This is a genomic window from Arthrobacter liuii (genome assembly GCF_014639275.1).
Classification (GTDB): Bacteria; Actinomycetota; Actinomycetes; order Actinomycetales; family Micrococcaceae; genus Arthrobacter; species Arthrobacter liuii.
This window is the reverse complement of record NZ_BMFW01000032.1, coordinates 1-41,190: the sequence shown is the minus strand read 5'-3', so window position 1 is coordinate 41,190 and position 41,190 is coordinate 1. Positions and strand designations below refer to the sequence as shown.

Genomic DNA, 41,190 nt, shown 5'->3' with positions numbered 1-41,190 from the left:
CCGCTGGACACCCTGAATGGATCCCCGGCAGCAGCTGCCCCGGCCGCTGCGCAGCCTGCCGCCCAGGCCTGGGCTGACTGGTCCAAGAAGCAGGACTGGAAAGGCCCGGACCGCGCCAACCCCGCCCAGCTGAACCACGCCGACTGGTATGCCGCGCACAACTTCACCCAGCCTTACCCGGGTGAAGACAAGATCCTCACCCCCGACGAAGACGACGCCGGAACCGCCCAGACACCGGCGAAGGCCTCGGCAACCGACACCGACGGCTAACCACCCAACACGCACCCCGTAAAAGCACGGGCCCCGGTCTCCTCGTTTCGGGAGCCGGGGCCTCCGGGCTTCCTTCAGGCACCGGACGCTTGGGCTCGGGTGTCCTAAAAGGGCACTGCACGGCGGCACCCTACGGCATCACCCGCGTGAGGAACCAGGTGTCCTTACGGCCCCCTGCCCGGGAGAACTTGGTTGCTGCCCGTCCCAGGGTGGGTTAGACGTCGTAAGCTCTGGCGCCGATAGGAACGATCCCGTTCGGCTCGCGGCCAAAGCCTTCGATCACGAGGCGCCCCTCGTGGGCCTGTGACGGTGGCATGCGGGGTGATCCTGGTATCGACCATGCCCTTAAAGTCGACGAAGTGAGCGCCACACGGGCGGGCGAGCTGGCCGGGAACTTGCGCTATTCCGTTACGCCATCATAGAAAAGGTACGCTACGGATCTACCCGCACTTACCCCCGTGGGCGACTGGATCACGGACACTTGACGTAGCGAGCTTGTGCTTGCGGCTTGCCCGTGCGGACGCGGACCTATGGGCTTGTTGCCGCCACGTTTTTCTACGCAGGGGCGGGTCTGCGCATAGCCTGAGTGTCTGGCAGGCAGATTTGCGTCGGGGGTTCTTGATGAGGGATGTGGGTTTGAGTTCGGTGTTGCAGGGTGTACGGGCAGGGGATCTGCGGCGCAGGAACGAGCGGGTAGTCCTGGATGGGTTGATCTCGACCAGTTCGGCCACGGCTCCGGAGGTGGCCCGGAATACCGGCCTATCGAAGCCTACGGTCGCGTCGGCGTTGCGTTCACTCCAGAATGCAGGGCTTGTCGAGGAGCGAGGGGTCCGCTCTGGCCAGTCCGGCCAGGCGCCTGTGGTGTGGGGAATTGCAAAGTCCGCGGGATCTGTGCTCAGCGTCGATGTGGGGACCCAATGGGTCCGCCTCGCCCTGACCCGCCTGGACGGTGAGGTACAGGAAATATCGCGGGAACGGATCGCTTCGGTCTCGGCTGCTGGTGTCCTGGCCGCACTCGATGCCGGGCTCGAGCGCATTCTGGGCGAAGCGGCCGTTGACCGTTCGGATCTCGTTTTTACGGTGGTCGGAAGCCCTGGTGTCGTGCACCCGGAAACCGGTGTCCTCGAGCACGCCTCGAACCTTCCCGGCTGGGGCGACGCCGCGACGCTGGAGGAGCTGCAGGCCCGATTCGGGCAGGATCTGCTGGTCATGAAGGACGTGTACCTTGCAGCCCTGGGCGAGGCCCGGCTCCGCAGAGAACGGTCCGAGAACGACTTCGTGCTCCTGTCCATCGGCCGCGGAGTGGGCGCCGCTGTCGTGCGGGAGGGGCATCCGCTCTCCGGCACCCACGGCCTGGCAGGCGAAATCGCGTTCCTGCCAGTCACCGTGCCTTCATCAAAGGCACCGTCTACTTCCGAACCTTCGAGAAGGGGAGCGCTTGAGGAGGCCGCCTCGGCCGATTCGATGCTGGAACGGGCAGCCCAGGCAGGGGCAACCTATGGGACTGTTGCCGCGCTGATGGACGCAGCCTGGGACGGCGACTCCGCGGCACACGCGGTGGTGGAGCGTGAGAGCATGCTGGCCGCTTTTGCCTTGAGTGCATTCGCCGTCACCGTCGACCCGCCCCTGGTCGTCCTGGCCGGAAGTGTGGGACTATCCGGTGGCGCCCGCTTCGCGGAAGCGGTCAGAGCCCAGCTGGGGTCCCTGCTTCCGTTTCCCGCGCCGCCGATCGAGGTGAGCCAAGCGGGGGAGAATGCAATCCTGGAAGGCGGGGCGGAAAAGGCCCTCCAACTCGCGTGGGAAAAACTTTCATCCTCGCTCTGATCTGACCGAGGGCAATACATGAGAACTTCCGCTCTTGACCTTGATTGAAAAAGTCTTTTACAATCAGATGGTTCCCCGCACGCTCCCGTTCCCGTGAGCTGCGGTTTCCGCCTTTCAGCAAGGAATCAACAATGGCGTCATTCCCTGACCGCTCGCCCCAGCTTCGACGGCGTATCGGGTCTTTTCAGGCCACCACGATGAATATGTCCCAGATGGTCGGCATCGGCCCCTTCATTACGATCCCGGCGATGATCGTGGCCTTTGGTGGACCGCAGGCAGTTCTTGGCTGGATAGCAGGCGCGGTTCTTGCCCTGGCCGATGGGATGATTTGGGCTGAGCTCGGGGCCTCCATGCCTGGTTCGGGAGGCACCTATGTCTATCTCCGTGAGGCGTTCAAGCGCCGAACGGGACGGCTCATGCCGTTCTTGTTCGTGTGGTCGGCGGTGCTGTTCATCCCACTGATCATGGCCACCGGCGTGATCGGGTTCGTCCAGTATCTTGGGTATCTCCTCCCGGACATGGATAACACGACCGGTACCGTCGTCGGGCTGGTTCTGATCGCGCTGATCACGGCGGTGCTGTGGCGGCGTATCGAGTCCCTTGGCCGTCTGACGGTGGTGCTGTGGGTCGTCATGGTCGCGACCGTTCTGACTGTGATTGTCGCCTGCTTCACGCACTTCAATGCGGCACAGGTCGTGGACTTCCCGGCCGGAGCCTTCGATATCAGCTCGGGCGGGTTCTGGGTCGCTTTCGTCGCCGGGCTCACCATCGGCATCTACGACTACATGGGCTACAACACTGCCGCCTATATGGGGGCGGAGATGAAGAATCCGGGCCGGACCATCCCACGCTCGGTGGTCTTCTCGGTCGTGGGGATCATGGTCATTTACCTCTTCACCCAGATCGGCGTGCTCGGTGTGGTGAAGTGGCAGGAGATGATGGACACCAGCTCCCAGGCCTACACCTCGGTCGTTTCGCTCCTGTTGGAGCGCACATGGGGCACGGGCGTCTCCACCGCCGTGACCGTGTTCATCCTCATCACAGCGTTTGCTTCCCTGCTTGTTGGCCTGCTCGCCGGTTCCCGCGTGCCTTATGATGCGGCCCGGGACGGGGTTTTCTTCAAGGTTTACGCCAAGCTGCACCCGACCAAGGAGTTCCCGGTTGCCGGTCTGATCACCATGGGTGTGGGGACCATGGTCGGATTCCTCATCGGCCGGTTCACCGATATTTCCACGCTGATCCAGCTGCTCACCGCCGTTATGGTCATCGTCCAGGCCCTCGGCCAGGTCGCCGCGGTCGTGCTTCTGCGCCGCCGGTCTGACATGATGCGGCCCTATCGGATGTGGCTCTACCCCGCGCCGCTGATCATTGCTGCCGCGGGCTGGCTGGCCGTCTACTTCTACTCGGATGCAAACGCGCCGGGGTTGCACCCCATCGAGCTTTCCCTGGCCTGGGTCGCGGCCGGGGTGGTCTGCTTCCTCGTATGGGCCAAACGGGAGAAGAGTTGGCCCTTTGGGCCCCTTCCGGTCGAACCCAACGAAGTTGACCAGGAAATCAGCCTCGACGAGATCCCCGCATGACCGTTACCTCTACCCCACTTGTTGTCGGCATCGACATCGGCGGCACGAAAGTCAAAGTCTGCGCCGCGGACCTCGCCGGAAACATCCTCGCGACAGCAGCACACGGATCCCGCTCAGGCCGTGCCGCCAGGGATGTCCTGGCCGAGGTGCAGGAGTGTTACCGGTCGGTGACCGCGTCCGCGGCCCGAAGAACCGGAGGTCCCGTCAGCATTGAGTCTGTTGGGCTGGTCACCCCCGGGGTCGTCACCGAGGAGGGCATCGGGCTGGTGCCGAACAACCCCGGGATGGAGTCCTCCGTTCCCGCCAGCACCCTGGCGGCCCTGCTCGGGGTGCCGGAGGTCGCTTGGGCCAACGACGTCAAAGCTGCGGCCATGGCCGACCACCAATGGGGAGAGCTCCAAGGGACCTCCTGCGGGCTGTACGTCAACATTGGCACCGGGCTCTCGGCAGGTGCCGTGATCAACGGCCTGCCCCTGACGGGAGCACACGGCGCAGCCTTGGAAATCGGCTACCTCCTGCCCGCAGCGCCGGGCCGCCCGCCCGGCCACCGCAGCGGCGCCGCCCCGCTCGAAGATCTCATTTCCGGGCGCGCCCTGACCGACCGTGTAGCCGAGCTCGGAGCAGGTCACCTCGAAGCCTCCGAACTCCTCGCTCGCGCCGGCACTGACGGACGTGAGAGTGGCGGACAGGACCTGAAACGGGTGGCTGAGAGCTTTATCGAGGAGTTCGTCCACGCCGTGACGAACCTGGCCATCACCCTGGACCCGGAGAGGATCTCGATCGGCGGAGGAGTGGCCACTCAGGATGCCGCAACCGTGTTCCTCCCACCGCTGAGGGCAGCCCTGGCCGAGTACTCGCCCTACCCACCCGAAGTGCAGGTCTCGGCCGCAGCGAACGACCTGTCCATGCTCGGGGCCCTCCTTCTGGCCTACCGCACACTCGGTTTCGGGGTACCGGCACTGTCGGTTCCCTTAGCGGCCAAGCCGTCCACGCAACACGACCAGTTGCCCAAGCCCCCCGAGACCGCCGGCATCCTGATCACCGAAGGAGCCTCATGAAACTCATCATCACCGACAACCAGACACAACTGGGCGAGACGGCAGCGGCGATCATCGCCGGCCAAGTCCGGCGCGAACCCGGCACAGTGCTCGGCCTGGCAACCGGAGGTTCTCCGCTCCCGGTGTATGAGCAGCTCACGCGGCACCGGGACACCGCATTCAGCCAGGTCACCTGCTTCGCCCTCGACGAGTACGAAGGCCTCCCGGCTGAGCACCCGCAAAGCTACCGGCACTTCATCTCCGAACGCATCATCCGTCCGCTCGGCATCGACCACTCCAAAGTCAACGTCCCCCGAGGAGACGCCGCCGACCTCGACGCCGAATGTGCCGCCTTCGAGGACAAAATCACCGCGGCAGGCGGAGTGGATCTTCAGATTCTCGGACTCGGGCGAAACGGACACCTTGCCTTCAACGAACCCGGTTCCTCCTTCGCCTCCCGCACCCGCCCTGTCCGCCTCTCCCAGGACACACGCAACGCCAACGCCCGGTTCTTCGACTCCCTCGACCAGGTCCCGACACACGCCCTCACCCAAGGACTGGCCACAATCCTCGAAGCCCGCCACCTTATGCTCATCGCCTCTGGAGCCGGCAAGGCAGCAGCACTCGCCCAAGCACTCGAGGGTCCCGTCACCGAAGCCTTCCCCGCCTCCCTCATCCAGCAGCACCCCAACGTCACCGTGATCGCCGACCGACAAGCCACGACCCAATTGGACCCGCGGTCGACCCGAAGCACCGGCGCGCTTGAGCCATGAACTGCATGCCACCTGCCCAACCGCGAACGGAGGTCAAAATGTCCGACGTCACGTCCTCTGGGCGCCCTGGGTTTGACCCCGACGTTGCGGCGGTCCTTGATGCACGGCCGTCCTCACCCCTGCTCAGTGCGGATACCCTGCAGGCGATGCGCGACGCTAACCCCCCGAACCGGGAAGCGGTTCGGGGGGCCTGCATCACCCTCGGTCTTACCTATGAAGAGCACACAATCAGCGGCCCGCGCGGGGACCTCGAAATCTCCCTCATCCGCCCACCTGGTCCACTGACTGGCGCGGCGATCTACTACACCATCCATGGTGGCGGCATGGTGATGGGTGATCGTTTCACCACCCTCACCTTATTTGAGGAGCTCGACTGGGTCGCAGAGCACGGATTGGTTTTGGTCACGCCGGAGTACCGTCTTGCGCCCGAGCACCCGGCGCCGGCGGGAGTCGAAGACTGCTATGCGGGGCTTCTCTGGGCTGCTTCGCAAGCTCAACGCTGGGGCGCTGACACAAACAGAATCATAGTCGCCGGCGCCTCCGGCGGAGGCGGGATAGCAGCCGGGGTCGTTCTCATGGCCCGGGATGCCGGCGAGGTGAATGTGTTCGCGCAACTGCTGATCTGCCCGATGCTCGATGACAGGAACAAAACCGTTTCTTCGCACCAATACCACGGCAACGCCGGCGCGATGTGGCCGAGGGAGAACAACCAGTGGGCCTGGGAAGCAGTCCTCGGGAAAGAGCATACTAACCGGGAAATAAGCGCCTACTCAGCTCCAGCGCGTGCCATGGACCTATCGGGACTTCCGTCGACGTTCATCGACGTGGGGTCCGCTGAACTCTTCCGCGACGAATGCGTCACCTTTGCATCAAAGCTTTGGGCGGCAGGCGTCCAGGCCGAACTCCACGTCTGGCGAGGCGGGTACCACGGCTTCGATCTCGTTGGTGCAACCACGCCCGTTGGGTTAATGAGCCGCGCAACACGAGCCGATTGGCTCCGCCGCACTCTCAACTGACCTGCAAGCCAGATCTCCTTCCCTACCCTTCGTAAAGGCAGACGAAATTCGTGCGGCTAGGCTGAGGACAATCAGGCCCGACGGGCCGACCGCCTGCACCATAAGGAGCTCCACGTCGGACCTTGTTCAGGAGTATCTGACCTACGACTACCGCTGCCAGTCCCGCGGAGTTCCTGGCGCCCGCCATGGCGCAGACGACTACTCCCTGTTTTGGACCGTCAAGGTCAGGGGCCGCGTATGGGATGACGAGGATGAGGGCGGCGACGGCAAGGAGGTGTCAGTCGCTGAGGCGGAGCTGTATGTCGTGCCGGACGAGGGGATCATCGACTTGTTCCTGATGCTGGATGCGGTGAACCAAGAGGTAGCAAACGTCGGCGAGATGCTGACGATCATACGACCCGACCTGATCAATGACATGAGCCTTGGCGGGGACCTGATGATCCTGTCGTGGCTGAAAGTCGCGCAACAGTTCCGGGGAAACAAGCTTGGCCACGCAGTCCTGAAAGCGATTCTCAGCACGATCGGGAGGTCATCGGTCACGGTTATCCTTGACGCCTCCCCGGCACGCACTACCGGCAGCCCGGAGGAACGTGCTCTCCGGCCATCAAGCTGCGAACGCCGGATTGCGCCGGTACTGGGAGAGTTTCGGCTTTCAGCCGGCCCACGGCGACCACCTGGTGTTCGATGACCTGGCGGCCGCGCGAGACTGAGAAAGCCTGCAGGAGTACCTGGTGACGTCGGCCGCGCCCAATCTTCAATGGCTGGCACTCTTGACATACTGCGCGGATGATCTTAGGACTCAATCTGACACTACGAGGGTTGGAGGCAGCCACGGCGGGCCAACGAATCGGGTACGTCCGCGTCAGCACTGTCGACCAAAATGAACGGCGCCAGCTCGAGGGCCAGGTGTTGGACAGGGTCTTCACGGACAAGGCCTCCGGCAGGGACACCGCGAGACCGCAGCTTACCGAGCTGCTGCGATTCGCCCGCGACGGCGACACCTTGGTCGTGCACAGCATGGACCGGCTCGCCCGCAACCTTGATGACCTACGCGCGCTAGTTCAGGGCCTCACCCGCAGAGGCGTTCGGATCGAGTTCATCAAAGAGAGCCTGGTCTTCACTGGAGAGGACTCACCCATGGCCAACTTGATGCTTTCCGTCATGGGGGCCTTCGCAGAATTCGAGCATTTCCTGATCAAGGAACGCCAACGAGAAGGCATCGCCTTGGCCAACAGCGCGGCGCCTACAAGGGATGGAAAAAGACCCTTACGCCAGAACGAGCGGCGGAACTGGTAGAGCGCGCCGGCAAGGGGGCTCCGAAAGCCGTCCTTGCCCGTGACTACGGGATCAGCAGGGAGACCGTCTACCAGTACCTGCGCCAGGCCAAGCTGGAGTGAGCCACTCCCCTGCCCCCGCCTTCGAAATGCAACAGTTGGCGCGGCCGTAGCTTGCCGGAATATCAACTATCGGCTGTCGAAACCGGGAAGGGGAAAGCCTGTAAAAGGGCTGTTGCCTGACCATCGTTCGTTGCGCCCATTAACTGGATCACGTCATCGACCAAGTCGCATTCCGGCCCTACCCCAACCGCAAGACCCCCGCTCGTGCTGGTCCGATCGAAGCTTGCCACCGCCACCTCTCAGAACGAGAGGACGGCAGGCTAACGCTGAGGGCCGGTGTCACCAGCCCTCAGGAAATCCAACTAAGGTATACCGGCTTTTGCAGCTGCGGTCTACGGCACCAGCGGGTGGCCGGGCCGGCGAGGGCCTTGAAAACCGCATCTGGGGGGTGCTTACTGGAGGTACAGCCGTAGGGAACGGTTGTGACAACGCAGGAGGCAAGGCCATGGGACTGGGAGATAAAGTCCACAACGCCGCTGAAAAACTTCAGGGCAAGGGCAAGGAAGCCGCGGGCAACGCCAGCGGCAACGACCGGCTGAAGGCCGAGGGTAAAGGGCATCAGGTTAAGGCCGATCTCAAGCAGGCCGGCGAGAAAGTCAAGGACGCCTTCAAGAAGCATTGACCTACACTACGGAAGGGTGCGCTCCGTTGGGCGCGCCCTTTTTCGTTCCCTCATACCCTGTCGGGCGTCGACCGGTAGGGAGATGCGGCCCTTTTATGAAACCCCGACCAGTGCGAGAGCGGCACCACTTCCTGCCCAAACTGCGGTGCTCCCCTCAACGAAAGGTGCGCCGCCCACGCGCACCTTTACTTTCAGAGGACGTAGCGAAACCTGCGTGTCGAATACTCAAAAAGGGGCCGGGCTCATGCAGTTTTGCGTCCATAGCTATACCCCTAGGGTAGGCGGAGGGCGGCACCATGTGGTCACGTCCTGTGGAGTGGTGTGACCGGCGTCCTCCGAGGCAGGCACACAGTTCCGGTCATCGACCGTCACCGCGGCCGGATCCGTCCCCCTTTCCGGAGCGGGCGGCCAAACAACGTAACTGGTCTGAAAAGACGTTCCAACTGGTCCGAGCCTATATTTTGTGAGGGTCCGGGTGCGGCTGCTCTACAGGCTCATATTGCCCCACGAGGTCTACCGTTGGGTGGGTCGCGTGGGTTACGGTGATGGCCACTCGTGGTTGGAGAGAGGTGGCTGAGATGAAGTCGTTTGCTTGTGGTGATGTGGTTCCGGGCTGCGAGGCTGCCTGGTTGTGCAGCACCGAGGATGAGATTCTCGTACAGGTGGCCGCTCATGCGGCTGCAGCGCACGGGGTGGGGCAGATGCCCCAGGAACTCGTCAGGTCCATCCGCGAGGCCATCGTTCCGGCGGCCTGAGATTGGTTCAGGCCGGGGAGCCGCCATCCGGGGACGATACCTCCGGATGGGAGGAGCTGCTGGATGCAGCATGCCGGGGCGAAGGGCTGTCCACCGTCTATCAGCCGATCGCGGACACCCGCCACGGTACGGTCGCAGGCTACGAAGCTCTCACACGGTTTCCGGGCTTCTCAGAGGGCAGCCCGGAGGTCTGGTTCAAGAAGGCGCGTGCTCTGGGCCGGTCCGCGGACCTGGAATCCGCCGCCCTCCGCACGGCGTTAGATGCCCGGCCGGGGCTGCCGCGCAATTGTTTCCTGAGCCTGAATGTCTCCCCGGACCTGCTCTCCTCGGAGCCCATCCAGGAAGTGTGGGACGGTGAAAAGGACTTGGGCGGCCTGGTCATCGAACTGACCGAGCAGGCCCCGATCGACTCCTATGAGGAGCTCGGGCCGGAGCTGGACCTGTTACGTGCTGCCGGGGCGTTCATCGCTGTTGATGACGCCGGGGCCGGATACGCCGGGTTGCGGCACCTGCTGCTCCTGCGACCATCCATGATCAAGATCGACCAGGCGCTGGTCCGGGATGTTGACCGTGATGAAGCGCGCCGGGCTCTGATCGGGATGCTGGGGAGCTTCGCGGACCGGATCGATGCGTGGGTGCTGGCCGAAGGGGTCGAGCGCGGTGAAGAGCTTGAAGCTCTCGTCTCCCTCGGTGTTCCGCTCGCCCAGGGCTATCACCTGGGCCGGCCAGCCCCGGCGTGGGCGCCCTTGGCGCCGGGGATCGCTGACCGCCTCAGCGAGAAGAGCAGGGCACAGATGCCGCCGACGCGGGCGCTGACCGTCCGGGACGTCGCCGAACCGGCACTGACTGTTACGGATCCGGCGGAAGCCACCGACGGATTCGCGGCCGACCCGTCTCTGGGATTCGTGGTCTTGCTCGGCAGCAATCAGCGCCCGGTCGTCATCCTGCAGCCCGGCAGCAGCACACTTGATGGCCCTGCCATCCCCGGCCTCCGGGTAAACCTGAACACCCCGCTGGAAGAAGCGCTGGCACGATCCATGACTCGGGCGCCGGCAGCGCGTTTCGGCCCTTTGATCATCACCGACAGCGCCGGCCGCTTCGCCGGCGTGGCCCGGATGGAACGCATGATCACCGCGCTGACCGGGACGGAGCCGTCACCGCACCGGCACCCACATCCGGGTCCTCCCTAAGAATCGGCCACCCCAAACATGATGGCGTGGCAAGGTAACCGCTCTAAAACCGGCCTGCCGATGGTTCCGGTGTTATGGCCGTAGGTATCGGGAACCGTGATGGTGGTCGGGAAGCCTCCCAACCCGTTGAGGGCGACTCCTGTGATGGACAGGTTCCCTCCGGTGTCTGTCCAAGTCACGTCACCGGAGTCGGGGGTAGCCCCTTGTCCTGCGTGGCCGCAGTCTGATCCCTAGTAACCGCCCGCGCCGTTTTGGTCCAGCGCAATCCAAAGCCATACACCGCCGCCGTTTGGCCGCTGATATTGGCGGATAGCTCTATTTGGTATGCGGCAGTGTTCCCTTAGGCGGATGCCGGAGCCGCGACTCCGAGTCCCCCGCCAACCATTGCGGCGGATGCGGCCACCACGACGGCGGCCCTGCGGCTGGTCTTGATTTTTCGATTGCTTTCATCGTCTTCTTCGTTCGACAGTTTTCAATACCGTCGGAAGGCCAGAATCACTTCCTTGTACGGGCAGCCAGCGGGCGGCCCCACAACGCGTCACTCCATGATTGTAGGGATCCGGTGCCGGGGCGGGAAGTGGATATTTTGAGCCCACGTGCGGGCACTGAGACCCCTTGCCGGATGTGTCTGACCAGCAGCTCTTGGCCGGCGGCAGAACCGCTTTTTGGTGGTCCGCCATCGGGGCGTTCATCACCGGCTGGAAACGACCCACGACCAGGGCCTCCCTGGTAGTGGCCGCCGCCAGTTCGGTCGCGGGCGCCGCTGCTACCGCCTACGTGCTCCGGTTTCTGAACCCGAAGCTGTTCTTCAGCCCCCATCCCCTCAGCGAGGACGAGCGCAGACCCCTGCTGACCCGGTGGTACCGGTCCACGCATTCAGGCTCACGGCCAGCGCCGTGGCCCTGACCGCCATCCACCACGCCCGAACAATCCGACTCAGGAGCCGCTAAATCCGAAGAAGCGGCCGTTGAGCCTGGGGCAATCCAAGGTCCCGGCGCGTCCCTGCCGAACGGGTTTGCCTGCGGTACGTTGGACGCCATGGGCTACCTGTCCCCCGGAACTGCCGGGAATCCGCATGGATGAAGTATTTTCGGTGGCCGGCGGCAAGGCAGCGCTCAGTCTCCGGCCGGACGGGATCCTCCACCTCATCTGGGCCCCTGGCACTTACGTGCAGGAAGAGGACGCCGTCTCAGCCGTCACGATGTTGAACAAGATCAGCCCGGACCACGACCGGCCGCTGCTGGTCGATATGCGCAACGCCGGGAACACCTCATCGCGGGCCAGGGACGTTTTCGCGAATCCACACGCGGTCTCACGGGTGGCGCTGTTGGGTGAATCCGCCGTCGACCAGGTGATCGCCAGCTTCTTCACGGGCGTTCACCGGCCTCAGCGCCCCACCCGATACTTCACCTCTGAAGCCACGGCACTTACCTGGCTGGCCGGCAACTGACCGGCCAGACCTCACGCAACCGGGGACTCTCATGATCTGAACCCCCTTGTGTCTGAACCGGCCTTGCTGTTGATTGCGCACTGCGCGGGGTAGGTTTCGACGTGAGAGGCGATCAGGGCAAGGACAAGGGGAGGCCATGCTTTTTGAGCCGTTGTATGCGTACTACCGGACGCTGGGCGCCAGAGGACGGGCGGTACTGTTTCAGCTTCCGCTGTCCACGACGATGCTGCTGGTTGTGGTCCTGACGATGGTCCTGCATCCGGAACTCGATGTGGGCGGCCCATTTTTGTACAGTCTGGGAATCCATGTTCTCCTGCTTGGCGCGTGCTCCCTGGTGCCGTGGGGCTGCCTGCCGGAACGGGCCGTGCTCATCATCCCGGTCCTTGACTGCATAGCCGTTGGGATCTCCCGCGCGGCCGCCGACCAGTACCTCACCGTCCTGGGCTTCCTCCTGGTCTTCCCCGTCGTGTGGCTGGCGGCGGACAGGCGCCGCACCGGAGTCATTCTCGCGATCCTAGCCACCATACTCAGCGCCGTGCTGCCCCCGGTCATTCTCGGCACGGGCTTCGACGGGCCGGACTTCATCCGGATCGTCCTCCTGCCCGTCATCCTCGGAGCAATCGCGCTCACCGCCCACGGAATCGCCAGCGCCCTCTCGCTCCAACGGCAACAGCTGGAAGCCCAGGGCTGCAAGGTCCGGGACCTCCTGATCGCCAGCGAGGACCGTGAGCGGCTGCTCAGCAGCGTCATGGACACTGTGAGTGTCGGCGTCTGCGCCCTCGACGCCAACGGGCAGGCGGTGCTTGCCAACCACCAATTCAGCAGCCGTTTCGGCGGGACCGTCACCGGCAGGCAGCTAACTGATGAGCCGCCGGGCTTCCTCGTCTATGGCCCGGACCGGCAGCAACCGCTTCCTCCCGAACGACGGCCCGGGTTCCGGGCGGCACGAGGAGAGTCGTTCACTGACGAACTGATCTGGGCAGACAACGGAACCAGCCAAAGGGCCTACTCCGCAACATGCCGGCTGATCCTTGGCTCCCGTGGCGAACACCGGGGAGCGGTCATGGCGTTCACCGACGTCACAGCCCTGGTCGAAGCACTCTCGGCCAAAGACCAGTTCGTCTCCAGCGTCTCCCACGAACTGCGGACCCCGCTGACCTCGATCCTGGGCTACCTGGACCTGGCCCTGGACGAGGAGAACGTTGATCCCGAGGTGGAGCTCTACCTGACCGTCGCCAAACGCAACGCCGAACGGCTCCTGCACCTGGTCGGAGACCTTCTCACCGTCGCTGCCGGCGCCCTGACCATAGAGCCCCGCCACGCGGACCTGGCCGAAGTTGTCCGTCACAGCATCGAGGCCGCAGAGCCTAAAGCGAAGGCCGACGGCATCACCCTGGACCTGCTCGCCCATGGAACCGCCACGGGCTACTTTGACCCCGAACGGCTCCGCCAGGCCATCGACAACCTCATCTCCAACGCCATCAAATACACTCCACGCGGCGGCACTGTCACCATCGAGGTGACCGCGACCGGGAACGAGCTTCTGTGCAAGGTCACCGACACCGGGGTCGGCATGAACGACGAGGAACTGGATCAGGCCTTCACCCGCTTCTTCCGGGCCGCCAACGCCCACTCGTCCACAATTCCTGGCGCCGGTCTGGGCCTGGCGATCACCAGGTCCATTATCGAAAACCACCGCGGCCGCATCACTCTTTCCAGCACACCGGGACAAGGCACCACCGCAGCGATGGCCCTCCCGGCAGGCGATGCGGATGCCGCATCCATGGTGGCCGGCTAGCGTCGCACGTGGAATCCCCTAACGAGCAGTGGGAAGAAGGGGAGAAATAGGGGCCGCTCCCCCTCGACTGGTCACCTGCCCGGGCCTACTCTGTCCTGCAAGATCCCGACAATCATGACGGAGGTGTCGACATGGGAGCACAGGAGGACACAGCATTGGTGCGGCGCGGCTATGAGGCGTTCAGCGCCGGCGACATGGACACCCTCAGGGAACTGTTCACCGAGGATGCCGTCTGGCATACCGGCGGCACCGGGGCACTGTCCGGGGACAAAAAGGGCCGGGATGCGATCCTTGCTTATTTCGGTGAGCTGTATTCACGGTCGAATGGCTCGCTCAAGCTCACCCTGGAAGACGTGGCCACGGGCGGGAGATACACGATTGGAGTCCAGTCGGGCCGTGCGGACCGCGACGGGAAAACCTTGGACCAGCGGACGGTCATAGTGTTCACCATCTCCGATGACAAAGTAATCGAGGCCCTGGAGATGGCCGAAGACACCGCCGTGGCGTCCGAATTCTGGTCCTGACCGCGTCGCGAGACGGTAACCTCTTTCGCTGCAACGCGCACACAGAAGTCTTACCAACGCAACTATCAGCATGCTTAGTAGGGTTGCAGTCGATCAGAAACGGCTGCGAACGGGGAATCGAGATAGGTGCGCTCAGCGAAACGGAGCGCACCTTTTTCGTGTCTCTGGAACCATCAGTGCTGCAGGCAGCTCCTCTGGGCCCCACTGTACTCTGACAGGTGGGTCACGACTGCGGGGAACATCTAGAGCAGAACCAATGAGCCCCGTCACCACCGCCGCCCCGCCGCTGCGGGCCGAGCTGGAAGCGCTCATGCGGCAGCTGAAAATGCCTCACGCCCGGGCACTGGCCCCTGAACTCATCGCGACCGCACGCGCCCAACGCTGGGAACCGACCGAGGTCATCAAGGCCCTGTTCACCGAGGAAGCCGCCGGCCGGCCCCGGTCCATGCTCGCCACCCGGCGGAAAGCAGCAGGCTTCCCAACAGGCAAGACCTTCGATGCCTGGGACCCCGCGGCCTCGTCCATCCCAGCACCGACCCAACAAGCACTCCGGACGCTGGAATGGATCACCCGGCGGGAGAACCTGGTCGTCTGCGGGCCCTCCGGCACCGGGAAAACCTTCTTCCTCGAAGCCCTCGGTCAGCAGGCCGTCGAAGCCGGCATGCGCGTGGCCTGGTTCAGGCTCGAGGACCTCGGCGCCTTGATTCGAGCCCACCGCACAGACGAAAGCGTCACCAAAGCCGTCGCCCGAATCCTCCGCGCCGAACTGGTCGTGATTGATGACATCGGACTCCTGCCGGTGGCCACCGACGCCGCCGAGGGACTCTACCGGGTCGTGGACGCAGCCTCCGAAAAACGCTCCGTCGCGATCTCCTCGAACCTCCACCCCGCCGGCTTTGACGAGCTCATGCCCAAAACCCTCGCGACGGCAACCGTTGACCGGCTCCTGCATCACGCCCACGTCTGCCAAACAAGCGGCGACTCCATCCGCCTGACCCAAGCCCTGGCCGGGAAGGGAGTGACGCAACTGAACTAACGCGACCCGACGATGGCAACCCCGCCGAAACCCTCAGTGGGCAGATCTGTTGGCCATCACCGGGCAGTTCTACTGGCCACCAACGGGCATAATAGCTGGCCGCTTATGGGCAGAAACTAATGGCCATTGACACTGAGCCGCTGCATCGCTGGGCTGCACCATGACTTCAGCGGTTCACTCAACCTCGACGGCGAACCACTGGCTGCCAGCAGCTTCAACGAAGCAAGGAACAGCGCCGGCGCGTCCAGTACATCTTTTAAAACCCTTACGAATCCCTGAACCCCCGGCGCACTGTCGAGGAACTCATCCTGCAACCGGTCACTGCCGTCCGCGGCAACATGCGCAACGGCAAGGAAATCGTGGCAACGGCTCTGGAACGGGCGTCGCGGGTTGCCATCGCCCGCGCCCTCGCCAGAGCCCGACGTGCTGATCTGCGACGAGATCACCTCGGCCCTGGACGTGTCTCGGTGCAGTCGTCCCTTGTGGACCTGCTGAGGAGCCTGCAGACCGAGATGGGACTGACATGCTGTTCATCACCCCACAACATCGCTCTCGTGCGCAACATCGCCCGGCAAGTGGCCGTGCTCGAACGCGGCCGGATAGTCGAATTTGGAAACGTAGAAGACGTGTTCGCCAACCCCCAGCACACCTACACCCGCTCATTGATCCAGAACACGCCCAACTTTCAGCTTTCCGGGCGCCTGCACCCCGCCGGTGCCGGAGGAGCACCCGTAGCGCCCGACGGCCCCGATTGTTGCAGGTGAGATCCAGAGAGCGTCTCAACACTACCGCTGATCGCGAAGGCATCCAGGATCAGGCCTGAGCAAGATGCTCGCAAGGTGAACACCACGGAGCACACCCACCGCTGCTGCAACGTCACTCGGCGGACTCGACAACTTAACAGCGGTTCATACGGTCCAGCTCTGACGAAACATCAACGTGAGGTACACCGCAGCCTGACTTCCGGCTTCGATGATGTGAGCTGCTCAGTTTGACGGGACCTATGTCATCGGCTAAAAGTTCGGCTATTGACGGCCGGGGGTCCTGGCCCGCCCGGTGTGAAGGCAACAAGGAAAGCCCGTGTCACTGACACGGGCTTTCCTTTTGAGGGGGCTGGGGTTAGACGCGGGACCTGCCTCGGACGAAGTGAATGATCAGGACGATCACGGCCACAACCAGAAGGATGTGAATGAGGCCGCCGCCGATATTGGCAAGCAGCCCAAGCAGCCAGAGAACGGCGATGATGATGGCTATCCAAAGCAACATAGGTATCTCCTCGTTCGTTTGCGGATGGAAATACTGAGGCCGCCCGCTCTTGGTTTGGTGAGCCCAGCCTATGTCAGGAGGCCGTTGGGTGGGCGCCCACCACGGTGAACACTAGCTTTACTGTCCCGAAAGGCTGGTCAGATGGGGATTGATTGAGGCGATAAGGGCACCTCCGGGTGTTAATTGGTGCTTGTCGAGAGGAGACACACATCAGTTGTGGCGCTCAGGTGTCCCGCGTACTCCACAGTAACTCTCCGGAATCTGGTTTTGACCAGTCGCGGTACCAAATGATTTCCCTTAGGTTTGCGCATGGGGGCCACACGGCCGAAAGCGTCAGCAGCGGGGTGTCACGTTCTTTGTGTAAGGGACGGTCGGTTATCCGTTCTGCCGGATGGTCAGATCAGAAGTCGATTAGGGAATTGAACGGCGAAAGCCTTCAGTGCCTGGTGTCAGCCTTGGGTGCCGGTTCCCAGCTCGCCGCACGGGTAGTCTTGGCGTTCCGGACCCCCAGCGGGACCAGCTTGATCGCGGCCCCGTCGGGAGGAAATGAGCGCCTGGTTTTGGTGATCTTCCGCAGTCGGTAGTCGATCGATTCGATCTGAGTTCGTGTAGATGACGATGCAGATTTCTGAGGGTGAAGGCCAGGAACGGGTGAAGCCTTCCAGGGCGTTCCGCCACGCCCGAGGAGCTGGTGCTGTGCCAAGGCTCCGCGAAGGCTTCCATTGCCCGATCGGTTGCCTGCACGGTCGGTCGGTGTAAGTCGTGCGAATGTCTGGGGCCATGGTTTGCGTGCACCGTAGGAGGCGTATTTCTTGGTTGAGAGCAGTGGGTGCACGACGCTTCAGATGCAGGAAATGTCGTAGTCGAAGCTGCTCCAGGTGTACTGGGTGAGCGTTACTTTCCCTCCGCCGGTCAGAGGGGCCTCGGAGCACTTGCGTTTGGCCGCGGCCGACGAGCTAGCACCCGGAAGCCAGCTGGCCAGGGCGTACAGGTTGCTCGTGGCGGGCACCGTGCCGGCAATTTGGGTCCACTGGGCACTCGTGGAGTAGAGGCCGGCTCCGGCGCCGATGCTCGTGAAGTAGGCGGCCATGCCCTCCAGATCGGCCCCGTTCGCCGTTTTATCCGTCGACCAGCTGTTACCTGTCTCTACGTCCAGCCACCAGGTGTAGGAGGCCGGGTTGTTCACCCCGCGGATGTTCGCATCGTCATAAGCCTTGGCGTACCCGTACATGTATGAGCATGCTGCCCCGACCGATCCGCTGGTGCACTGCCCGTACGGGTTCGGCACGGTTGTCCCGCCGTACGTGTTGCTGCTGGGCCACCAAGACCCCGCGGTCCCGGGGTTGGCGGTGTTCACGTACAGGGCGACCAGGGGCTGGCCCGTCCCGCCCTTTGAAGTGCGAGCCCATGACAGCTCGGTGGCCAGGCACGGGTTGGTGTTGTTCGCCAAGCCATTGTTCACGCCAACGACGGCGAAAGTCTGGGTCTTGGGCAGGGTTTGGCCGCACTGAGGCCAGGACACGTCGTTGCCGGAACCAGCGGTGGGGGCCGCCTGTGCTGGCGTGCCAACAAGCATCAGCACAGCAGCTGCCAATGCAGCCAACAGCAACCGGAAACGCGAAGAAGGGCGTACATAGCTGGTAGAGGACATCGTCGGCCTTCCGAGCGAGAACTAACCACAAACAGGCAACCAGCATGATCCCGCCGGGCGATGCGGTCAAGGACCAGCAGCCCTCCAACCCAAGACATCTCGTGCCAACCGCCGGACGACGAGATGCAACGCCGATAGCGGACCTTTCGTCCCCGCGGCTGCCCGTAGTGTCAAGCCCGAGTATTTGTCCGACAATATTCGGACTCAAAGTTGTCGGAAACCACCNGTGGCGCGAGGACTTCGATGCCGTTGATGAATCGCGTCAAATTCCATTTCTTCGGCATCTCCGCCGTTGCGCCAGTAATAGAGCCATAGCTCCGCGAGCGATAGTTCGCCTTGTTGCAGAAGTGCCCTTGCCAAAAGCCTCGGGTCCATATTTAGATGCTGGAGCCGACGGCGCAAGACCACCAGAGGCCTTGGCCCCAACGTGGCCGCCGAGGCGGTCTCGGCACGCTTACTCTCAAAGTGGCTGGACAGCGTTGACCTGCCCAGATAGCTTCTGTTCAGGCACCGCCTCCGGTGCTCCAGCCAGGGCCGCCAGCCCTGACGCGGTGCGGATTAACAGAAAGCAGACCGGGCATGAGCCATTTTGATGACTTCCTCAGGGAGGCGACCAGCAGCGATCCCGGCAGCGAGAAGGGCCTGTCCGCCGAGGAACTCCATGGGCTATACACCAGCTGGTGCATCATCACTGAATGCCCCGCCGAGTCTGCCGAGGCGTTGCGGGCAGCCTTGACCAGCAGGGGAATTACGCCAGGAAAAAACACCCTCGCCATGACGGGGCCGGCCGCTGCTGACTACATTGTTTCCAGCGCGCCCAATCTCCCCTGACAGCGCCGGTTCCCGAGGTGGAAGTCCTCACCTGCCAGGCCATGCTCCTTGCATGTCCCACCCTGCGCTCCGGGTAAAAGCGGCCAGCACCGGTCCCAAGCCGAAAGGCGGATGCAGGCAGGTGGTCTGCCGCAGCACCGCGCGGGTGCACTCCAGACCGTGCAAAGCACGGACGGCCTTGGCAGCGGCATCACTGGAACTCGCGCCTGCAACCGTGAACCAGCCCGCGCTGTGGTCGGTCTCGTATTCAAGAAAGAACGGCATTAACCAAGCTTTCTGCACCCAACCGGGATTCAGACAGGGCCAATGGTCCCGCCTGGTTAAGGTCTTACGCGTTCCCACCCGGATGGCGAAAGGGGCATTAGCCCTGATCGTCCGCCAAAGGAGCCTGGAAAGGATCGGAATCCCGGTCCCGGCATCAGCAACCTTGGGGCTGTGCGTGGCGGATCAGCCGCGGCCTTTTGATCACTCGCTGTCATGGGTACCGACTACTGGCCACCGAACCCCGCTCCCTGGAGCGGGCGTTTCCGGCCGCGGACGGCTGCGAGCTCGCCACTGTGTGCGGGTGTTTTGTATAGTCAATGGTTTTGCTAAGGTAAGCCTAAGCTAATATCATCGTCCGAATGACCACGCAGCTTGAATTGGCGCGGGTACCTTTCGCAGCCGATCTTTCGAGCTACGGAAACAGGCCTGCCATTATTGCCGACGGCCATACCGTGACCTATCGGGAATTGGCGCGACGCGTCGGGGAACTTGCCCGGCAGCTGGGCACGGAACGCCGCCTGATTGCCCTGGCGGCGTCGAACGAGGTTGAATCGTTGGTGGCGTACCTGGCTGCCCTGGTGGCGGGGCATCCGCTGATTCTGCTGCCTGAGGACAAACCCGCCGCGTTAGAGTCCTTGGTGGCTGCCTATGACCCGGATGTTGTTATTCGGTCGGCCGGTGGCCTAATCAGCCTGGACGAACGCCGGCCCGGGAGCGACCATGAACTGCATCCCGACCTTGCCCTGTTGCTGAGCACGTCCGGTTCCACCGGGTCACCGAAGCTGGTCCGGCTCTCCCACACCAACCTTCAAGCCAACGCCGAGTCCATCGCCACTTACCTGGGCATCACAGCGGAGGACCGGGCAGCGACGACGCTGCCGACCTCATACTGCTATGGGCTTTCGGTCATCAACAGCCATTTTCTGTGTGGTGCCACTCTTGTGCTGACCGGTCTTTCCGTCGTGGATCCTTGCTTCTGGGACCTGTTCCGGCGTGAGCGGGCAACGTCCTTCGCTGCTGTCCCTTACACATTCGAACTCCTCGAACGCATCGGTTTCGCAGCTATGGATCTGCCCAGCCTGCGGTACATCACGCAGGCCGGTGGCCGCCTCGGGCCCGCACAGGTCCACCGCTACGCAGAGATCGGCAGGCGGCAGGGCTGGGACCTGTTCGTGATGTACGGGCAAACCGAGGCGACCGCCCGGATGGCCTACCTTCCGCCCGACCTGGCTACGGACTACCCGGGAACGATCGGCGTTCCGGTGCCCGGAGGCGCATTTCGCTTGGAGCCAGTGGATGGCCTGTCCGACGGCGAGCTGGTGTACACCGGGCCGAACGTCATGCTCGGCTACGCCCAGACGCCCGAGGACCTGGCCTTGGGCCGGAGCGTTACAGAGCTGCGGACCGGTGACCTGGCGCGTAAGAACGAGGCCGGTCTTTACGAGCTGGTCGGACGGCGCAGCAGGTTCGTCAAGATCGTGGGCCTTCGGGTGGACCTTGGCCAAGTGGAGCAACTGCTGGCCGATATCGGTGTCACCGCCGCCGGCACCGGGACCGATGACAGGCTGGTCGTCGCCGTCGAGGGAACGCACGACAACCGGCTCCTGGCAAAAGTCCTTGCCCAGGGCATTGGCCTGCCGCGCGCCGCTATCGAGGTTTTCCCACTCCATGAACTGCCCCGCCTGGGCACCGGAAAGATCAACTACCCAGCCATCGCCGCACTGGCGGCCGCCAAGCACAGTGCAACTCCGCAACCAACCCCCAGGCTCGGCGGAAGCCAGGTCGCGCCGATCCCTCACAAGACCGGGACTGAGAGCGTCCGCCGTATCTTCGAGGACGGCCTCGACCTGACGGACATCAGCGAGGACGACAGCTTCGTATCCCTCGGAGGCGACTCACTCTCGTTCGTGGCCGTCTCCGTCCGTCTGGAGCAGCTGCTCGGCCATCTGCCACGGGATTGGCATTTGAGGACCGTCCGTGAGCTCGAGACCGGTGATCCCGCACCCCAGGCGCAAGGACAGCCAGCCACCCACCGCCACCCAGGGGAAAAGCGCTCCTTCTCCCCGATGGATACCAGCGTCATTCTCCGGGCGGTGGGCATCATCCTGATTGTCGGCACGCACATTGGCCTCCTTGAGTGGCAGGGCATGGCCCATGTCCTGATAGCCGCAGCAGGGTTCAACTTCGCCCGTTTCCAGCTCACGGGCCGAGGGCTTCCCCGTCTCCGTCGACAGCTCACCAGCGTCGCACGGATCGCTGTTCCCAGCATGGTCTTCATTGCCTTCGCATACCTCGTCACGGATCGCTACAGCCTCGCCAATATTGTCCTGCTCAACGCCATACTTGGCCCCGAACAGGTCACCACCGAGTGGCATTTCTGGTTCATCGAGGTGATCGTCTACATCTTGCTGGCGATGTCGGTACTGCTCGCCATCCCATGGATCAGCAGGGCAGAACGCCGTTTCCCGTTCCTTTACCCGCTCGTCCTGTTCGGCGTCGGGCTGCTCACCCGCTACGAAGTGGTCGAACTCGACCTCCCTCACACCCTTCCCGCCCTATGGCTCTTTGCCCTGGGCTGGGCCGTTGCCCGTTCCCGCGACCTCCCGCAACGCATTCTCGTGTCCGCGCTGACGGTCATCACCATCCCTGGTTTCTTCGACGACCCAAACCGTGAATTCACCATGATGGCCGGGACCCTACTCCTCATTTGGCTGCCAACCCTGCCCGTGCCGCGAGCTGTCAGTAAACCCACGGTCCTGTTGGCCAGTGCTTCCATGCACATTTACCTCGTCCACTGGATCGTCTACCCGCCCCTCGTCGGCACAAGCCCCGCCCTGGCCACGGTAGCCTCCCTGATAGCCGGACTAGCCTACTGGACCCTTTGTACCAAGGTTGCCCACGCAGGCGGCAGACTCCGGGCACCGAACACCGACCGCGCCACTGCCCAGTCCTCCGAGGTGGACCGCTGGGATGCCTGACCGGGTCTTTCAGATTAACGCTCGGTCTGGCCTGGCTTGTGGTTAGTTGATTCTGTTCTCGAATGCGATCGCGAACGCGTTCAAGGCCGGTTTCCACCTCGTGGCCCATGGTGCCCGGCCCTGCCTGGCGGGTCGCGGCGTCCCCAGTCACGGAACGGGGCGTACGCGGCCCGGGCATTGCGCCAGAGCCGGCCGATCGCCGGTACTCCGTGGCCCACCTGGCCTCGAATTCCCCCAACCGTTCACGGGAGCCGCTTCGGTCGGGGCGGTGTAAACGGGCTTGAGATCCCGGGAACTCGTCCCAGCGCTGCCGGGCGCCTAGTGGAGGGTGTTGCGAATCAGATGGATCACGCCGTCTGGACCGCGGACTGCCCCCCACCGTGGTGATCGCCTCGGACAAGCCGTTCAGCCCGTCGTAGACGGCGATGCACCTCCCCACGCCGCCGTTGATGATCTCGGTCAAAACCCCGAGCCACTACGGCGTGGCGCCCCCGCCCCCGCCGCCTCCGGCCCGGATTCCGAGGATGTCGCGTCAGCCGTTGACAGTGACGCCAAGGACGACCGCGGCAAAAGTTTCAACAAATCGGCCCGGTGTGGCGTGTGTTCGAGATCGCAGAACCCCGGCCACGGGGTGCTCTATTGTTGCGGCTATGGGAAGAGCATCTGCGTGCCGGTTCGACGGGGGCGTTGTCCCCTGGATCCGGATCACGCAGACATCGGTGAAAGGTAAGAATATGGTCAGGGCCATCTGGAACGGGAAAGTCATTGCCGAGTCGGAGGACACGGTGGTGGTTGAGGGCAATCACTATTTTCCGCGTGAGGCGGTGAATCCGCTGTATCTGAGGGGCAGCGACATGTATTCCATCTGCCCGTGGAAGGGGCAGGCCAGCTATCACACGCTGGAGGTTGATGGTCAGGTCAACGTCGATGCGGCCTGGTTCTACAGCGACCCCAAGAAGCGGGCCGCGCCGATCAAGGACCGTATTGCCTTCTGGCGGGGCGTGCGGATCGAGAAGTGACGTGCCGGGCTGGTCAGAGGTAGCTGCAGATCCTGGACTGGTCGCAGGCAGCCGGGTCTCCGGCCGCCACGGCATGGTATGAGGCGGCCACCCCGGCCCGGAGCGCGGTCAGTTCAGCGATCTTCGCATCCAGTTCAGTCAGTTGGCCGGCCAGAATGTCCCTGACGTGGGCGCACGGGGCGCTGCCGGGCTCCTGGACGGCAAGGATGCTGCGGATCTGGTTTACGGACAGCCCGGCAGCCCTTCCCCGGGCGATGAAATCAAGCCGGTCCACGCTGTCCTGGTCGTACTGCCGATACCCGTTGGTGCCCCGTCGGGCTGGCGGGAGAAGACCCTGCTCCTCGTAGAACCGAAGGGTCTTTGGCGTCATCCCCACGACTTCGGCAACTTCACCAATACGCATGTTTGGTCCTCTTTTCCACGATCATGGGCGAGCCTGTTTGGGGGCTCCTGGACGACCCCTACTTTCCAGTTTAGGTGAAGGTTTTCCTGGTCAGCCGAACGGCGGTGTCAGGTGATCCCGGTTTTTCTTGACCTTCCCCTACAGGGGAAGGTGCAGGGTGGGACCAGGAAGGACGAGCATCCGCCCGGAAAGCTTTCACGGCCGGCGGCGGACTCGTCGACTTTGACGCATCGGGAGGTTTCATGTCTCTATGCAACGTTTTGATTTTGATCTGGCAGTTGTCGGTTCAGGTGGGGGTGCCTTCGCTGCGGCTATCCGTGCCACGAATCTGGGCAAGAGCGTCCTGATGGTGGAGCGGTCGACCATTGGCGGGACCTGCGTGAACACCGGGTGCGTTCCTTCCAAGGCGTTGCTTGCCGCCGCCGAGGCCCGGCACGTGGCCATGGACGCCGGGAAGAGGTTTCCAGGGATCTTCGCAGATGCTGGCCCGGTGGACATGCCGGGACTGATGAGCGGGAAGCGTGCTTTGGTGGCGGGGATGCGTTCGGAGAAGTATGCCGACCTGATTGAGGACTACGGGTGGGAGCTCCGCCCCGGTACGGCCGCCTTTGCCGGCACGCCAGAGGAACCGGTGCTGGATATCGTTTCCGGCGACGGCACCCGGGGGACCGTCACGGCATCCCACTACCTGGTGGCGACAGGTTCCGCGCCGTGGGTTCCGGCGGTCCCCGGACTTCAGGACACGAACTACCTGACATCGACCGCGGCGATGGAACTGGACGAGGTTCCGGAGTCCCTGTTGGTAGTCGGCGGCGGATATGTGGCCCTGGAGCAGGCCCAGCTGTTTGCGCGGCTTGGATCGAAGGTGACGATGCTGGTCCGATCGCGGCTCGCCTCAGCGGAGGAACCTGAAGTTTCACTGGCATTGATGAGTGTCTTCACCGATGAGGGCATCCGGGTCATCCGCCGGGCCACATTGGTTTCAGTTCGTCGGGATGCGGTGACCGGCGGTGTGAAGGCAGTGGCAGACGTCGCCGGCAGCCGGCAGGAGTTCCGGGCCGCCCGGCTGCTGATGGCCACCGGGCGGCGTCCCGTCTTCGAGGGACTGAACCTCGATGCCGTCGGGGTGAAGACCGGGGACCGGGGCGAAATTCTCGTGCAAAAGACCCTGGCCAGCACCAACCCGCGGATCTGGGCTGCCGGCGACGTGACCGGGCATCGGGAGTTCGTGTACGTCGCCTCCGCCCACGGCGCCCTGGCAGCGGATAACGCGTTCAACGATGCCGGCCGGGAGGTTGATTACCGGCACCTTCCCCGGGTGGTCTTCACCAGCCCGGCCATGGCCGCCGTCGGGCTGACCGATAAAGACGCAAACCGCGCGGGTGTCAGTTGTGAGTGCCGTGTCCTGCCGTTGGAGTACGTTCCGCGCGCCCTGGTGAACCGGGACACCCGTGGCTTCATCAAGCTCGTGGCCGAGAACGGCACCGGGAAAATCCTTGGACTCACCGCAGTCGGCAAGGAGGCCGGAGACCTGGCCGCCGCCGGGGTCTACATCCTGGAAGCAGGCATGACTGTTGAACAAGTCGCCAACCTGTGGAGCCCCTACCTGACCATGGCCGAAGGGATCAAGATAGCGGCCCAGTCCTACACTACCGACATCTCCCGGCTCTCCTGCTGCGCAACCTAACCACGCTCCGGGGCAAGGCCGAACCAACGCGAAAGGCAGGAACTGATGGAAGAGCACTTCGACGTGGCCGTCCTGGGCATGGGCCCCGGGGGTGAAGTGGCAGCCAGCCGGCTTTTGAAAGCGGGCAGGAAAGTCGCCGTGATCGAACGCGAACTGATCGGCGGTGAATGCGCCTACTGGGCCTGCGTTCCCTCCAAAACCCTCCTCCGGCCACCCGACGCGAGGACCGCAGCAAACCGCGCGGCCGGCGTCACCGGAGTGTCACTGGACTGGGCTGCAGCGAGCGACTACCGGGACTACATGATCCGGCACCTCGACGACAAGGCCCAGGTCGACGGCTACACGGGGCAGGGCGCGACGGTCATCAAAGCTGAAGCCAGGATCATCGGGCCCGGCACCCTGCAGGCCGGCGACACGACGCTCACCGCCGACGACATCATCATCGCCACCGGCTCCGAGGCGGTCGTCCCCGAGCTCGAGGGCGCCGAAAACGTGACCACCTGGACCAACCGGGAAACCTTCACAGCCACCGAATTACCCAAGCGCGCGGTGGTGATCGGCGGCAGCGCAGTGGGCACAGAGACCGCCACGTTCCTGGCCCGCTTCGGCGTTGATGTGACCCTTGTTCACCGCGGCCAGGCCCTGCTGGAACGCGAAGAGCCCCGTGTCGGTGACCTGGCCCGGTTCCATCTCGAGGAGGCCGGCGTGAAGGTAAGGCTGGGCGCCCGGGCCGTCAGGGCCCGGCGGGAAGGCACCGGCAGCGTTCTGGAGCTCGACGACGGCACATCGGTGAGTACCGACATCATCATTTTCGCGACCGGCCGCAGGCCCCGGAGCAAGGACCTGGGCTTTGAAACGGCCGGGGTCACCCTCAATGACCGGGGCGCCGTGCACATCGACGACCATTGCCGCGCCGGGGACACAGTGTGGGCGATCGGCGATGTCACAGGCGTCATGCCCTTCACCCACATTGCCAAGTACCAGGGCCGCATCGTCGCAGACGCCATCCTCGGCCGCCCTCGGCCGGCCACCTACGAGGGCATCCCGCGGGTGGTCTTCGGCGATCCGGAAATCGCGGCCGCCGGGATCACCCAGGCCCAGGCCGACGAGCAGGGACGATCCACCGCGTTCGCCGAACTGGATTTGGCCAAATCCCTCACCCGCCCCTGGACCTATGAGCAGGAACCCCGCGGACACCTCGGACTCCTCACCGACACCGACGAAGGGATCCTCATCGGGGCCTGGGCTGTATCACCCCTGGCCGGGGAATGGATCCACCAGGCCTCCCTCGCCATCCGGGCCCGGATCCCGATCGCAGCCCTGCACGACCAGGTTGCGCAGTTCCCCAGCTACAGCGAGGCCTTCCAAATGGCCCTTGAAAACCTCAAATACAGAAAGGAAACGCTATGAGCACCGCAAAAGATGTCACCGATGCCACGTTCGACCACGAGGTGCTGCGATCGGACAAGCCGGTCATCGTGGATTTTTGGGCGGACTGGTGCGGGCCCTGCAGGATGGTCTCCCCCGTCCTGGACCAGATCGCCGCCGAGCACGCCGACAGAGTCGACGTCGTGAAGGTCAATATCGACGAAAACCCCCAGGTCGCTGCGGAATACGGCATCACCTCCATCCCGGCCATTTACCTGTTCAAGGACGGTGCCCTGAAATCCTCGGTGGTCGGCGCCCGGCCCAAGCGATACCTTGAGAAGGAATTCGCGCAGTACCTGCACTGACCGTCAGCGGAAAACCACGGATAACCGCGCCCGGGAGTGCCGCTGATACGTCCGTGTCACACGCCCCAGCAAGGTTGAACAGACGGTTGAAAGAGGTCAATGATCCCTCTGGGCAAACCGTGCTCCGCGCGTGATACCGCCCGGAGGCGGCTGGAACCTCACGCCCCGGCTCTGCGGCCACCGGCAAGCAAGTGCTACTGAAGGAGAACCAGCATGAAGCCCTCACTCATTGTTTTCGATGTCAATGAAACCCTGTCGGATATGTCCCCCATGGGTCAGCGGTTCGTTGACGTCGGTGCCCCGGCACCTGTGGCGAAGCTATGGTTCGCGACCCTGTTGCGGGACGGTTTTGCCCTCACCGCCGCCGGAGATAACGGCAGTTTCGCCGGGATCGGCGCGGAAGCCCTGCGCGGCCTGCTGTCCGGTACGGACCTGAACCGTGACACCGAGGCTGCCGTGGAGCACATCATGGCCGGGTTCTCCGGTCTCGGGTTGCACCCGGATGTCGTCGCCGGCGTCAAGGCCCTCCACGCAGCAGGGTACCGCCTGGCCACCTTGACCAACGGCTCAACCCAAGTCGCAGAGCAACTCTTTACCAATGCGGGCATCAGGGACAACTTCGAGCTGCTGCTATCCGTGGCGGATGCCCCCGCCTGGAAACCGGGCAGACAGTCCTACCAGTACGCCGCGTCCGCCTGCGGCACCCGGCCCGGGGAGATGCTCCTGGTCGCCGTTCACCCCTGGGACCTTCACGGCGCGGCCCGCGCGGGCCTGCCCACCGCCTGGATCAACCGGACAAGCGGGCCATACCCGAACTATTTCCAGGCCCCTGACTACACCGTCTCCGCCCTGGCTGATCTGGTCCCGGCCCTCTCCGCGGGAAACTGAGGCACCGCATGGCTGCTCGGTTGAGTTCGGAAATGCGGTCCCTGGCACACGAGTTGCGCTACGAGCCGACCCCGCGCAGGATCAGGGCGGATGCCGGTGGCGTAACCCTTGTGGATTCCCAGGACGCCTTTGTCGTCTTCGAACCGCGGAAACTGACACCTGTCTTCGCGGTCCCGGAAGCGGACATCGCCGCAGATCTGCTGGATGCCCCCACCGGCCGCCGGAGGGGAGGCCCGCTTTCACACTTCGCTGCGCACACGGCCGAGGGCCAGGTGCTGACACTGAGAAACGGGGACCTGGAACTGCCGGAGGCGGGGTTCAGGGTTGCTGAGGCAGACCTGGCCGGCTATGTCCTGCTGGATTTTGGTGCGTTTGACCAGTGGCGCGAGGAAGACGAGGTGATCGAAGGCCACCCCCGGGACCCCTTCCACCGGGTTGACACGCGCGCCTCCTCGCGCCGGGTCATGGTGGGCTACGGGACAACTGTCCTGGCCGAAAGCGTCCGGCCGGTTTTTGTCTACGAGACGATGCTGCGGGTGCGGACCTACCTGCCCCGGGAAGACGTCGACTTCGGGGTCCTGGAACGCACCTCGCACAGCACGATCTGCCCGTACAAGGGCACAGCATCGTACTGGTCAGTGATTGGCGGAGGATCCAGGGGCGAAAACATCGCCTGGAGCTATGAGACGCCCCTTCAGGACGCCGTGCAGCTTGAAGGCCTGATCGCCTTCTACGACGAACGGACCATCATTGATGTGGAAGGAAAGAGCGCATGACTGAAGAACAGGTACTGCGGAAAACAGTCAACGTCAACGGGACCGGGTTGTCCTACCTGGAGGCGGGCAGGGGCAGCGGCACGCCGTTGCTTTTGCTGCATGGCACCTTTTGGAGCAGAGTCTGGCTCCCGGTGCTCCCGGCCCTGGCCGCACAGGGCCGGTGTGTGGCACTCGACCTACCGGGCTTCGGTGCCAGCAGCGGCGAGTTGGACATCCACGCCGCTACCGTGCCGAAGCTGGCAGAGGCCGTGCTGGCGGCAGCGGACGCGTTGGGCCTGGATCGCTTTGATCTTGCCGGGCACGACATCGGCGGTGGAATCGCCCAGCATCTGACGGCTGCCTCGGGGCGGGTGCGGCGATTGGTCCTGATGAACTCGGTGATGTTCGACTCCTGGCCGGTACCGGCGGTTGAGCGGTTCCGCGACCCGGAGGTACGAGCCGGGATGGGAGTGAACGACATGGTCGCCGCCCGGGCCGAAACGACCCGCAAAGCCGTAAGCCGGGAACTGAGCGACGATGAGGTGGCCGACTACGTCTCACCTTGGAAAGACCCGGCCAGGGTCCGGTCCTGGATGGCAATGGCCGCCGCCGCGGATGCCCGCTACACCCTGGAGCTCGTTCCGGCTTTGAAAGCCGCAGCCGTCCCGACGCGTCTGGTCTGGGGCCGCGACGACGACTTCCAGAAAATCAGCTTTGCCCGCCGCTATGCGGCGGAAATCCCGGCAACAGACCTGGTCGAAGTGCCGGGCAAGCACATACCAACAGAGGACAGCCCGGGACAGGTAGCGGCGGCCATCCTCGAACACCTGGCATGACAGTACACGCCAGCCGCGCCCAGCGGTGGACAGACGGGATGACGCCACCGGGGAGGAAGAAGTGATGAGCACCAGGCATGGGACAGCACTGCAGCCCAGTAAAGGGAATGACGTGCCGCCGGTCCCCGGCTGTGATGCCGGGCCGGCGGGCAGAATCGGGTTCGTGCTTCGGGAACTTGGGCACCTGCCGCAGCGAACCACGAAGCCGCCGGTCCCCGGCTGTTCAGGGGCTGGCGGGCCACCGGCAGGCCCCTCGGGCGTGAGGGACAGAGGGGGAACGTGCCGATGATGCTGTTGCAGACGGCGGGGCAGAGCCTCCTGGAGGCCTTTTTCATGTTCTGGGCCACCTTGTGGGCCCTGATTTTCGGATTTACCCTGTCCGGGGCGGTGCAGGCGTTCGTGTCCCGGCACGAGATGCAGAAAGCCATGGGTGATCAAAGGCCCGGGACGGTGGTGCGCACCGGGTTCCTGGGGGCCGCGTCCTCAAGCTGTTCCTACGCTGCCAGGGCGCTGGCGAAATCGCTGTTCCAGCGTGGCGCGGACTTCACGACCGCGATGGTGTTCATGGTCGCCTCCACCAACCTCGTGGTCGAACTGGGTATCGTGCTGTGGCTGCTGATCGGGGGGCAGTTCGCCCTGGCCGAATTTGTGGGCGGAGCGATCATGATCGCCCTGTTCGTGCTGATCGCCCCGCGCGTTTTCCCCGCCGCCGAACTCGAACAGGCCAGGGAGCGGCTCAACGCCCGCGCTTCCGTCAACGGCCGTGCCGCGGAGTCTGACGAGGCCGAACGGCACGGGGTGGGCCTGTGGCAGCGGGTGCGGTCAAAGGCAGGCTGGGCCGATGCCGCCGGGTACGCTGTCTCGGACGTGAGCATGCTGCGCCGGGAGCTGTTCATCGGCTACCTGGTCGCCGGGATTCTGGCGGTCGCCGTCCCCGCTTCGGCCTATACCGTCGTGTTCTTCTCAGGTCACGGGTTCTGGACGGATCTGGAGAACGTCATCGTCGGCCCGTTCGTGGCGTTCATCAGCTTCGTCTGCTCGATCGGGAACGTTCCCCTGGCCGCGGCCCTGTTCAAAGGCGGCCTAAGCTTCGGCGGGACCGTCGCGTTCGTCTTCGCGGACCTCATCGCCCTGCCCCTGGTCATCGTCTATGCCAAGTTCTATGGACGCCGCATCGCCACCCGGATCTTTTTCTCGTTCTGGGCGGTCATGAGCGTCTCCGGCCTGGTCGTCGACCTGCTCTTCCGGGCCGCAGGGATCCCCGCTCCCGCCCGTCCCGCAGAGATCGCCCACACCTCCTTCGAGTGGAACTACACCACCTGGCTGAACATCATCGCCATCGCCGTCGCCGCCGTCGTGTACTGGCTGTACCGGAACAGGGAGCGCTTCGGCGGGATGGAGAAATACGCCAAGGACCCGGTGTGCGGGATGCAGGTGGAGCGCGCCCATGCCCTGCCACCCACACCCACGCGGGAACCACGTATTACTTCTGCTCCGACCGGTGCCACGAAAAATTCGTGACTGACCCCGAAAAATACATCAACCAGCCCGGTACCGAACCCATGCCACCAAGTGCCCCGGAGCCCACGGCAGGCCGTAATGAAGAGTCCTCCGGGACACCGGAAAAGGGCAGCAGCCTGGCCGCCGGCACGGTGACGGATCCGGTGTGCGGGATGAGCGTCGATACCGCCAACCCAGGCGCAACCCTCGTTCACGGCAGGACCTGCTACTTCTGCTCAGAAGGTTGCCGTGATGCCTTCGCCGCTGACCCGGCCGGTTCCTCACGCACCTGATCAGGACGCCTCGTTGGCCCCCTGGGCGCCTGCTGCTGCTGCAGTTTCGCCGCGGACCAGTTCAGCTGCTGCCGAGGTTCTTTTCCTTCAGCCATGCCGCCGCGGCGTCTCTGGGGCTTTGTTTGGCATCTCCGGAGACTTTGTCGTTAAGTTGCACCAGGTCTTCCGTGGTGAGGACCCGCGAGACGTTGTTGAGGATGTCCTTGGCTTTGCTGTCCACCCGGTCGCTGCGGAACAGGGGCAAAACCTGCTGTGCGGCGAAGTTGTTCTTGGGATCTTCCAGGGCGATCAAATTGTTGCCGGCAATCAGCGGTGACGTGCTGAAGATGTCCGCCGCCTGGATCCTGTCATCCAGCAGTGCACGGAGGGTCACGGGGCCGCCGCCGTCGCTGAAGGGCACAAACTCCTTCGGGACACATCCGTAGTTCGCCCTAAGCCCCGGCAGGCCCTGGGGCCTTCCCTGTGCCTCCGGCGGCATCCCCACCGCAATCCGGTCGCAAACCTTCCCCAGGTCCTCGAGGGTTTTCAGCCCGTACTTGGCTGCGGCTTGTTCTGTGACGACGATGGAGTCTTTGTCCTCAGCAGCGGCCGGTTCGAGCACAGCCAGCCCGGCCGGAAGCTTGCCCGGCAGTTCTTTCATCACGTCCGCCGCACTGGTTGCCGTGGCACTCTTGTCCACGTACCGCAGGAGATTGCCGCTGTAATCGGGGACCAGGTCGATCGAGCTGTCCTGCACCGCCCTGACGTAGACCTCCCGGGATCCGATCTGTGGCTTGGCCTGAGCCGGCACGCCTCCTGCGTTGAGGGCACCGGCATAAATTTCAGCGAGTGTCTCACTCTCAGGAAAATTCGCTGACCCCACCAGCAGCGGCCCCCCGGCGGTCGCCGGGCCTGTCTCTTGTTTATCTTGCAGAGGGTTTGATGGTGAGCTGCAGCCGGCCACGCCCAGAATGAGCAGGAGACCGGTCACGATACTGGCCGGCCGGACAAGAGAGTTCCACATAAGTCTTCCTTCAAAGGTAGATCCTGACTGACCGGACTGGTGCTGGCAAAGGGTCGGACTGGGCGCCGCGGTTCCCCCGGGGCCCGGCCGCGGGCCGGGCCCCGGGTGGAGCGGCGGGTTGCTAGGCGTTCAGGGGCGGTGCAGCGGGAACGTCCAGCTCTGTCCCTGCGTAATGGTTGAAGTAGTTCGTGAAGAGGTTTGCGGCGATATGCGCGTATGCCTCAGCGAGCTCTTCATCGGTCCATCCGGCGTCCAGTGCTGCCTGCCACACGGCCTCGGAGACGTTCCCGGTCCGTGCCGCCGCTTCCCGTGCCACCTCCGTGATGGCCGCCAATTTCGGGTCGAAGTCCACTTCACCGGCACGGATCGCGATGATCTGTTCTTCGGTGAGCCCGGCTTTGCGGCCCGACACCGTGTGCGCGCCCTGGCAGTAGTCGCAATCGTTCTGGTTGCCAACGGCCAGGGCGATCGCTTCCTTGGTCCGTGCATCGAAGGATCCATGCGTGGTAATGGCCTGCGATATGCCGTCATAGGCTGCGATCACTACCGGTGAATGGGCCATTCCGGCATGGATGTTCAGCAGCTTTCCCATCCGCCGTTGCATGGTGGCGGCCAGATCCTTGGATTCCTGGGGTGCTGTCTCGAGAGAATGTGCGGGAATGCGGGGCATGTGTAACTCCTTGATGTTATCCGATCTTGCCGGGTCAATGGGGGCTTTGGCCCGGGTTGGGGGTCCCCGGATACCCGCACGTGCGCGAACGATGGAGTGGCAGCAGGTCACGGGCCGCTGCTCACTGCTGCCGAGCTCAGGGCTGCCGCGTTCTGGATGGTGATGCGCCCGCGGCCTTGGCGGATGATTCCCTTGACTGCAAAGTCTGCCAACGCCTTGCTGGTCGCTTCCCGGGTTGCCCCGAGGAGACCGGCGATTTGTTCGTGCGTGAGGCGGATGGCTTTGCCCTGGCCGAAACGGCCGCTGGGCGCCGCAGCATCGAGGCTGATTAACAGGGAGGCGGTGCGGGCCAGGAGCGGGCGCAACGCGAGGTCGGTGAGGCGTTCCTCCATCCGGGCCACCTGTTCCCCGAGCAGCCTAGAAATGCGGATCGCGATGCGGGGGTCAGAGATCAGGTACCGCTCCACATCCTCGACGCCGAGCTGGCAAATGGCGGCGTCCTCGATGGCCTCGGCGTAGTTGTCATACATGCGCTGGCCGCCAAGCAGCATTTCCCCAAAGACGGCCCCCGGTTCCAGGATCGCCATGGTGAGTGCCTTACCGTCCTCCGTGAGACGGAAAATCCGGACCCGGCCCGATTTGAGGATAAACAGCGCGGTCACGGGCTGGGACTGGCTGAAGACCAGTTCCCCGCGCCGGAACATCCGCGCGGGCGCCATCATGTCCATCGCCCGCATCTCCTCAGCGCTGAGGTCCGCGAAGAGATCCACCTCGTTGAGACAGTTGAACGGATCATCCGGACCTACGGTGAGGGGGTACGGTTCCCGCTGGCCGGGGGACCAGGGCCGGGGGGCACCGATCGCGGCGTCCAGCCCCTCGTCCCACTTATCGCTCATCGGCGTGCTTCAGGACCCGGACGGCGACCACTGCCAGGATGATGCCGTAGATCAGGTGGCCCATGAGGGACCATCCTGCCGTCGCGTTCACCCTGAAGAGCGGCATGCCGAGCATCATGGGCATGATCAGCAGGGGGCCAAGAACCCACCAGAGCGCCCCGTAGGCCATGCCGATCAGCGCACCCCGGCCGTAGGTCTTCAGGAGCCCGGCGAACAGCACGCTCAGGCCCAGCCCGATCAGGATTGAGATCACCATGTGAATTCCGAGGCCCACCAGGGCGGAGTCCGAGCCGGCCATGGAGGCGATCATCGGAAGCATGCCCATCATGGCCATCAGCACGCCGAAGACGAGACCACCGGCGATACCGCCGGTGACGCCGGCAGTGATGCGCCGGGCAAGGTGGTGCGTGACTGCGTGGGGCTGGTGTGCCGCGGGAGATGTAGCGGACATCGTGGTGTTGCCTTTCGTTGAAGCGGAACTGCCTACCTTCGAAAGGTAAGCCTGGAGCAACGTGCCGCTCTGTAAACGTGGACACATAACGGGCTGTGGGTGGGACGGGGTATGGGGAGGGGCAACCCGGCCCTGGTGGGAAGGCCCGGTATCAGGCGTCAGCCCGCCTCTTCCATGACGTGCCCGCAGCAGCACGTCGGATGGCGATCTCTTCCGTGTCCCGGGGCCGCGCCTTTGGTGACCGTAATTTCGCATGCACAGTCCTCATCAGGGCAGCGGTAGATCTCACCTTCCTGCAATGCCATGGCCAGCTCCTTATCTCGGTTATCGATTGCCGGTAAATTCACGCTAAAACCTTCCCGTCAGGGGAAGTCAAGGGCGTGCCCGCGACGCTCCGTGACCGCGAGGGGGTGAGTGGAAGGAGTTTGCGCAGGCCGGCGTTTTCGGCAGGGTCCATCACGGAATGCTGGACGCACGCGGGGACCAGTTGGCCGGTGTCGGGGTGGCTCATGGTGTACATGCAGGCGCCGAGCCGTTCCTGGACCTACCGGGTTGTCGGGTCCTCACTAACCACGCCCTTCTCCAGCAGCTCCCAGGCCGGTGCGACGTCGGCCGCATCCATGAAGTTGTGCACCACGAAGGTCCGGAAGGACAGTTCTCCGGCGCGTGCGGCGGCGAAGATGTGGCGCAGGCCGCCGGCACGTTGGGCCAGGCGCTGGCCGAACTGGAGGATTACCGGGACGTCGGCCGGGTGGGTGAGCAGGGCCCTGATGATTTTGGCGGCGACGAATCCAGCGGGGTGCTCCGCCGAAGTACATGCCACCGAAATCAGCCAGCAAGCCGGTCCCGGGTATCAATATCGTCGAGGTTGTCCGGGTCAATCGGGGGCGCGAGGTTGCCGCCGGACCGGAGGACCAGTGCGGTGCGGTTGCAGCGTGTGTCCCCGAACTGGGTGCCCTTGCCAGGGGATCAGCTGCCCGGCGCCTTGCTCGATTCGGTCCCAGACTGCATCAATGGTGACTTCGGAGAAATCCTTGCCCCATCTCCTGTCCTCACCCAGGTAGGCGGCGGGCTGGAAGGAGAGCATGTCGAACGGCACACCCAGAACGAAGCCGGTGACGTCGGGGACCTGGTCGATGTTCGTTGGGGTTACGGTCATGTTGTGGGCGATGTAAGAGCGGATGCCGTGGTCCTTCCGGAGAGCCGTGAACATGGCGGCGAACCGTTCACGGTACGGATCCAGCTCGGCTTCGTTCCGGGGCCGGGGTGCTCCCCTGCGTCCGCGCATGAGGGAGGCAAAATGGGCGGAGAACGATATTTTCCGGAACCGCGGGTGTCCGGTGCGGTCCAGGGCGACGTCGAGGAGGGTCATGGACATCGGTTCGCGGCCGGCGGCGCGCATCGCTGTGAGGGCCGCTGCGTGGTCTTGGGCCGGGAGCAGACTGACTTCCCCGCCGATGAGCTGGGCGTGCGCGCGGGGTCCGCGGAGATGGCGGAGGAGCGTCATCTGTTCGGTCACCGCGTTGACGGTGTGGCTGCCGTCGATCCTGACCTTGTTCGCGTCTGCTGAGTGGTAGCAGGGTGTGCAGGTCAGGTTGCATTGGGAAAAACCCCGTGGGTTCCCTCGCAGCCCACCGCTGCCCTGCCCAGCAGTTGGGCCGGGGTTTTGACCCGCTCCGGAAGCCCGGACCAGCGCCGGTCCAAGGCTTCCCGGCTCTCCGGATGAACCGGCCTGGTCACCAGTTCAAGGTGGCCTAAAAGTGCCGCGATTGTGCGCATACCGGCCACCCTACGGTGAGCCAGCGCACCGTTAAGTAATCTGGGGCACAGACCCGGGCGCTGGAATCGGTCAGGATGGGTCTTTGTGGAAAGCTCCTGCACGGATCTGCAAATGTCCTGCCCGGGCGGAAGACCTAAGGACGTTGGTGCAGTCCTCTTCAACAGCCTGCCAGGGGTGTGCAGTTATGTCTGCCCCGCCCAGGGCGCACGCCGCCCACGCCAAGGGGGTGAGCAGCCGGGCCCACCCCTCCGGGACCTTCATGTCGACCACGGCCACGCGCGCCTCAGCTTTCAGCAATGCCTTGAGGTTGGTCCAGGCCCGCCGCCACTCGGGCATCAGCGAGAGCGAATAAGTAGCCAGCGCGGCATCGGATTCCGGCGATCCACCCTGTCCCTGGATGGTGGACCGGATCGCTGCGGGGTCCAGGAAGACAGCGTCGGCCTGGATAAGGATGACGTTCTTCCAGCCCGCTCTGGCGGCGCGCCGACGGGCCTGTTCAAGCATCTGCGCGCTGCGGTCGATGCCGATAATCGTGCCCGCGGGACCTATCCGCCCCCGAAGCAGGGCAAAGTTGAGACCGGTTCCGCAGCCCACATCCAGGACCTGCTCACCTGGCCGTGGCCCCAGCGCTTCAATGCCCCGGTCCCGTCCGGCCCGATACACCGGGTATTCACCCGAGAACGCGTCGTAAAACGGTGCGAATGCTGTGTACTTGTCAGGAATAACTCTCTCCTTTGAAACGGGTCCCGACCCCGGACCAGCAAACAGCCGCGGCTGCCGGAATCCCCCACGGGCCCGGGCATGCACAACCTGTAAGGAACTTCATGATGGCACCCTCTGATGGAATCGTTGACCTCCTGGTCCTTGGCGGAGGGACGGCGGGAATAGTTGGCGCGAAGACGGCAGCAGGTTTCGGCGCCCGCACGGTCCTGGTGGAGCAGGAGCGCACCGGCGGTGATTGTCTCTGGACCGGTTGCGTCCCTTCCAAGACGCTCCTCTCCGCCGCCGCGCAGGCAAGGAGCCGGCGGCTGGCTGGCGGTGGTGAAACCGACTTTTTTGCCGTCCGGGAACGCATCGCCACGGCCATCCAGTGCATCGAACCAGTGGACACGCCGGAAGCCCTCGAAGACGCCGGGGTTGAAGTCCTTTCCGGACACGTTTCCTTCACCGGCCCGGGAACGGCCGTCCTGAACGGGCAGGTCCTCCGGTTCCGCCAGGCCCTGATCGCGACCGGAGGTGAGCCCTCCCGGCCCGGGATCCCCGGGCTGGACCCTGCCCGGACCGTCACGTCCGAAACGGTCTGGGACCTCGCCAGCTTGCCCGCCAGGCTTGCCATCGTGGGCGGCGGGCCGATTGCCTGCGAACTGGGCCAGGCCTTCGCCCGGCTCGGCGCCGACGTCACCATGGTTGTCCGCTCCCGTATCCTGCCCAAGGAGACGCCGGAAGCGGTGGACATCATCCGCGCGAGCCTGAAGGCAGACGGCGTGACAATCCTCGAGAAATCCAGCATCAGCCACGCCACCAGCCCCGCTGAGGGGCACAGGCTGCATCTGAAGGACGGGACTACTGTTGACGCTGACACCGTGCTCCTGGCGGCCGGACGCACCCCCCGCACCACCGGCATCGGCCTCGAACACGTAGGCGTCCACCTCGACGACCGCGGCCGCGTGCTCACCAACCAACACATGCAGACCACCAATCCGCTGATCTGGGCGGCCGGAGATGTCACCGCACACCCGCAGTTCACCCACCTTGCCGGCGTCCACGCCAGCGTGGCAGCATCCAACGCCGTCCTGGGGGTGCGACGCCGGATCAGCCCTGTCATCCCACGCGTCACCTACACCTCACCCGAGGTCGCCGCCGTGACAAGCGGCGAGTCCGGACAATTGGTAACGTCCCGGACCGTATGGCATTCCCACCTTGACCGGGCCGTCACCGAGGACAGGACCGAGGGCTTCACGGAGCTTCTGGTGGGCCCCGGCGGCCGCGTCCTGGGCGGCACCATCGTGGGCCCCCGGGCGGGCGAATCCCTCGCTGAACTGTCCCTGGCCGTGCACAAGAAACTCACCACGTCCGATATTGCCGGCACCACACACGCCTACCCAACATACTCTGACGGGGTCTGGAACGCCGCCGTCCTCGATGTCCGCGAACGCCTGAAGTCCCCGCTCGCCCGCAACGCCGTCAAAGGGCTGGCCACGCTCCGGCGCCTGGCCCTTGACGCCCGCCGGATCAGCTCAAAGCCCGGTACCCGGCCACAACCCGATGCCCAGCACTAACTCCCACCACCAGGGCCCAGGCGGCGGCGATCACCCACGCAAGGTCCGGGAAGACCAGCCAGAGGCTGTGTACCACCACGGTCTCCGCTCCCTCTGCCAGGCCACCAAGAAACGACAGGGACCGTCCGTCATCGATCCGATGCCCGGTTTTCTCGGCAATGGATGAGAAGGCCAGGAACGCGGCGCCATTGATGTAGTAGGCGAAAAGGACCAGCAGGAAGGGCAGCCACGGGGCGCCGAAAGCGGCAGCAGCACCCATCCCGACACCGACCACCGTGGCACCATACACCACGACGTCCGCGCTGATGTCCCAAAAGCCGCCCCGTCCGGGGTCTTCCTCCCCTGATCTGCGCCGCCGGAGGCGGGACAGGGGCCCGTCCAAGCCGTCAGCGGCCCGGCACAGCAGCCACCCAGCCAGCGCGGGAATCCACCACTGGGCCGCGGCAAGCCCGGCGCTGGTCAGGCCCAACAACAAGTTGAGCCCGGTCAGCCGGTCCGGTGTAATCCAGGGCCGGTCCAGTGCTGCGGCCATCCGATCCAGCATGGGTCCTGTCCGTGTCCTCAGTGCAGCATCAAACACGTGCGCCCCCTTTACGGCGCTTCCGCGCAGCCACGACCAGCCCGGCAACGGTCAACAACCCAAGAACGGCCGCGGCGGCCTGGACTTGCCAGCCGAACTGCAGCCCGAAAGCCCCCAGTGTCACATAGCTGACCGTGCCGGGCAGGATGCCCAACGCCGTACCCAGCAAATAAGGCCACCATGCGACAGACGTCAGCCCGGCCAGGTAATTGATCGCAGTGAACGGCAGCACCGGCACCAGCCGCACACTAACCACCGCGACAACGCCCCGCCGCCTCAACACCTCATCCAGTCTCCCCACCCTGGCGCCCGTGTAATTCTCAACAGCCTCCCGACCCAACCAACGCCCCAACCAGAACGCAGCCGATGCACCCGGAAGCGCCGCAACCACCACCACCCCTACTCCCCCGACAAAGCCAAAGACCACGCCCGCGCCGATCGTCAGGACGTTCTTGGGCACCGGTGTAAGAGTCAGTGCGGCATATCCAAGGATGAAAACCGCCGGACCCCAGCGGGTGCCAGTGAAGTACGACTGCATATCCTCCATAGTTGGGACCGGGAACAGCAGCGCGGCCACGGCAGCGGCTGCAACAAAGAAAACCAACACCATAAGACGTGCCCAAGCACAGCGGTTGCCCATCATGACCCCCACCATTCAGGTTCCCGCATCGTCGCTCCTCTTGAGGTAGAGTGCGTCAGAAAACGCCTATCAGATCAAGCTAACCCCGGCTGACGTGCTGGTCTGTAATCTGTCGCCCATAACCCCTGACCGTCACGATGGAGTTGGTAGACACGGCGCACACCTTCCCATTCTGGGACTGCAAAAAACGGTCGTTTACGAGGCGGCGCTCCGCCAGACTGCCGGGGTCGCAACTCCGACCCGCTAAAGTGCTGCCGACCCATGGAATTGGGGGCTGACGCCCACCCACACGGCCTACGGCAAGGCGACCGGTCTTTCCGGCAGGATCCGCGCCGCGCTGCCCATGATTTCAATTTCTCTTGTAACGGTTGTTACACGTTTATACCGTGACGGAAGATCTCGTATGGCTGTTGGCGTTGGTCCAGATCCCGGCGCAGCCCTCCAGGCACCGGGTCTCGGTTGGCGGCAACTGCGCAAGACGGGTGCTGTTCCCATTTCTCCCGGCTGTGGACACTGCCCGCGGGGCCGGCCTTCTACGCCGGGATCGAACGAGCCAGGGAACTGTGCCGTGAAGGTAACGGTACGTCCCCGGGGCCGCAGCGCGGGATGCCACTTCCGCTGATCTTGTCTGTGCCATGCCACGCGTCCGTATCCGCAAGGCCTCCGTCGGAGCCGTCGGTGCCGGCGCTGTCAGGCGTGCTGAAAGATCCCTGGAGCAGAGCATCCGTGAGAGCCGCTTGGACTACTTGAACCACGCCAATTCCCTTCGCAGCATCGGATCCGAATGGCTGGCGGTCATGACCGGCCAATCAGAGCCAACCGCCGCACTGAACTAACAGTCAAAGGTGAGCTCGGTGGCCTCTGCGATTCTCGTAACTAGGCCTTGAAGCCTTCTGGTCAAGCGCTAGTTGAATCCTTAGTTAGAAGATGCATGGAGAGAACGGGTGTTCTGGTGGAGTACCAGCGCGGTGGACGCGAGGAGGGTCGCGATGGCCTGGGCGGTGGCGGTGAGGGTTTTGTCGAAAAACCAGACAGGTTCGTACATGGCGGGGAAGGGCCCGAACGCGGGGATGTCGATGTAGCGGTAGAGGACCAGGACCGCGAACCCGCCCCCGGCGGTGAGCAGTGCCAGGACCCAGGCCGGGCGGCTGCCGCGAATCAGGACGTAGAGCCCGGCCACCGCAGCGGTGACGGCTTCGGCGAGGAAGAGATTGCCTTCGCCGAAGCCTTCCGGGGCGGCTGACTGGTAGCCGGGGGCAAGGCGGAAGTGTATGACGGCGTCCACGGCGAGGGCGGCCGCGGCCAGGACCCGCAGGACAGGCCTGTGGCACTGCTCCGCAGCGGCCTGTTCAGCGGTTTGGTGTTCCCTGTGTCACCGGCGTCGCGGGCGTGGCCTTGGTCGGGGCTCATTTGACGGTCAGAGTTCCGTGCATGTTGGAGTGGTAGGTGCAGTGGTAGGTGTACGTTCCGGGTTTTGCCGGGGCGGTGAACGTGATGCTCGTCCCGGCCTTGACC

Annotated in this window: 44 protein-coding genes and 2 pseudogenes; 30 read left to right on the top strand and 16 right to left on the bottom strand. The window is 64.2% G+C overall.

Annotation, left to right across the window (positions count from 1 at the left end; translation table 11 throughout):
- From IEW19_RS19850 to istB, 16 genes and pseudogenes are all read left to right on the top strand, one after another.
- Positions 1-270: hypothetical protein (locus tag IEW19_RS19850; protein WP_188573304.1), on the top strand; the 270-nt coding region annotated here is incomplete at its 5' end.
- Between the two features lie 621 nt (positions 271-891).
- Positions 892-1,083, top strand: a pseudogene (locus IEW19_RS24320) (helix-turn-helix domain-containing protein); the annotation flags it as partial.
- A gap of 48 nt (positions 1,084-1,131) precedes the next feature.
- The gene (locus tag IEW19_RS19840) at positions 1,132-2,094 is read left to right on the top strand and encodes an ROK family protein (RefSeq protein WP_188573303.1); all 963 of its coding nucleotides are present in this window, start codon (positions 1,132-1,134) and stop codon (positions 2,092-2,094) included.
- A 131-nt stretch (positions 2,095-2,225) separates the two neighbouring features.
- Complete coding sequence (locus IEW19_RS19835; protein ID WP_188573297.1) at positions 2,226-3,674, top strand: APC family permease; 1,449 nt, start codon at positions 2,226-2,228, stop codon at positions 3,672-3,674.
- Complete coding sequence (locus tag IEW19_RS19830; RefSeq protein WP_188573296.1) at positions 3,671-4,732, top strand: ROK family protein; 1,062 nt, start codon at positions 3,671-3,673, stop codon at positions 4,730-4,732. The genes IEW19_RS19835 and IEW19_RS19830 overlap by 4 nt, the downstream gene beginning before the upstream one ends.
- Positions 4,729-5,484 carry a glucosamine-6-phosphate deaminase gene (gene nagB, locus IEW19_RS19825; protein ID WP_188573295.1) on the top strand — a complete coding sequence of 252 codons (756 nt, stop codon included), beginning with the start codon at positions 4,729-4,731 and terminating at the stop codon, positions 5,482-5,484. The genes IEW19_RS19830 and nagB overlap by 4 nt, the downstream gene beginning before the upstream one ends.
- Before the next feature lie 38 nt (positions 5,485-5,522).
- Positions 5,523-6,500, top strand: coding sequence for an alpha/beta hydrolase (locus tag IEW19_RS19820; RefSeq protein WP_188573294.1), 978 nt, complete (start codon positions 5,523-5,525; stop codon positions 6,498-6,500).
- Between the two features lie 274 nt (positions 6,501-6,774).
- Entirely contained in the window at positions 6,775-7,188 is a 414-nt protein-coding gene (locus IEW19_RS19815; RefSeq protein ID WP_188573293.1) for a hypothetical protein, read from the top strand.
- Between the two features lie 98 nt (positions 7,189-7,286).
- Positions 7,287-7,897, top strand: a pseudogene (locus IEW19_RS19810) (recombinase family protein).
- Between the two features lie 445 nt (positions 7,898-8,342).
- Positions 8,343-8,519 carry a CsbD family protein gene (locus IEW19_RS19805; RefSeq protein ID WP_188573292.1) on the top strand — a complete coding sequence of 59 codons (177 nt, stop codon included), beginning with the start codon at positions 8,343-8,345 and terminating at the stop codon, positions 8,517-8,519.
- Positions 8,520-9,097: 578 nt separating this feature from the next.
- Positions 9,098-9,274, top strand: coding sequence for a DUF1059 domain-containing protein (locus IEW19_RS19800; protein WP_188573291.1), 177 nt, complete (start codon positions 9,098-9,100; stop codon positions 9,272-9,274).
- Between the two features lie 2 nt (positions 9,275-9,276).
- Positions 9,277-10,464, top strand: a complete 1,188-nt coding sequence (locus tag IEW19_RS19795) for an EAL domain-containing protein (RefSeq protein WP_229748611.1) — start codon at positions 9,277-9,279, stop codon at positions 10,462-10,464.
- A gap of 1,075 nt (positions 10,465-11,539) precedes the next feature.
- Positions 11,540-11,914, top strand: a complete 375-nt coding sequence (locus IEW19_RS19790; RefSeq protein ID WP_188573290.1) for a DUF7793 family protein — start codon at positions 11,540-11,542, stop codon at positions 11,912-11,914.
- A gap of 136 nt (positions 11,915-12,050) precedes the next feature.
- Positions 12,051-13,712, top strand: a complete 1,662-nt coding sequence (locus tag IEW19_RS19785) for a sensor histidine kinase (protein ID WP_188573289.1) — start codon at positions 12,051-12,053, stop codon at positions 13,710-13,712.
- A 131-nt stretch (positions 13,713-13,843) separates the two neighbouring features.
- Entirely contained in the window at positions 13,844-14,236 is a 393-nt protein-coding gene (locus IEW19_RS19780) for a nuclear transport factor 2 family protein (protein WP_188573288.1), read from the top strand.
- 256 nt (positions 14,237-14,492) lie between these two features.
- Positions 14,493-15,272 (top strand): IS21-like element helper ATPase IstB, encoded by a 780-nt coding sequence (istB, locus tag IEW19_RS19775; RefSeq protein WP_188573287.1) that lies wholly within the window; start codon positions 14,493-14,495, stop codon positions 15,270-15,272.
- Between the two features lie 116 nt (positions 15,273-15,388).
- Here istB and IEW19_RS19770 read toward each other — a convergent pair whose 3' ends face one another.
- Positions 15,389-15,718: a hypothetical protein gene (locus IEW19_RS19770; RefSeq protein ID WP_188573286.1), complete on the bottom strand. Its 330-nt coding sequence runs from the start codon at positions 15,716-15,718 to the stop codon at positions 15,389-15,391.
- A 108-nt stretch (positions 15,719-15,826) separates the two neighbouring features.
- Here IEW19_RS19770 and IEW19_RS19765 point away from each other — a divergent pair, with 108 nt between their 5' ends.
- On the top strand, positions 15,827-16,036 hold the full coding sequence (locus IEW19_RS19765) for an ABC transporter ATP-binding protein (RefSeq protein ID WP_188573285.1): 210 nt from the start codon (positions 15,827-15,829) through the stop codon (positions 16,034-16,036).
- A gap of 355 nt (positions 16,037-16,391) precedes the next feature.
- Here the strand turns inward: IEW19_RS19765 and IEW19_RS19760 are convergent, their stop codons facing one another.
- Positions 16,392-16,538 (bottom strand): lmo0937 family membrane protein, encoded by a 147-nt coding sequence (locus IEW19_RS19760; protein WP_110543403.1) that lies wholly within the window; start codon positions 16,536-16,538, stop codon positions 16,392-16,394.
- An 841-nt stretch (positions 16,539-17,379) separates the two neighbouring features.
- Complete coding sequence (locus tag IEW19_RS19755; protein ID WP_188573301.1) at positions 17,380-18,114, bottom strand: glycoside hydrolase family 25 domain-containing protein; 735 nt, start codon at positions 18,112-18,114, stop codon at positions 17,380-17,382.
- A 654-nt stretch (positions 18,115-18,768) separates the two neighbouring features.
- Between IEW19_RS19755 and IEW19_RS19750 the strand changes: the two genes are divergently transcribed.
- The 3 genes from IEW19_RS19750 to IEW19_RS19740 all read left to right on the top strand — a co-directional run bounded on the left by IEW19_RS19750 (position 18,769) and on the right by IEW19_RS19740 (position 23,281).
- Positions 18,769-19,020 carry a hypothetical protein gene (locus tag IEW19_RS19750; protein ID WP_188573284.1) on the top strand — a complete coding sequence of 84 codons (252 nt, stop codon included), beginning with the start codon at positions 18,769-18,771 and terminating at the stop codon, positions 19,018-19,020.
- 623 nt (positions 19,021-19,643) lie between these two features.
- A complete protein-coding gene (locus IEW19_RS19745; RefSeq protein ID WP_188573283.1) occupies positions 19,644-22,262 on the top strand; it encodes an AMP-binding protein in 2,619 nt (872 codons plus the stop codon).
- Positions 22,263-22,996: 734 nt separating this feature from the next.
- Positions 22,997-23,281, top strand: coding sequence for a DUF427 domain-containing protein (locus IEW19_RS19740; protein WP_188573282.1), 285 nt, complete (start codon positions 22,997-22,999; stop codon positions 23,279-23,281).
- Positions 23,282-23,294: 13 nt separating this feature from the next.
- Here IEW19_RS19740 and IEW19_RS19735 read toward each other — a convergent pair whose 3' ends face one another.
- The gene (locus IEW19_RS19735; RefSeq protein ID WP_188573281.1) at positions 23,295-23,684 is read right to left on the bottom strand and encodes a heavy metal-responsive transcriptional regulator; all 390 of its coding nucleotides are present in this window, start codon (positions 23,682-23,684) and stop codon (positions 23,295-23,297) included.
- Between the two features lie 250 nt (positions 23,685-23,934).
- On the opposite strand from IEW19_RS19735, the gene merA reads away from it, so the two are divergent.
- From merA to IEW19_RS19695, 8 genes are all read left to right on the top strand, one after another.
- The gene (gene merA, locus IEW19_RS19730; RefSeq protein ID WP_188573280.1) at positions 23,935-25,371 is read left to right on the top strand and encodes a mercury(II) reductase; all 1,437 of its coding nucleotides are present in this window, start codon (positions 23,935-23,937) and stop codon (positions 25,369-25,371) included.
- A gap of 45 nt (positions 25,372-25,416) precedes the next feature.
- On the top strand, positions 25,417-26,781 hold the full coding sequence (locus IEW19_RS19725; RefSeq protein ID WP_188573279.1) for a dihydrolipoyl dehydrogenase family protein: 1,365 nt from the start codon (positions 25,417-25,419) through the stop codon (positions 26,779-26,781).
- A complete protein-coding gene (gene trxA, locus IEW19_RS19720; protein ID WP_188573278.1) occupies positions 26,778-27,104 on the top strand; it encodes a thioredoxin in 327 nt (108 codons plus the stop codon). Before IEW19_RS19725 ends, trxA begins: the two co-directional genes overlap by 4 nt.
- 213 nt (positions 27,105-27,317) lie before the next feature.
- On the top strand, positions 27,318-27,992 hold the full coding sequence (locus tag IEW19_RS19715; protein WP_188573277.1) for a haloacid dehalogenase type II: 675 nt from the start codon (positions 27,318-27,320) through the stop codon (positions 27,990-27,992).
- A 32-nt stretch (positions 27,993-28,024) separates the two neighbouring features.
- The gene (locus IEW19_RS19710; RefSeq protein WP_229748610.1) at positions 28,025-28,768 is read left to right on the top strand and encodes a DUF427 domain-containing protein; all 744 of its coding nucleotides are present in this window, start codon (positions 28,025-28,027) and stop codon (positions 28,766-28,768) included.
- A complete protein-coding gene (locus IEW19_RS19705) occupies positions 28,765-29,583 on the top strand; it encodes an alpha/beta fold hydrolase (protein ID WP_188573275.1) in 819 nt (272 codons plus the stop codon). Before IEW19_RS19710 ends, IEW19_RS19705 begins: the two co-directional genes overlap by 4 nt.
- A 285-nt stretch (positions 29,584-29,868) precedes the next feature.
- Complete coding sequence (locus IEW19_RS19700) at positions 29,869-31,104, top strand: permease (RefSeq protein ID WP_188573274.1); 1,236 nt, start codon at positions 29,869-29,871, stop codon at positions 31,102-31,104.
- Entirely contained in the window at positions 31,005-31,376 is a 372-nt protein-coding gene (locus tag IEW19_RS19695; RefSeq protein ID WP_188573273.1) for a YHS domain-containing protein, read from the top strand. Before IEW19_RS19700 ends, IEW19_RS19695 begins: the two co-directional genes overlap by 100 nt.
- Positions 31,377-31,437: 61 nt before the next feature.
- Here IEW19_RS19695 and IEW19_RS19690 read toward each other — a convergent pair whose 3' ends face one another.
- From IEW19_RS19690 to IEW19_RS19655, 8 genes are all read right to left on the bottom strand, one after another.
- On the bottom strand, positions 31,438-32,379 hold the full coding sequence (locus IEW19_RS19690) for an ABC transporter substrate-binding protein (protein WP_188573272.1): 942 nt from the start codon (positions 32,377-32,379) through the stop codon (positions 31,438-31,440).
- A gap of 121 nt (positions 32,380-32,500) precedes the next feature.
- The gene (locus IEW19_RS19685; RefSeq protein ID WP_188573271.1) at positions 32,501-33,049 is read right to left on the bottom strand and encodes a carboxymuconolactone decarboxylase family protein; all 549 of its coding nucleotides are present in this window, start codon (positions 33,047-33,049) and stop codon (positions 32,501-32,503) included.
- A gap of 107 nt (positions 33,050-33,156) precedes the next feature.
- Positions 33,157-33,945 (bottom strand): Crp/Fnr family transcriptional regulator, encoded by a 789-nt coding sequence (locus IEW19_RS19680; RefSeq protein WP_188573270.1) that lies wholly within the window; start codon positions 33,943-33,945, stop codon positions 33,157-33,159.
- Complete coding sequence (locus IEW19_RS19675; protein WP_229748608.1) at positions 33,935-34,396, bottom strand: hypothetical protein; 462 nt, start codon at positions 34,394-34,396, stop codon at positions 33,935-33,937. The genes IEW19_RS19680 and IEW19_RS19675 overlap by 11 nt, the downstream gene beginning before the upstream one ends.
- A gap of 544 nt (positions 34,397-34,940) precedes the next feature.
- Entirely contained in the window at positions 34,941-35,219 is a 279-nt protein-coding gene (locus tag IEW19_RS19670; RefSeq protein ID WP_188573269.1) for a hypothetical protein, read from the bottom strand.
- Between the two features lie 54 nt (positions 35,220-35,273).
- Positions 35,274-35,915: a hypothetical protein gene (locus IEW19_RS19665; RefSeq protein WP_188573268.1), complete on the bottom strand. Its 642-nt coding sequence runs from the start codon at positions 35,913-35,915 to the stop codon at positions 35,274-35,276.
- Between the two features lie 71 nt (positions 35,916-35,986).
- The gene (locus tag IEW19_RS19660) at positions 35,987-36,175 is read right to left on the bottom strand and encodes a hypothetical protein (RefSeq protein WP_188573267.1); all 189 of its coding nucleotides are present in this window, start codon (positions 36,173-36,175) and stop codon (positions 35,987-35,989) included.
- 70 nt (positions 36,176-36,245) lie between these two features.
- Complete coding sequence (locus IEW19_RS19655) at positions 36,246-36,839, bottom strand: class I SAM-dependent methyltransferase (protein ID WP_229748607.1); 594 nt, start codon at positions 36,837-36,839, stop codon at positions 36,246-36,248.
- A 161-nt stretch (positions 36,840-37,000) separates the two neighbouring features.
- Here IEW19_RS19655 and IEW19_RS19650 point away from each other — a divergent pair, with 161 nt between their 5' ends.
- Complete coding sequence (locus IEW19_RS19650; RefSeq protein ID WP_229748606.1) at positions 37,001-38,455, top strand: dihydrolipoyl dehydrogenase family protein; 1,455 nt, start codon at positions 37,001-37,003, stop codon at positions 38,453-38,455.
- Here IEW19_RS19650 and IEW19_RS19645 read toward each other — a convergent pair.
- On the bottom strand, positions 38,409-38,999 hold the full coding sequence (locus IEW19_RS19645; RefSeq protein WP_188573265.1) for a CDP-alcohol phosphatidyltransferase family protein: 591 nt from the start codon (positions 38,997-38,999) through the stop codon (positions 38,409-38,411). The genes IEW19_RS19650 and IEW19_RS19645 overlap by 47 nt on opposite strands.
- A gap of 28 nt (positions 39,000-39,027) precedes the next feature.
- Entirely contained in the window at positions 39,028-39,678 is a 651-nt protein-coding gene (locus IEW19_RS19640) for a TVP38/TMEM64 family protein (RefSeq protein WP_188573264.1), read from the bottom strand.
- Between the two features lie 632 nt (positions 39,679-40,310).
- Here IEW19_RS19640 and IEW19_RS19635 point away from each other — a divergent pair.
- The gene (locus IEW19_RS19635) at positions 40,311-40,511 is read left to right on the top strand and encodes a hypothetical protein (RefSeq protein WP_188573263.1); all 201 of its coding nucleotides are present in this window, start codon (positions 40,311-40,313) and stop codon (positions 40,509-40,511) included.
- 80 nt (positions 40,512-40,591) lie between these two features.
- Here IEW19_RS19635 and IEW19_RS19630 read toward each other — a convergent pair whose 3' ends face one another.
- Positions 40,592-40,960, bottom strand: a complete 369-nt coding sequence (locus tag IEW19_RS19630) for a hypothetical protein (protein WP_229748605.1) — start codon at positions 40,958-40,960, stop codon at positions 40,592-40,594.
- Positions 40,961-41,081: 121 nt separating this feature from the next.
- The coding region (locus IEW19_RS24315) for a cupredoxin domain-containing protein (RefSeq protein ID WP_188573155.1) at positions 41,082-41,190 on the bottom strand (109 nt) is incomplete at its 5' end.

Bases quoted from the DNA above. Each gene is read 5' to 3' on its own strand.
- IEW19_RS19640 (WP_188573264.1), bottom strand. From the start codon at position 39,678: ATGATGGGCAACCGCTGTGCTTGGGCACGTCTTATGGTGTTGGTTTTC.
- IEW19_RS19690 (WP_188573272.1), bottom strand. From the start codon at position 32,379: ATGTGGAACTCTCTTGTCCGGCCGGCCAGTATCGTGACCGGTCTCCTG.
- IEW19_RS19745 (WP_188573283.1), top strand. From the start codon at position 19,644: ATGACCACGCAGCTTGAATTGGCGCGGGTACCTTTCGCAGCCGATCTT.
- IEW19_RS19805 (WP_188573292.1), top strand. From the start codon at position 8,343: ATGGGACTGGGAGATAAAGTCCACAACGCCGCTGAAAAACTTCAGGGC.
- IEW19_RS19800 (WP_188573291.1), top strand. From the start codon at position 9,098: ATGAAGTCGTTTGCTTGTGGTGATGTGGTTCCGGGCTGCGAGGCTGCC.
- IEW19_RS19645 (WP_188573265.1), bottom strand. From the start codon at position 38,999: ATGCTGGATCGGATGGCCGCAGCACTGGACCGGCCCTGGATTACACCG.
- IEW19_RS19715 (WP_188573277.1), top strand. From the start codon at position 27,318: ATGAAGCCCTCACTCATTGTTTTCGATGTCAATGAAACCCTGTCGGAT.
- IEW19_RS19685 (WP_188573271.1), bottom strand. From the start codon at position 33,049: ATGCCCCGCATTCCCGCACATTCTCTCGAGACAGCACCCCAGGAATCC.
- IEW19_RS19660 (WP_188573267.1), bottom strand. From the start codon at position 36,175: ATGCGCACAATCGCGGCACTTTTAGGCCACCTTGAACTGGTGACCAGG.
- trxA (WP_188573278.1), top strand. From the start codon at position 26,778: ATGAGCACCGCAAAAGATGTCACCGATGCCACGTTCGACCACGAGGTG.
- IEW19_RS19785 (WP_188573289.1), top strand. From the start codon at position 12,051: ATGCTTTTTGAGCCGTTGTATGCGTACTACCGGACGCTGGGCGCCAGA.
- IEW19_RS19835 (WP_188573297.1), top strand. From the start codon at position 2,226: ATGGCGTCATTCCCTGACCGCTCGCCCCAGCTTCGACGGCGTATCGGG.
- IEW19_RS19830 (WP_188573296.1), top strand. From the start codon at position 3,671: ATGACCGTTACCTCTACCCCACTTGTTGTCGGCATCGACATCGGCGGC.
- IEW19_RS19675 (WP_229748608.1), bottom strand. From the start codon at position 34,396: ATGTCCGCTACATCTCCCGCGGCACACCAGCCCCACGCAGTCACGCAC.
- IEW19_RS19735 (WP_188573281.1), bottom strand. From the start codon at position 23,684: ATGCGTATTGGTGAAGTTGCCGAAGTCGTGGGGATGACGCCAAAGACC.
- IEW19_RS19820 (WP_188573294.1), top strand. From the start codon at position 5,523: ATGTCCGACGTCACGTCCTCTGGGCGCCCTGGGTTTGACCCCGACGTT.
- IEW19_RS19635 (WP_188573263.1), top strand. From the start codon at position 40,311: ATGCCACGCGTCCGTATCCGCAAGGCCTCCGTCGGAGCCGTCGGTGCC.
- nagB (WP_188573295.1), top strand. From the start codon at position 4,729: ATGAAACTCATCATCACCGACAACCAGACACAACTGGGCGAGACGGCA.
- IEW19_RS19680 (WP_188573270.1), bottom strand. From the start codon at position 33,945: ATGAGCGATAAGTGGGACGAGGGGCTGGACGCCGCGATCGGTGCCCCC.
- IEW19_RS19700 (WP_188573274.1), top strand. From the start codon at position 29,869: ATGATGCTGTTGCAGACGGCGGGGCAGAGCCTCCTGGAGGCCTTTTTC.
- IEW19_RS19740 (WP_188573282.1), top strand. From the start codon at position 22,997: ATGGTCAGGGCCATCTGGAACGGGAAAGTCATTGCCGAGTCGGAGGAC.
- IEW19_RS19750 (WP_188573284.1), top strand. From the start codon at position 18,769: ATGAGCCATTTTGATGACTTCCTCAGGGAGGCGACCAGCAGCGATCCC.
- merA (WP_188573280.1), top strand. From the start codon at position 23,935: ATGCAACGTTTTGATTTTGATCTGGCAGTTGTCGGTTCAGGTGGGGGT.
- IEW19_RS19755 (WP_188573301.1), bottom strand. From the start codon at position 18,114: ATGCTTGTTGGCACGCCAGCACAGGCGGCCCCCACCGCTGGTTCCGGC.
- IEW19_RS19760 (WP_110543403.1), bottom strand. From the start codon at position 16,538: ATGTTGCTTTGGATAGCCATCATCATCGCCGTTCTCTGGCTGCTTGGG.
- IEW19_RS19725 (WP_188573279.1), top strand. From the start codon at position 25,417: ATGGAAGAGCACTTCGACGTGGCCGTCCTGGGCATGGGCCCCGGGGGT.
- IEW19_RS19705 (WP_188573275.1), top strand. From the start codon at position 28,765: ATGACTGAAGAACAGGTACTGCGGAAAACAGTCAACGTCAACGGGACC.
- IEW19_RS19790 (WP_188573290.1), top strand. From the start codon at position 11,540: ATGGATGAAGTATTTTCGGTGGCCGGCGGCAAGGCAGCGCTCAGTCTC.
- IEW19_RS19780 (WP_188573288.1), top strand. From the start codon at position 13,844: ATGGGAGCACAGGAGGACACAGCATTGGTGCGGCGCGGCTATGAGGCG.
- IEW19_RS19710 (WP_229748610.1), top strand. From the start codon at position 28,025: ATGCGGTCCCTGGCACACGAGTTGCGCTACGAGCCGACCCCGCGCAGG.
- istB (WP_188573287.1), top strand. From the start codon at position 14,493: ATGAGCCCCGTCACCACCGCCGCCCCGCCGCTGCGGGCCGAGCTGGAA.
- IEW19_RS19650 (WP_229748606.1), top strand. From the start codon at position 37,001: ATGATGGCACCCTCTGATGGAATCGTTGACCTCCTGGTCCTTGGCGGA.